The organism is Bifidobacterium miconisargentati (assembly GCF_019331675.1).
GTDB lineage: Bacteria > Actinomycetota > Actinomycetes > Actinomycetales > Bifidobacteriaceae > Bifidobacterium > Bifidobacterium miconisargentati.
Genome location: NZ_JAHBBJ010000001.1, coordinates 1 through 57,671 on the forward strand (window position 1 = coordinate 1; position 57,671 = coordinate 57,671).

Here is a 57,671-nt window from a genome sequence, read left to right on the forward strand (position 1 = left end):
CGCGGGCGCACGCGGATCTCGAGCACGGGCGTGGGACGCAGCGGCGAGTCGACGATCCGCGCGGTCTCGACGACCGTGCCTTTGACGTTGAGGAGCTGGTTGAATATGCTGTTCATCAGGCGCTTGCTGGTTGCTTGTTTATCTTGGTCGAAAACATCCTACCCAGGAAGCGCTCTTCTCTTACTCCCTCAACGGCTCAACGACGAACCCACACCCACGAAAACAACACAAGCGCCAGAAAAAGCCAGAACGCCGCGCAAGCGACAACGGTTCATCACAACAGCTCAAACCATCCGCACACGTCCCCGTCCCTCCCCACACGCCTGGAAGCAGAACAGACACCCATGAAACAGCACCCAAGGGGACAAGACACCGTCATGGAGCCAAAAGCGAGGAAAGGAAGGAGCGCGCCCCACCGTGAAGTCACTGGAGCACGCCCCAACCAATATGCACTGTCCCAGCATTGCCATGCCGGACCTCTCAAGCATACCCCGGCACGCCCGTCGCCTGACGAGAAGAACCACACCCGAGCACGACGCAACGAAGCAACGAACCACACGCACATCATCCCCGGCGCTCGCCAGTATGCCCCGACCAAACCAGACCCGAAACAGGAGCAAACGAGGCAAGGCAAAACGCGGCGTGGGCGGCCCGGGATTCCCGAATGGCCACCAACACGTGAATCGACCAAGGCCACCTGCGCGGCTCCCCATGCGCATTGCTGCTCGTCTACCGCCACGAGCGCGCGTCAAGTACCGCGTGCTTCCGGGTTTGCGTCACCACTTCCCATCATCGAAAAAAGAAAAAGGAACCAGTCACTGCCGCGCGGCGAGCATCACCAACACACGCACCAATACGACCCTACTGGTGACGCCATGTGACGAGGCGGCTCGCGTCGATGCGAACCGCATGTTCGACGCCAATCCAATGGTCCCGGTAACTGATACTCCCAGTCCATCCGCGCCAGGCATCGCCATTGTTCCTTCTCGTGTTGTCTACCAGTCGTGTGGTTCTTGCTCGGTTTGGTTTGCGGTTCGCTTGTTCGTTGTACGGGTTGCTATTCAATCACGGGGTAGGACGATTTGCTTCACTACTCTCATCACGCCCGTAAGCACGGATCATGCTCGCTGGTCTGATCATTGTGATGCTCGTCCTCGTCCCGAGGATTGACTGGGGAGCACCGGGGGCGCGGCGCGTATTCCTCCCCCGGTACTGATGGTCGGTCAAGCACCCGGTGCGTAGCAGCGGGTGCTGTCGCCTCCCGGTTCCCCTTGAGCGCTGTCGCGTGCGAGTCAAGGGGAACCACGCAGGGGCACGGGGCGAGTGCATCGCCCCGTCATGTGGTGTGTGTGGTGAGGAGTTGCGCGGGTGGCCTTGATTGATTCGCTGATTCATACAAGGCCATCCGCACGTCTTCTTGTCGTGCGTTTTGCTGGTTTTGCTTTTTGTCTCGGCGCGCACTATTGCGATTGGTTCGCCATCACGGTGCGTGTGCTCCCTGTCGTGGCGCGAGTGGTTCACGATTCCCGCGAATGAAGCATGTGCGCGGTCACGAGTGGCGGCGAGTGTTGCGTTGCGTGTTTTTCCGGGCTCGCGGCGCACTTCCTTCCTGTGTGTTTTCGGGGTTCCCTGTCCCCTGCTGGCCCTGGTTCTTGGCTTGTTTTTGGCTTCTTTCTGCGGTTCCGGAGGGTTTGACGGTCGTTTTCGCGTTTTTTGAGGTTCGGGGTTCTACTGGGGTTTTCCGTGACATAGGACGTTGTGAGTGCTGTACGTCAGGGGTTTTCGGGGCGGTCTTGACGCTTCTGCGATATTGGCCTGTCGTCCTATGTCATGCGGCTTGTCGTTCGCTTGTGTCGGTTCGGTTCCGGCCGTGTGGCGCTGTTCTCGTGTTGTTGCGTGGAGGTTCCCCATGGCCGCGAACTACCTGACCCCTATGGATAGGGGAATGCTGGATGCGGTGAATCGTTTCCAGTCCGTTTCCACACGTTCCGCGATCCGTCTTGCGGGCGGAACGTCGATGGCGAACAATGGCCGGTATGGCCAGAGACTGCGTTCGTTGGAGAAGCGTGGTCTCGTCGCTTTGAATGGCGCCGGTGACGGCGCGCTTGGCTCCGCGTTCTTCTGGGGACCGACCTCGAAGACGAGCCGCGCGATTGATTCGCCGTTGCAGTACAGCAAGGTGGATGTGCGTGCGCATACGGTGATGCTGTCGAGCATCGCGGGGCAGCTGATGCAGTGCGCCCTCTCGATTGACGATGACGTGCTGAAGGTCGGCTCCCCGAACAACGACTACCTGCATCTTGACGAGCAGCAGTGCTTCGCGGATGACGAATGGGAACGGCTGCGCGAGGAAATACTGGACGGCGACGCGGATCTCATCGCCGAGCATGAATACCGTCCCGTGTGGGGCAAGGTGGTGAAGCTCATCGAGCAGACCGCGAGTGACAAAGTGAAGCGGAACCAATACACGACGCCGGAGCGTGAACTGTACGCCGCGCGCGAGAGGCTCATCAACGGCTACCTGAAGCGTTGCGCGGAGCAGCCGATTGAGGAACCGTCCGGCGCGTACGAGGCCTGGTCGAGCATTCCCGAGGAGCGTAGCTACAACGACTATTGGCGTTGGGTGCTGATGAACAAGGACTATTGGTTCGATACTCGCTCGCATCGTTTCCTGGACTGGCGCGGGTACGAGCAGGCGGTCGGGATGAACCCGGACTTCGAACGCGATTCGATTCGCCTCGCGGATCATTGCGTGGACATGGTGGTGGCGCGGCCCGGCGGCTCCATCGCCATCGAGCTTGAACGGACGGCGAAGGACGTGCACGCGTATGAGCGGACAATGCTCGGGTTCTGCACCCCTCAGGCGGAGGTGACGTATTCGGCGTGCATCTGGATCGTGACGACGAGCACGACACGAGCGAAGCTGGAGGAGGCACGTTCCAATGTGCAGGAGTGGCTCGCGAACTGGTACGGCGGCGATGCGCCGTTCTTCGTTCCGCAGGTCATCCTCGACGCGCACTTGAAGGACGGGAAGTCGTACGCCACCGGCGCCGATGTGGCTATCGGCTCATTGATGAATCGTGGCGAGGTGAACGCGAACCGTCGCCGCCGCATCGAGCAGAACAGGCGGCGCTCCGCATCCATCCGCCGCTCCCTCGCCGCGAAGAAGCAGGCGCAGCGCGACGCGGAGATCCAGCAGCGGTACACGCCGCGCCGACCCGGCGGCGCTCCCATCCGCGTGGAGGAGTACGAGGAGAACCGACGCATCGAGGCGGAGAAGATGGCGCGCGTCACCGGGAACGCCAACGCGCCACACGCACGACCGGTACGACGAACCGGCACGGAGACGCAACGGCCAGTCGGGAACCGACCGACGCCCGCCCTGCCAGTCACGCCCATCGATGTGCAGGCGTGGGATGATTCACCGGCGGACGCGCTCGACGCGATGGACAGGAACATCTTCAACACGCCGCAGCCGCAGCAAGCCGCACGGCCAGCGGAACCGGTGGCGGGCGAACGCAGGTTCCGGCGCATCGCACGCCAGCCGCAGTCCGCGCCGCAGCTGAGCGAGGCCCAGCCGGTGAATGACGGCGCACCGGTCGCGTTCCCCTCCATGCAGCGAAGCACGACGACCACGAACCGCGACAACGCGGCGCCGGCCGCACCGGCTCGACCGGTGCCGACGCCGGACAACGCCAACGCCAACGCACAGCCGGGAACCGCGAACAGTGAGGCGAACGGATCCGGCTTCAACTACCTGCGCGCCGCACAGGAGGCGGAGCACCTGCCCGCGCCCGGCGAATCATTCCTCGACTGACGAGCACGAGGGCAAGCAGACGAGACGCAACGAAGGGGCGCAGGACCGAACAATCAATACGAGTTCGGTTTCGTTGGGGTCGTCGTTCGTCGCGTCGAGTGCGTCGTCGGCGAGGGTCGGGTATGTGTTCTCCCAGCCCTCGGGTATCGAGTCGGTCATGGCTTGTTCCTCCCTTCGGTTTTCCTCGTCACCGGGTTGCCGCCGGTGGTTGCTCCTTCAGCGTGATGTTCTTGTATGCCTCGTAGGCTTCTCGGATGATCCGCTGGAGGTTCGCGGGCATCTCGTAGTATTCGTCGTTCTCCTCGCGCAACATCTTCACCTCGAAGCATTCGTCGTAGTGGTACTCGTCGAGGAGCCGGTACGTGTTGGTGAGCCACTTGTGGAGTTCGGGTCGTGCGGCGAGGACGGGTCCCCATTCCTGGACGGGGTGGCCGGTGTGATGTTTGTCGTTCGCGGCTTCGACGATGCCGAGGATGGCCCCGGCGCTTGGCGTGCCGGTTTCGAGGTCGGTGCGTTCGAGCCCCTGCCCGTGCAGCGTCGCTATTTCGATGCCTTCGAGTTCGTCGAGTTCCGCCGCGTACCGGATCGCGTCGTTCAGTGCTTCCTCGTCCATCAGCGTTCCCCCGTCGGTTCCTCGTCGAGTGCGACGCCTCGTAATATCGGGTCGCCGTCGTCGTTGACGCCGGCCTCTTCGGCGAGGACCACGTCCCCGTCGTTCAGAACGTCCGTGGCGGTGTCGTCGGTGACGTTGGTTCCCACGCCGGGCTTGTCGGTGTCCTCGCCTACCGCTTGCACGGTGAAGCATACCCAGCCCAGACCACGGAGCAGCTCATCCACGCTGGCGCTCACGTCGGGCCCCTTTCCTACGACCATCACGTCCCCTTCCCAGGTATGAACCAATCACGCACGAGGCGGGTTGGATCTTGTCAGTTTCGTCAACAGGCGCATATCCCCACGACCGCGACCACACGACGACCACGACCGCACCCGCCACAGGCACGCCCACACAGGCCGCGGAGCCCAAGGGGCGAATGAAAACGGCGCGGGCGGTGTGGGCTCTCGTAAATCGGGCTTGGTTATGTTCCCCCACTCCACACGCGCCGCATTCATACCGTGTTTCCCTCCGGCCTCCTTCCCTGTCCTGTGCGTCTGATTCCGTCAGCTTCGATTGTTGGCCGTCGGATGCCATGCCTTGACAATGAGATCGCTGGCGGTCGGCGCGGCGCGGAGTTTGCCGCGTCGCGGCGCGTTGCGTGGAGCATGCGCCTCGCTTGGCGACACACATAGCCGTGTGGCTGGCGCGGGCGGGCCGTTGAACAGACCGGTGCACTTCGGGCTGCGTGTCTGATCCCTCGTGGTTCGCGTGGCGGCTGCCACCACGCGCCGGTATTCGCATCGAGCGTGATAGCGCGCAACATCCGCCGCAGCCCAAGCGTCAATCACCTGCGGCAGGAACATGGCGGGCACCTCACGTAGCTCGTCGGCGCTGGTGGCGGTGAGCGGATCGTACTCATACACGGTGGTGATGAGGAGGAGTTCGCTCATGGCGAGGGCCTCGGGGTATCGGGTCTTCGCGTCCAACGGACCGCGCCCGAGAAGGTACGCGGCGCGCGGCACGCTCGTGGCCTGACAGTCGCGCATGGTCCGCCTGTCGAGCGTGACGCCGAGGCCCGACACGGTCGTACCGTTCGCGCATTCCCATGCGTCGCGCCACTTCACGTAGAAGCGCGGCTGGATGCCAACCGGCATCTCGTCGCTGACGGGGCGACGGTGAGCGCGGTCCCACGCGAGGATGTTCTCCTCCACGCCGGGAACGCTTTCCTCGTTCACGTTCCTGTCGAACCCCGCCGCATCGATGTACAGCGGGTTCCCCGATGATTCACGCTCCGGACGAATGTACAGGCCAAGCCTCCACGTCGTATCGGGGAACCGCTCCAGACCAGCGAGCCTGATAAGCCTGTCGCTGAGACCAGCGCGCCTCGCAGCCGCCCGCGCCTCGCGCATCGGCGAATCATCCCACGTCAGGCACAGCAGCATGAGGCCCGAATACGGCAACACGAGACCGGGTTCGCCGATCGGAACGTCAAGCGGCACCGGCTCCACGAGACCGTTCGCCCGCGAATACGAGTACGGCTCCACCCAATCATGGTCCTCCGGCCGGAACAACGAACCAACCAAGCCAAGCACCTCCGCACGCTTCATCTCTTCCCCCGCATCATTCCCGAACGCCGGCCAGGCTCCCCGACCCGACACAGCGCCCTTGTCAATCCCGACAAGGCAATATCGCACGTCGGGAACGACGGCAGGTAACACATCGGGAAGCACCACGGGGAACGGCGCAAAGCATAGGACAGTCCTTCGGGAACCACCGTAGCCCGACCCTCATCGTTCATTCATTGATTGACGGCTGCCACTGCATCACTGGCCCGCCTTTCCTATTCATCTTCATCGCACGTGCGCGTCAGCCACGCACGTGCGGCGCGTTTCGCTTCGCTCGCCCATGAGCGGTTTGATGGTCCCGTCCGGATTGATGGCGTCGATGCCGTTCACGGTGAGGCTCGCGGCCTCGTCGGGTTCGAGGAGGCGCGCCCGTAGAAGGCTCCGGATGTATGCGTTGGATTGGATGTGCTCCTCGCGTATCGTGAGGATGTGCCCGGCGAGCCTGTAGAGCGCCACGAGGTCGCTCATCGCGTAGCCGCCGTCCATGGTGGGGATGACGAACCACTGGTTGGTCACCACGTCGGGCGTGAGCCTGCCAATCGCGCGTGCGACCTGGCGCGGGTTCTCGGCGTCACGCGCCTTGACGAGGCAACGCCGGTACCTGGACCGCGCCTGCTCGTCGGGCCGGTTCCCCTCACGCAGGTAGCGCTTCATGGATCCGTTCACGAGCCTGACGAGCTGCGGCTGCAACTCCTCGGCGAGCGGCTTCGCACGTCTCGTGAGCAGCTCCGTGAACGCCATGAGCCTCGCATCCGTCCGGGCGGTGCGGGGTCGATGTATGGGCGTGACGCGCGGTACCTCGCGCCGCGAATCCCCATGGGCACTCGGCTCGACTGGTTCCGACGCCACTGCATCGAACAGGCTCAGCCCGCGATCGTCATCGGCCGCCGCTGCGTCTCGTTTCCTCAGCACTCGCGCCGCCTGAGTGACGGCCTGCTCATTCGCGGCGGCCTTCCTCGCCGACCGCTTCGCACTTGCCGCGCCAGGCTCGGGACTCGCCTCCACCTCGGCCTCGTCATTCAGCTCGTGCGAGCCGCCGTTCTTCCTCAACCCATACGACATGACGTGCTCCCTCCTCCAGGTTCCCGTTCACCGCGCATGGCACCGAACAGGCCGTGCGTCACACGCTCATCGGGAAAACCACCACCAGCGCCGTGCTCGTCCTTCCCTTGGCCTGGTTTGACCAGAGACCACTCGCCCGCCCCCTTGTCTCATTCCCCGCTCGTGCTCGTTCGTGTTGTTCAATCCAGTGTCGCCCTCACCGTTTTTTGCACGCCGTCATTTGGACCGGCGTCGGCCCCCTCACGCTTACGTCGGCGCTCCTGCTCGGCGTTCCATCGGTAGCCCCACGCCTCGATGCTCCTGCGCTCGTAGCGCCGGTGGTTCGTGGCGGGGTCCACCTCGACCGTCGCGTCGAGCCTGTCCTCGCGGTACAACTGGTCGAGCCGCTGCCGGGAGATCCCGACGATGGCCGCCGCCTCGCCCGTGGTGAGCCACTCGCGTCCGTTCTCATCCATGCGCATGATGGTCAGTCCTCGCTCCCATTTTCGATTCGTCGGTTCAGTTCACCCAGTCGTACGTCGGCAGGGTCATCGGGTTCTTCGGCGTGGGCACCGCGCGGTTCTCCTCCCATGGCATATGGACGTAGAAGCGGATGGTTCCGGTCTCGCCGGGCTTGAGCGTGGGGTCGCTTGGCTCGAAGCGGTTCCGGTCGGCGATGTCGGTGCTGGGCGTCCGGCAGTCGAACGTGACCCTGGCCTGCTTGCCGCTGGGCGTGGTCGACTCGACGCGCAGCACCTTGCTGGCCTTCGCGTCGCCGTTCCCCGTGTTCCGCCAATCCAGCACGAGCATATGGACGTACTCATCCTTGTTCGCGCCGTCATACCCGGAGGGGATGCCGTTCCAGCGCAGCTCCCGCCTGCGGTCTGCTTCGAGGCGGGGCCATCGGAATCGGTCTTGCCCTTGCCCGGCTTGACCGTCACGCTGGACTGGGGCTTCGCCACCCCTTCATCCGCGTCGCCCGTCGGGCCGCAACCCGCGGCGAACCCCATGACGCGCGCCACGACCGCCGCAGCGGCGGCCAGGCGCCAGAATCCTCCCCTCACCATGCTCCACTCCCTCCGGAAACGAACCGGCCGACCACTTGTCAACCTCGACAAGGCCAATATCCACACGAACCGAAACACGCCACAACGCCAACCACACGCGCATAGTCGCACAGGAGAGCCATCCCCATGCGAAAAACGAGGACCACTTGTGCCCGCTACCGTCTTCGCACCGCCGGTCGTCCTGTGCGAACCGCGCGTACGCTCGCGGATCCATTCCCCATCCGGGCGAGCGAGGAGCGGGACGGCATTCGTCGGACGCCGCACTTCGCCGCACCGTGCCCATACATGATGATGGGCGCGCAGGCGGCGGCGCGGACGCCGCCGGGAATCGGACCGCGGGGAGGCAAGACGCGGCGCGGGTGGCCTTGGCCCATCGGAGAGGAGAAGAGGAGGGAGCGTGGAGCTGGTGGCCTCGGGGTTTCCGGCATTGGCCGATTCGAGGGTCCCGCGCGGTTCCTGATGTGTTTTGCGCTTGCCTTGCGTTCCGTGCCAATGGCGGTTCCATCGCCCGCGTTTCCCTGTGCGAAGTCGCATGGGAGCGTGGCCGTGCGACTTCGCACAAACCATGCAGCCGCCTTGCGCGGTGTCGGCGGATTCCGCTCCGGACGGGCGTTCCGATGCGGGGCATGGCGTCACTCAGACCTACTGCCGCTTGGGTTTCCGGGCGTGGCGGCCGCGCCTTGCGCGGTTTCGTTCGACCTGGGGTCCCTGTCGGGCGTCCGACACGCCGATGCGGGTTCCTCCGGCCTGTCGGAGCGAAGTCGCACAGGAGCGGTTCCGGTGAACCGTGGCGGAACGTCGGCGTTCCCCTCCCCGCCTACTGCCCATTGGGTTTCGGAGGGTATGCGAAGGCCCGTCCGGTGTGGTTCCGGACGGGCCTTCCTGTCATGGAGTTCCTGTGCGAATCCCTTCGGGACCCCTTGGTGCGACACGCCTCATGTCGTATGCGAAGTCACACAGGATGTATGATTGAGGGGCGTTCGCACAGGATTCGCATAGCGAGAAACGTTGGAATCAAGCCGATTGTCACTTCTTCGACACGTTGAACTTGAACTCGACGATGTCGCCGTCCTGCATGACGTAGTCGCGGCCTTCCTGGCGGAGCTTGCCCTCCTCCTTGATCTTGGCCATGGAGCCATCGGCGGCCACGAAGTCGTCGTAGGAGACGATGTCGGCCTTGATGAAGCCCTTCTCGAAGTCGGTGTGGATCACGCCGGCGGCCTGCGGGGCGGTCCAGCCCTTGTGGATCTGCCAGGCGCGCACCTCCTTGACGCCTGCGGTCAGGAAGGTCTGCAGGCCGAGGATGTCGAAGCCCACGCGGGCCAGCTGGTCGAGACCGGACTCCTCCAGGCCGGCGTCGGCGAGCATCTCGCGGGCGTCCGCCTCGTCGAGCTCGGTGAGGTCGGCCTCGAACTGGGCGTTGAGGAACACAGCCGGGGCCGGGGCCACGGAGTCGGCCAGCTTCTTCTTGAGCTCGTCGTTGGCCAGTTCGTTGTCGTCCACGTTGAACACGTAGATGAACGGCTTGGCGGTCATCAGGTGCAGGTCGTAGACGGAGTCCTTGTCGAAGCGGCCCTCGCGTGCGGCCTTGTCCAGGGTCTCACCGCCCTCGAGGATGGTCTTGGCCTGCTTGACGGCCTCCATGTAGGCCGGCTCGATCTTCTTGCCGCGCAGATCCTTCTCCAGCTTCGGCAGCGCGTTCTCGATGGTCTGCAGATCGGCGAGGATCAGCTCGGTGTTGATGGTGTCGATGTCGTCGGCCGGATCGACCTTGCCGTTGACGTGCACGATGTCGTCGTCCTCGAAGGCGCGCACGACCTCGCAGATCGCGTCGGCCTCGCGGATGTTGGCCAGGAACTTGTTGCCCAGGCCTTCACCCTCGGAGGCGCCCTTGACGATGCCGGCGATGTCCACGAAGGTCACCGTGGCGGGCACGATCTTCTCGGTGTGCACCAGCTCGGCGAGCACCGGCAGACGCTTGTCCGGCAGCGGCACGATGCCGGTGTTCGGCTCGATGGTGGCGAACGGGTAGTTCTCGGCGAGCACGTTGTTGCGAGTCAGGGCATTGAACATGGTGGACTTGCCGACGTTCGGCAGTCCGACGATTCCGATAGTAAGAGACATGATTCCCTAGCTTAGCTGTGGCGGTACCCGTTCAGCCGACGATGGCGTCCACGGCGTCGATCACCGCACCGCGGAACCCATCCTTCTCCAACCGGGCCACGCCCTTGATGGTGGTGCCGCCGGGCGAGCAGACCGCGTCCTTCATGGCGCCCGGGTGCGTGCCGGTGGCCATGTAAAGCGCACCCACGCCTTCGACCATCTTGGCGGCGAGACGGTATGCGGTCGCGCGCTGCAGGCCGTACTGCACGCCGGCGTCGCCCAGAGCCTCGATGTACATGTCCGTGAACGCGGGCGCGCAGCCGGCCACCACCATGGCGATGTTCATGTGCGCGGAATCCACGCGCTCGATGAGGCTGATCGGTTCGAACAGCTCCTCGAAGACGCGGGTCTCCTCGTCGGTCAGCGTGTTGTCCGTTTCGGTCACGAGCACGCCCTTGCCCACGGCCATCGGAGTGTTCGGGATGGTGCACTGGATATGGATGTCCGTGGGGGCCGCATCCTCACCGTCCTCGCCGGCGAACAGCGACTGGTACTTCTTGAGATCCCAGCCGGCCGCGATGGAGACCACGATCTTGCCGGGGCGGGCGAGTTCCCCGGCCAGCGGCTTGATCACGGTTTCGATCTGGTAGGGCTTGATGGCGATGATCACCACGTCAGCGGCGGCCACCACTTCGATGGGATTGTGCAGCGGCCGGGCGCCCACTTCGGCGCAGGTCCGTTCCAGCTTGTCGTAATGGGCGGCGCAGGCCACGATCTGTCCGCCGTTGACCACGCCGGCGTCGACCAGTCCCTTGGCGATGGCCTGGGCCATGTTGCCGTATCCGATGAATCCGATGGTGAGGTTGCTCATGCTGATTCCTTTCAGAACAGTTCTTCGAGGTCGCCGCGGTTCAGGGCCTCGTTCCACAGATGCTTGAACACCAGCGAGCCGTGCAGCCCGTCGTGTTCGAATTCGTTGGTCACCCAGGCGTGGCTGTTGCCCACGCGGCTCAGCGTGTCAAGCTGCATGCCGGAGTCCACGTACATGTCGTCGAAGTAGACGGCGGCCTGCAGCGGCACTTCGTTACGGGCCAGCTGCTCCTCGTCGTAGATCACGCCGAACCGCGTGTCGTCCATGAGCACGTCCATAGCGGGCTTGAACGGGCGCAGCGCACTCTCCTGCTCGAACATCCACGGGAACATCGCCTCGCCGGTGAAGTTGAGCGGGCGCACGTCGGTGCCGAATTCGGACCGGCTGTCACGCACGCGCTGCGCAGCCCAGCGGATGGGTTCGTCCAGCTCGCCGTTGGCGTAGATGAACTCCTGCAGCGGCCAGTACAGCGGGCGGGAGGAGGTGGCGTTCATCACCTTGGCCAGGAACTCGTCGGAAAGATCGGCGTCCGCGCAAGACGAACCGTCGCCGGTCAGGAAGGCGTCGTCGAGAATCCAATGCACCCGTTCGAAGCTCGGCTTCATGCCGAAATCGGAGCCGAGGCACTGCAGTCGTTCCACGGTCAGCGGATCGCCGTTCGGCAGCAGCGGGAATCCGTGGGCGGCCATGCCAGCGATCAACCCCAACCGGTGGTCGACGTCGGTTTCGGCCATGGAGCCAAGCACCGAATCGTTCAGCTTCGCGGTGAATTCGGCGACGTCTTCCACGGTCGGCAGCTTGTCCGCCAGGGTTTCCACGCGCTCCACGTCCTGCGGGTAGCGCGCATAGAACTGCGCGGTCTTACGGGCCATGCGCGGGAACGTGTGCTCGTACACCTCAGTGGCGTCGGCCGGCACGTGCGGGATGCCGCCGGTGGTGAAGCTGGCGATTACGCCGGCCGGGAACAGTGACAGGTAGGTGAGCGTCAGGAACCCGCCGTAGCTCTGGCCCATCGTGACCCATTTGCGGCCGCCGAATTCGGTCAGGCGCAGGTGTTCGAAGTCGCGCACGATGGAATCGGCTAGGAACTCCTTCAGGTAGTCGGCCTGCGCGCGGGCGTCAGCACCGGCGGCAGCCAGTCGGGCCATGGTGTGCGTGTCCACGCGGGAGGAGCGTCCGGTGCCGCGCTGGTCGGGCAGGATCACGCGGAAATGCTTGGTGGCCTCCTCGATCCAGCCGTCGCTGGTCGGGCTGTTGAGTCGCGGGCCTGCGCCGCCGGGGCCTCCCTGCAGGAAGACGAGCAGCGGCAGGTCGTCGTGCACGTGTTCGGGCGTGGTGACCACCCGGTAGAACAGTTTGATGGTTTCGCCGTCGAAGGCCTGGCCGGGTTCATGGCCGGTCCAGTCCAGCGGCACATCGATGGAGTGGTCCTCGATGGCGAGGCCGGGTACATAGTATTTGCTCAGCATGGTCATGTCCTTGACTCTAGCCCACAAATCAGTCCTGCGGGTGATGCCGGCTGGCTTGCGGACGGGTTAGCCTTGGGGACTATGGAAATTCCGGGATGGTTTGTGCGCGCCCGCGCCTGGTTCTCCGGCAGGTCGGGCCGCATGCTGGTGTTCGACGCATTGCTGGGCGTGATTTTCGTCGGCCTGTCCGTGCCGATGGTCACCAGCACGGCTTCGGAAACCAATCCGGGTCTGCTGTTCTCCTCGTCCGCGCTTTCGATGATGCTTTGGGAACTGCCGATCATGGTGCCGATGACGTTGCGCCGCGTGCGTCCCGAACTTGCCGCGTGGCTGTACGTGGGGTTGACCGTCGCCCATCTGCTGGCCGGCCCGGCGGCGGTGTACAGCGACTTTCTGGCACCGGTGCTGTTGTATTCGGTGCTCGTGTACGGCGGCGCGCGGCATACGACGCGATTCGTGGCGGTGGCGTTCGCGATGAGCGTGCTGACCGGAGCGGTGTGGTCGGTCGCGTTCAATCTGGGCCCGCTGTTCGGCACCGGCGATACCGGCACCATCGTCTGGACCGGCTGGCTGCCCACCGCCACGACCCTGCCGGTGTGTCCGGGTATTTCCTCGATCGATGCAGTCAGTTCCGCGTCCGGTTCCTGCGGCACCAAAATACTGGAGGACGCCGCCATACTGGCCGCGATAATCGGATTGAGCATGCTCAGCGTGACCGTGATGGCGTTCTGGCAGCGGGCCCGGCGGGCCACGGTGGAGGCCATGCGCGAGCGCAACGCCTCGATCATCGCCCGCGAGGCGGAGGAGACTCGCATCGCCGCGCTGGCTGAACGTGCGCGCATCGCCCGTGACATGCACGACGTGGTGGCGCATACGTTGTCCACGATCATCGTGCAGTCGGACGGCGGCCGGTATGCGGGGGCTTCGGATCTCGAGGTCGCGCGGAAGACCATGGGCACGATCAGACATGAGGCCGAGCGTGCACAGCATGACATGCAGCGGCTGTTCTCAGTGTTCGGCGCGCGTTCCGGCACCGGATACGCCGATATCCCCTCGCTGTTCGATGGGCCCTTGGTCGTCTCCCGCAATGTCACCGGACAGGTGGCCCCGGATCGTCTTGGCGCGAAGACGAGCGAGGCGGTGTTCCGTCTGGTGCAGGAGTCGCTGACGAACACACGCAAGCACGCCGGCGCCGGCGCCCGGGTCAAGATCGACGAAATCTGGTCGGACGACATGTTGTCCATTACGATTGCGGACAATGGTCGCGGCGCCGCTTCGGCCGCGGACGGACACGCGCCGGGCTACGGACTGATCGGCATGCGCGAGCGCGTCGAATCGGCGGGCGGCAGCGTCACGGCCGGGCCAGGGCCGAACGGCGGGTTCATCGTGGCGGCGACCATTCCGCTCTCCCCCGCAGCCGAAACCGCCGGTAACGCCGATTCCGTGAATGCCTCCGAAGGCATGGAATCGGATGGCAATCGTATCGGCAGCCGTTTCGACGATGCCGAGCGATCCCGCATGGCAGCCGGCAACGTCGATGCCCATACGCGGCCCAGCGTCATGCCCGCCACATCGCTCTCCCGTGCATGGACCCGCCTATGGTCCCGGATGCGAACGTTCGCTCGACAGCTCAAGTCCAAGCCGCTCGACCAGGGCGACGGGTATGAGCTGAATTGGATCGGACGCCTGTCCCAGTGGACCGAACGCCACTACCTACTGGTGGACACGGCATGCGCCGTGGCGCTGATGTCACTGTTCGATTCGGCCACGTTCGGTGATCTGCAATGGCAGACGACCTATGGATCGGGGGTTCCCCACCCGGTGACCACGACACTGACCATCATTCTGTTGGCCCCGTTGGCGTTTCGCCGTCGTTTCCCGGAGGCCAGCGCGCTGGCCGTAGCGATTATGGGCTTCCTGCAGCTGTTGATCGTGCCCACCGTACTGACGATCAACATGTTAGCGTTGGTGTTCGTGTATTCGGCGGTGCTGTACGGCCGGGAACGGGTATGGCACTGGGTGAGTGTGGCACTGGTGATCGATGCGTGGATGTTCGGCGTCAAGATAATGGCCGGGTGGAATGGCGAGAGTTCGCTGGCCCGATTCGTGCTGTCCGCCAACTACGGAACGCTGAACAAGTGGGGTATCGTGCTTTCCGGACTGCTGCCGGGCGGCATGGTGATGCTCGCCGGGTTCGCCTGCATCGCGGCAGCACGGTGGATTCGTTCGCGCGGGTCGAACGCGCTGGTGTTGCAGCAGCGTGAGGAGGCGTTGCGCGCCGAGCGGGAGCGGCAGAAGGTGCTGGCGGCGAATCTGGAACGTGAGCGCATCGGCGCTGCCATGCAGGCCGAGGTGATGGCCACACTGGAATCGGTGATCGTCCAGGCGGATGAGGGCTTGGCCATGCTGAACGCCTCTCCGGCTCCCGACGGCGCGCAGATCGCGGCCTCGTTCGCCGCTATCGGCGCGCGCGGCCGTGCGGCGCTGGCCCATATGCGAGGATTGCTGAAGGTGCTGCGCGAGACCGGTTTCAGCGACGAGGCGCACGAGGGCGTGCAGCCGTCGATGCAGCTCGCGCCGGCGGCGTCGCTGGACAGTCAGCTGCATGCGGCCGGGCGCGGTCAGTAGCCGCAGACCGACCGCGATTTTCGGAAGGCCCTGTTAAACCAAGATTGACATGGCCCTTATTCTTGGCTCCCCTTGTCAGGACATTGCCGTAAGGCAAACAGTGAAGCTGTTTGTAGGCAATGTGTGAGACGACAGTCGAGTCAGCGGAGCGCGAACGAAGTTCGTCCTTGATTGCGGTAGAGCCGTCGGCGAAGCCGACTGAGGGGTAGTCAGACATGGATTCATGTCAACCTTGGTTTAACAGGGCCTTCCGAAAAGCTCCGTCAGGCCCGAGATCGGCACGTCAATGCTGTCCGGGCCTTTGTCAGAGGGCTTATCGGCGAAGTCGGCTGAGAGATCGTCTGCCTCGGCGCAAATCGATCAACTTTCAGGGAACAATCAGGGTGGCCGTGAACCGTCATCCGTAAAGAGCATGGATAGAGTGGAAGGCATGAACGAAAGCAACAGCATTCGCGTGGTCATCGCGGACGACCAGGAACTGGTCCGCGCCGGATTCGCCATGGTGATCGGCTCGCAGCCGGATATGGAGGTGGTCGGACAGGCCGGTGACGGTGGGGAGGCCGTGACGTTGTCCGAAACGTTGCGCCCGGATGTGGTGCTGATGGATGTGCGTATGCCCGGTATGGACGGGATCGAGGCCACGAGGCGCATCACCGCGCTGACGGGCTCGGTCGGTGGCGCCGATGCGCAGGCAGACGCGCTCCTCCCCCGCTCCACGCGCGTCATTATTCTGACCACATTCGATTTGGACGAGTATGTGATGGCGGCGATCAACGCCGGTGCGTCCGGGTTCCTGCTGAAGGACACGGAGCCGGAGACGCTGCTCAATTCGATCCGCACGGTGTTCAACGGCAACGCGATCATCGCGCCGTCCGCCACGAAGCGGCTTATCGAGAAGATGATGCAGGACGGCTACGCCACGGGCAATGCGTCGGGCGGCGTAGCGAACGTTGGCATGGGTGCCGATGCCGCGGGCGTTCCCGGGGACGGCATCGGCACCGGAGGCTCCCCCGCTGTCGGAAACCCGCCGGCTGGCATCTCGGCCGCGAATGGCTCACAACCGTTCTACACGGATCCGGAACTGGACCTGCTCACCGACCGCGAACGCGAGGTGTTGGTGGAAATCGCCCACGGATTGAGCAACCAGGAAATCGCGGACAAACTGTTCATCTCCCTGCCCACGGTGAAGACCCACGTGGCGCACATCCTGGCGAAGATCAACGCCCGCGATCGCGTCCAGGCCGTCGTCTTCGCCTACGACAACCGGCTGGTATAGCTTTTGGCTCCCCTCTCTGAGGGGAGCTGTCAGCGAAGCTGACTGAGGGGAGTACTGATGCGATGAGCTCCCCTCAGTCTCACTTCGTTCAACAGCTCCCCTCAGAGAGGGGAGCCAGCTTCACATCCCCCGTCAGGCTTCGGCCAGAGCCTCCACCAGCTGAGCCGTGAAGCGGGAAGTCCAGTGGACTTCCCGTAGGCGAAGTGAGCGGCCATGCCGCGAAGGCCGCCGGTGGAGCGGCGGCCGATGCCGTCAGGCTTCGGCCAGAGCCTCCACCGGCGGCACGCTCACCGCACGGCGGGCCGGGGCAACGCTGGCGAGCAGGGCCGCCACCGCGGCGATGCCGAGCATCAGTCCGTTGCCGGCCCAGTCGAACGGGAAGACCACGTTGCCGTACAGGCTGAACACCATGTACGAGCCGAGCCAGCCGAATCCCGTACCGAGCAGTACGCCCGCCACACCCGAGACGAGCGAGAGCAGCAACGCCTCCACCGCAAGCGAGCGGCGCAGCTGCCCGCGGGTCATGCCGATGGCGCGCAGCGTGGCGGATTCGCGGGTGCGTTCGATCACGGACAGCGAGAGCGTGTTCGCCACACCCACCAGCGCGATGAGCACGGCCACCGCGATCAGTCCCACGAGCAGCGCCATCATGCCGTTGATCATGGTCTCCCACATCGAGCGTTCGGCGATCGGCCCGGACACCGTCACGCCATCGGATGCGGAGAACGCCTGCTGCACGTTGGCGAGCACGTCGCTCATCGCAACTCCCGCGCCTTCAGTGTCCACGCGCATGAGCAGCATGTGCCCGGTAGCGTCGAGGTCACCGTCCGTGAAACGCTCCTCGTTGACGAATGCCACGGCATCGTAGTTCGCGGAGACGCGGCGGAAATCGGTCTGCTGCGGTTTCAGGGTGATGGACTTGCCGGTCGCACCGCCCGTATCCGTTCCATCCGGATTCGGCTGGAAAGTCATGGTCTTGCCGAAGGTGATGGGTTTGCCATCGGTCGAACCGTATCGCGGCAGCAGCACGCTGTCCTTGCCGATGACGACTCCGTTCAGGTCGGCCTTCATCACCTTCGCCAATGCGGTCTCGTCCTTGACGCCCACGAGCAGCACGGTCAGCTTCTTGCCGTTGGAGGTCGTGGTGTACATCATGGTGGTCGGCGCGTATACCGAGGCGCTCACGCCCTTGGTCTCGGCGGCTTCGGTGGCCTGTCGGTCGGTCATGTCGCCGATGGCCACCATGTCCACGCTGTAACGATGGTCCAGGGCTTCGCCCATGGTCTGCTTGGCGCTGGTCGCACCGGTGGCGATGGTGGCCACGAGCGTGACGCCGATGAGCAGCGCCGCGCCGGTGGCGGCGACGCGCCTCGGATTCTTCTGGATGTTGGCGTGCGCTATCTTCGCGCTCGGACCGCTCAGCGCCACGACCGAGCCCACACCGCGCATGAGCAGCGGCAGCCAGAACGCGGCGGACAGCACGAGCGCGAGGAACACGAACGCGCATCCGGCGATCGCGGCCAACAGCACCGGACCGTAATGGTCATTGGCGAGCGAGTCATGCCCGGCGCCGAGCTCATGGATCTGCCACGCGCCGAACGCGCATAGAGCCAGTCCCGCGGACAGCAGCATCGTGGACAGCACCGCCCGCATGGTGCCGGCGCGGCGCGTGTCGGTCAGTTCGATGGGACGCAGGGCCTCGAGCGGAGTGACCGCCGTGGCCGATCGCGCTGAACCGAACGAGGCGATGATGGTCATCACCATGCCGAAGAGGATCGGTACGGCGAACACCTGCCAGCTCATGACCAGTCGCACGCTCATGCCGGTGGAGTTCATGATGCCGGAGGCGCACAGCACCGCCATGAGTCCGGTGCCGAGTGCCACGCCGAGCATGGATGCGATGAGGCCGAGCACGCCGGCCTCGAACAGCACGGAGGCATACAGCTGGCTTTTCTTCGCGCCGATGGTGCGCAGCAGGGCGAGCGTGCGGCGGCGTTGCGCGACCAGCACCTGGAAGGTGTTGGCGATGACGAGCGCGGCGACGAGCATCGCGAGCGCGCCGAAGCCCATGAGGAACGTGGTGACGATGTTGGTGCCGTTGGCGCTCAGGGACTCCACGGCGAGCCGGTTGGCTTCGTCGCGATCCACAAGACGGCTGTATCGGGGCAGCAGACGGTCGATGGCAGCCGTGTCGGCTTTGGTGCCGAGGTCGAGGTAGACGACGGTGGCGTTGACCTGGTTGAAGTCGGAGACGCCGTTGGCGGCGGCCATGAGGTCGTCGGAGAGGATGGATGCGCCGCCGTCGTATGCATAGGCGCCGTTGGGGTCGTCGGTCAGGCCCGTCACACGCGCTTCGACGCCGTCGGCGGAGCCCTGGCTTCCGTCGGCGCTCCAGCGGGATGCGACTCGCACCGTATCGCCCACGCGCAGGCCGAGCTGGTCGGCGATGTGCTCGGGCAGGGCGATCTCGCGGTTGTCGACGGGCCGGTCACCATGTGTGACGGTCACGGGCAACAGGTTCGTCTCGCCCGTGTTGATGGCGCTGCCGGTGGCGTGGCGGGTGCCATTGGATAATCTGATGTTGGCGACGGTGACGGCGCGCACGCCTTTGACGCCTTCGACGGTGCGCATGCGGTCGAGATGGTAGTCGGCCACGGTGCGCGAGTATGCCTCGTTGGCCTGCGCGTCGGTGGGATGCTCGGGCAGGTCGGGCATGACCATCGCGTCCGCGCCGGCATAGATGGCGGTCTGCTGCCGGATGATGGAGTCGTTCATGGCGTTGCCGAACAGGAACGTGGATGCGATGAATGCGGTGCCGATGAGGATGGCGATGCCGGCCGGGATGAGCATCCTGGCGCTTTTCTTCATGAGTTTGAGGGTGATGGAGAACATGCTGGTCACGCTCCTTGGTTCAGCGTGCGTGACGGGCGGCGGCGACGGCGGCGTGGCGGGCGCCACCCGTCTCCGGCAGCACGTCGTCGGTGATCGGCAGATGGGCCGGCCCGTTCACGCCGGCGAGACGCGCGAGTTTGTCCGCGGAGGTGGAGGTAACGGCGGCGCGTGTGGCGCGTTCGCGCTCGGCCATGAGCAGTTCGTTCATGGCTTCGGCGGTGGGATGCGCCTCGTCGGCCACGATCCGGCCGTCGGCGAACACGATGGCACGGTCCGCATAGGAGGCGGCGACCGCATCATGGGTGACCATGACGATGGTCGCGCCGAGCTCGTCGACCGACCTGCGCAGGAAGGAGAGCACTTCGGCGCTGGAGACGGAGTCGAGGTTGCCGGTGGGCTCGTCGGCGAAGACGAGCTTGGGCTTGGTGATCAGGGCGCGGGCGATGGCCACGCGCTGCTGCTGGCCGCCGGAAAGTTCGGCAGGCCGGTGGTTCAGCCGCTGCCTGAGTCCCAGGGTCTCCACGAGCATGTCGAACCAGGCGCGGTCCGGCTTCTCGCCGGCCAGGGTGAGCGGCATGAGGATGTTCTGCTCGGCGCTGAACATGGGCAGCAGGTTGAAGCTCTGGAAGATGAAGCCGATCTTGTGGCGGCGCAGCAGGGTGAGCTGCTTGTCGTTCATGCGGGTCAGGTCGGCGCCGCCGAACATGATGTGTCCGGAAGTGGCGGAGTCAAGCCCTGCGAGCGTATGCATGAGCGTGGATTTGCCGGAGCCCGAGGGGCCCATGATGGCGGTGAAGCGGCCGCGTTCGAAGCTCACGTTCACGCCGCGCAGCGCATGCACGGCATTGCTGCCGGTGCCATAGTCCTTGACCAGGTCGATGGCCTGGATGGCGATGCCGCGCGGGTCCATGGTTGCGGGCGGCGCCGGCGGCGTTGCGGTCGCGGTCGCATGTGCGGTTGCTGACGGCATGGCGGAATGCTGGGGGTTCATAGTCATCTCTTCCTGAAATTCCGGACCCTGTGCCCGGATGATGATTCCAACCTACGGCCCCGCGTCCGCGCACCCCATCGTGCGCCGGGCTGAATCATTCCGCCTCGAATCCCGCCACATCATCCCCGAGGATGAGACGATGCCGACGACGAAATAAGGGAAGCCCGCACTGCATGACGTCAGTGCGGGCTTCCCTGTTTCCTTGAGTCAAGTAATGGTGTCGGAAGGTTCCCCATACGGCGGCGGCCCCATCGCGACGCACCCCATAAGCGTCGCTCCCCTTCGGGTCCGCCGACCAGCCTTCCGGACGGTGTTACTTGGCCAGGCCGGAGGCGCGGACGGCCTCGAAGCCGCCCTTGAGGTCATCGAGGATGTCCTCGATGTTCTCGGTGCCGATGGACAGGCGGATGGTGCCCGGGTGGATGCCCTGATCCTCGAGCTCCTCCGGGGTCTCCTGGGAGTGCGTGGTGGAGGCCGGGTGGATGACGAGGGACTTCACGTCGGCCACGTTGGCCAGCAGCGAGAACAGGTGCAGGTTGTCGATGAAGACGCGGGCCGCGTCCTTACCGCCCTTGATGTCGAAGGTGAAGATGGAGCCGGCGCCGTTCGGGAAGTACTTCTTGTACAGCTCGTGGTCGCGGCGGCCTTCGATGGCCGGGTGGGAGACGGACTCGACTTCCGGCACGGTCTGCAGGTACTCGACGACCTTCAGCGCGTTCTGGACGTGACGCTCGACGCGCAGGGACAGGGTCTCGGTGCCCTGCAGCAGCAGGAAGGCGGCGAACGGGGACAGGGTGGCGCCGGTGTCGCGCAGCAGGATGGCGCGGATGCGGGTCACGAAGGCGGCGCCGCCGAGGGCCTCGTAGAAGTTCAGGCCGTGGTAGGACGGGTCGGCCTCGGTCAGGGTCGGGAACTTGCCCGGCACCTCGGCCCAGTTGAAGTTGCCGCCCTCGACGATCACGCCGCCGAGCGTGGTGCCGTGGCCGCCGATGAACTTAGTGGCGGACTCGACCACCACGTCCGCGCCGTGCTCCAGCGGACGGAACAGGTACGGGGTGGCGAAGGTGTTGTCCACGATCACCGGCAGATGATGCTTATGGGCGATGGCGGAGATGGCCTCGAAGTCCGGCAGGTCGGCGTTCGGGTTGCCGAAGGTCTCGAAGTAGACGAGCTTGGTGTTCTCCTGGATGGCGTCCTCGAAGTTCTGCGGAACCTCCGGGTCGACGAAGGTGGTGGTGATGCCGTCGCGCGGCAGGGTGTGCTTGAGCAGGTTGAAGGTGCCGCCGTAGATGTTCTTGGAGGAGACGATGTGATCACCGGACTGGGTGATGTTGCGCACGGCGTATTCCACGGCGGCCGCACCGGAGGCGACGGCCAGGCCGGCGGTGCCGCCTTCGAGGGCGGCGATGCGGTTCTCGAACACGCCCTGGGTGGAGTTGGTCAGACGGCCGTAGATGTTGCCGGGATCGGCGAGGCCGAAGCGGGCCTCGGCGTGGTCGAAGTTGTGGAAGACGTAGGAAGTGGTGGCGTAGATCGGCACCGCACGGGAGTCGGTGGCCGGGTCGGCCTGCTCCTGGCCCACGTGCAGCTGCAGGGTTTCAAAACGGTACTTCTTGTTCTCGGCCATTGGTGTGCTCCTTGCTGTTGTGCTTGGTCGCGAGGTTCTTTTCCTCGTCACCCGCCTGCCGTGTTCGGCGGTTGGCGAGGTGTTGGTTATGAAGGTACGCGCGCCGCACCGCCTGAGGCAAGCCGATCGTTATCGGGGTTGCCTATAGACCCTTATAACCCGTTGGGATCATTGGGCTCAGAGGTGCCATGCATGTCCGAAAAAGTCGTCTCGATACGTGCGACACGCCGGGCACGCGCAACACGCATCGACTACAGTCGGCTTCGTTCGATTCCACCATTCCATCCGATGATTGGAGCAATTCATGGCTGACGTTACGTTGTACGATCGCGACCCGCTGTACATTCCGCGCGTGGCCGCCGTGCATGACATGTGCGGTTACGGCAAGTGCTCGCTGACCGCGGCCATCCCGATTCTTTCGGCCGCCGGCTGCGATGTGTGCCCGGTGCCGACCGCCCTGTTCTCGGCGCACACCCGCTACGCGGTGTTCACCTTCCATGACACCACCGATATCCTCTCCGGCTACCTTGACGCATGGCAGAAAGAGAACGTGGACCTGGACGGCGTGTACTCCGGTTTCCTGGGCTCGCCCGATCAGGTGGCGATCATCCAGCGCCTGTACCGCGAGTACCCGAAGGCCCTGCGCCTGGTGGACCCGGTCATGGGCGACGCCGGCCAGATGTACCCCACCTACACGCCGGAGCTGTGCGAGGCGATGGGCGCGCTGGCGGACGGCGCCGACGTGCTCATGCCGAACCTCACCGAGGCCTCGATCCTCACCAAGCGCGACTACCCGGGCCAGGATCTGGACGACGCCGCGGTGACCGACCTGCTCGACGCGCTGCTCAAGCTGGGTGCCAAGAACGTGGTCCTCAAGGGCATCGACCACGGCGACGGCAAGATCGTGAACTACGTGGCCAGCGCCTCCACCGGTGCCGAGAACAAGATCGAGCTCGCACATGACAAGCTGCCGTACATGATCCACGGCACGGGCGACGCCTTCGCCTCCGCGCTGTGCGGCGCCGTGCTGGCGGGCCGTGGTCTGGCCGAGTCCGCCGAAATCGCCGGCGAGTTCGTACGCCATGCGATGGAGAGCACCCGTCACCAGCCCAACTTCGAGGAGCGCGGCGTGAGCTTCGAGCTCAACCTCGGCGAGCTCACCGCCCTTGTGAAGTGACTTTTCTTGGCTCCAGCAAAACCTTGGCTCCCCTTGTCAGGGGAGCTGGCCGCGGAGCGGACTGAGGGGTAGTCCCACGGAATTCGATAGCAGGATATCAGTTTGAGTCCGGAAACTCAGACTTGAATCTCGTAAACGCAGATCGTCATACCCTGCTTCAGGACCACTCCTCAGTCATCTGCGGCGACAACTCCCCTGACAAGGGGAGCCAAGTCCTCTCACCGGTTCTTGAAATACTTCAGCAGATGACTTTCGCGCGTAAGCAGCACCGCCGCGCACGCGCCGAGCATCACGCCCACGACCGCCGCCACCGGCACGCGCAGCAGCACGTCGGTCAACGCCGCGGCCTCATCACCGCGATTCTCCAGCCACACCCAAGCCAGCAACGGACTGACCAGCAGCACGCCTGCCACGGCCCACACCAGTGTTTCCAATCCGATCTGCATGAGCAACGCCATCTTCGGCACGCCGCAATGCAGCGCCGAAGCCATCTCCAACTTGCGCATCCGCGTGGCGATGTATCCCAGCACCAGCGCCGCCGCGAGCGCGATCCACGGCGTATAGGCGGTCAGTCGCGCCCCGAACAGAGCCGCGCTGTCCAGCGCGCTGCCCTTGGACGTGTTGAGTTTGTAGATCTGCGGCCGCTCCGCCTCGGTTCCCGTAGCGGTGCCTTCGCCCGCCAGCCGCAGCAATGATTCGAGGTTTTCGGTTTCGGGCCACGCGCGCACCCAGCATTGGTTGAACGCCGCTTCCGAATCCGCGGGCACCGGCGTCAGCGCCGCGTAGGAGAAGCCGGATTTGCGTCCGTCATCCGGCCAGTCGAATACGCCGGCCACCGTGACGTTGCGACCGTCTTTCAGTGCTAACGTTTGCCCCGCCGATACCGCGAACGGATCCGCCGCCTCCTTCGAGAGCAAGACGCCATCCACAGGAGCTGCTGAAGTCCCGCCACCGGCCACAATCGACTCCGCTCCCGACGCCACCGCACTTCCCGATGCGGCATTCGACGCGACCGCAGCACCGCTGCCCCACCCCGTGCCGGTGGTGCTCAGCATGAATACGTTGGCCGCGCCGGGCGTGATCTCCATTACGGGCACACCGGTGGACGGCAGGGCCGCGAACGTCATCTTCCGATCGGTCTGGCGCACGGCTCCGGCCGCCTGCACGCCATCCAGCGAAGCAAGCCGGTCGCAGGCCGCACCGTCGACGCGGTTGTTGTACTCCATGATCCAAGTGGATCCACCCGAGGCCACGTACTCGTCCGTCTGCTTCTGAATTGCGGCGATGGTGAGCCAGTCGGCGCCCGCCAGCAATGCCATCAGGCAGGCGAGTCCCACGGCCAACGCGCAGGCATGGCTGGTCCCGGTGATGAGGTCGCGCCATGCCTCCCCCAGCATGCCGGCCAGGCGCATATGCGGCCGGTTCATCCGTGTCCTGTCATTCATTGCGATGCCCCTGCCCTTGCTCATGCCCATTGACGGCCGGCGTCTCATCGCGCCCGGCGACCTCGTCGCTTTGCCAATCCCGCAAGTCGATGAGGTCGGTGCAGGCGTCGCGCGTGCGCGGGTCGTGCGTGGCCACCACCACGATCGCGCCGCTCATCGAGAGGTTGTGCAGGTGTTCGTTGACCGTGGCGGCGGTGTTGAGATCCAGTTGCGCGGTCGGCTCGTCCACAAGCAGGAGTCCGGCGTGGGAGGCCACACCACGGGCGAGCATGAGCCGTTGCGCTTCCCCGCCGGAGAGGTCCCGGAAGGGTTTGCGCGCCAACGTTGTCAGCCCGAAGGCATCCAGCAGTTCCATGGCGTGCGTTTCGGCGTCATGCCGCCGTTCGCCTCGCGCGATGAACGGCAATGCCACATGGTCGAGCGCGGACCGCCACGCCACGCCATGCGGGTTCTGCAGCACCCAGCACACGCGCCCGCATCCGATGCGTTCCACCGTGCCCGTCACCGGTGTGACCCATCCGGCGATGATGGACAGCAGCGTGGATTTGCCCGAACCCGACGGCCCGGTCAGCGCGTACACGTGCTTGGGGTGCAGGGTCATGGTCAGGTGCCGGAACAACATGTCCTCGCCGGTGCGGTCGAAGCTGTGCCCCACGTCCCGCAAGAGCACGCGACGATCCTCGCCGGCCGCATGCTCACTCGAAGAGGAATCCATATCCGCCCGACCATCCTGCGCATCGGCGGCATAGATCGCGGCACGAACCGATGTCTCGGCCCTCCCCCGCCATGAAGACCACAGGACGTTGCGCATCTCACTCACCGCCTTGAGCATCATGCGCAGTCGCGCCGCTCGAAACCGTGTCATCGGCGGGCATTCCACCAGTCGCGGCACTGCAATGCGCGCTGGTCCGCGGAGTCACGTCCACGTGGTCGAATGCCGAGGCACCGTCCACGGAGACCATCGTCTTGCCCAGTTGGGAGGCGACGATGGTGACCGGCACCGGTTTGGCGTCCACGCTCACGCATCCCGAACCGCCCGTGGCATCGTAGACGGCGGACGGCGGCACGCTGAGCGCGGTCAACGGTTGCGCGAGCTTCCAGTCGTAGGACACGTTCAACGTTCCTCCGGCCGATGCTCCGCCGGAGACCATCACGGATCCGCCGCCCGCGCTCATCGAACCGCTCTGGTCCGAGCCGAGCAAGGCCAGTCGGAAGGGTGCGGATGCGTTGACCGCAGCCAGCAGTGCCGGGTCGGTGAGCTCGGTGGTTCCTGCGGGCACGGTGAAGGTCTGGTCGCCGATGGTGATCGTGCGGTCGCCGGCCACCAGATCGCCGGCCGAGGCAGGAATCGTGGCCTTGAGCGGGATCGCGGCCGTGGTGAACAGGTCCACACCTGCCGTGATTTGCCGGCCCACGGCGATGGAGGATTGTTTGACCGTCACCGAATCGGCGGGCAGCCACACGAACGAATCGGAGCCAATGGACCAGCCGTTATCCGCGCCGATGCGGGCCGCGCCTTCGCTGTCAGCGAGCGCGTTGTAGGCGGCGATGGTGTCCCAGGTCATCCAATCGGAGTCGGGGGCGGCGTATCCGAGCCTGCGCAGCGCGGCGTTGAGCCCGGCCGCGTCAGGGCCTTGCGTGCCGCTGGTAAGGGTGCGGTAGAGCGGCACGTCGGTGTGCAGGGCGAGTATCGGCTTGGCGTCCACGTCGAACACGGTGCCGCCCGAGTAGATGGTGGTTCCGGCGCTGGCGGCCGTGCCGGTGATGGTTCCGCTCACCGGCGAAGTGACGGTGGAGGATTCTCCCAACGCCACGGCGAGCGCCACGGAACGTGAGTCGTCGAACCGGGCGGAGGCGACTTTCACCGTGGTCGCCCTGGTCGTGGAGACCAACGAAGGCGGAATCTGCGAGCGGGTCAGGAGGAATCCGCCGCCGACGCCCACCGCCAGCATCACCAGTGCGAGCAGCACCACGATGGAGACCGCCACGCCGTTGCGGGCTGCCCGCCGTTCCGCACGGTTCCGTTTGGCGGCCGCACGGGCTTCCTTCTTGCCGTTGCCGGTCTGCGTCCTGTCCATGATGGGCTCCTTGATGTCGTGGTGTCGTTCCGCCGCGTCGTTGCGGCGTCACTGGTTCATCGGATCGGTCTGGCACTGCCAGAACTGCGTGGCCTTGGCGGCGTCGTAGTTCGGATTGCGGATGCCGTCGTCGTTGTATTCCATGTAGACGTTGTAGAACTCGTTCCACTTGCGAATTCTCTCGGCTATCTGTTCCTCGCTCAACCCTTGCGAGCTGCTGACTTCCATGTCCAGGTATTCCTGTTCGGTCAACGGCTTGGGCAGCAGGTCGTGCGTCTTGAGACATTCGTACGACGCCTTATGGAGCGCCTCGGCGTCGAGGTTGTCCGGATTGTCCTGCATCGCGTCATACATCGATTCGACGTTCCACAGATCCGTCTTCTCGGCGCATTCCGAATTCTTCTGGTTCATCTCCTCATCGCTCAGCGCGCTTTCCCGCAGCCGGGCGAGCTGGCCTTTCGTAGCGACCAATCCGTAGGGTGCCAGGCATTGGTTCTGCGCATCGAGAATCTCGTTGAGTTCTGCATCGGTGATTTGGCAGTCCTCGAGGATGCGCTTGGCCAGTTCGGTTTTGGACTGGTCGTACGCACCCTTGAATTCGCTGGCGTACGGTCCGGTGAAGTCCGGTGCCTTGCAGGTCACGGAGGTTTGTTTTGAGCCGCTGCCCGTCGCACCGTTCGCGTTGTTCGCCGGCGCCCCGCACGCCGCAATCAACAGGACCAGCGGGATTACCGCGGCCGCAACCAGACGACGGGCTCCCCGACAGCCCGATCGTCTGACGTCGCCTGTTTCCCGAATCTTTCCGTTCATCGTCCCTCCATCGTCCATGACGGACCTCCTTGTCACGATTTCAGCTTAGGCACGGCATCCGCAAAGCCCGCAATCCCCCTGTAGTCGCTGGGACTACACTTCCGCTCACCACTCCCGAACACAACCCATAGCCTGAAGATATCGAAACGGACATCGAGGTCCGAGGAAAGGAACGATGCACGATGAAGCGCCCGCAAATCACCAAGGTCGCCGCTCCGCTGCTGGCCCTCGCGCTGGCGTGTTCCACCGCCGCATGCACCGGTCCGGCATCCACGCCACAGGCCGGAGCAAAAGCCGAGCCGACGTTCTCCGGACCATGGGCCGAGGACTTCCGCCGGTCCTATGACCAAGCCCGCGAAAACGGCAACACGTTCGCGCAGGATGTGCTGCGCGACGAGCGAATCACCGAGGCGGAGGCCACGGAGGTGGCGAGCCGGTACCAGTCGTGCATGGCGGATGCGGGGTTCGTATACGACTACGTGTATCCGGATGGTTCCGCCCAGATGCAGGCCGGCGATATGGGCGACGCCGAGCAGCAGCGGTTCAATGAGCAGGACATCATCTGTTCTAAGGAATCGGGCCAGTTTTTCATCACGCACCTGTACAACGCTCTGACTCAGGATCCGGATGGCGAACTGCGCAACCGCACCGCGGAGGAGGTACGTCAGGATCTGGCGGAATGTCTCAAGCGCAAGGACGCGGTCGGCCCGGAGTTCACCGCGGACGATGTTCCGCTCGTCGACGCAGACGGCGAGGAATACTTACAGTTCAGCCAACAGTTCAACCCCGGCGGCAAGTACTACAGCGAGCAGAACTACGAAAGCTGGATCCAATGCAATGACGACCCGCGCAAGTGAAAACGCCGGTCCTGTTGGTGGCCGCGTCGATCATCATCCGCACGCTTCGAGCTTTTGCCGATACCCCGCATCGGCGCGGCGGGCATCGGAGAACGGTCCGGTGCCCTCGCGGCTGTCCCGGTCGTAATCATCCACGGTGTACGACTGCTCCACCAGTCCTTCGCGCACATAGCAATCGACGATGGTCTGCCGGATGTCGGCGCCGTCGTTGTTCGGATTGGCCTGTACGGCGCTGGCCAGCTGCCATATGGTACGCGCGCCGTCCCTGGTCTCACAGGTCTGCAGGTCCTGGTTCACCGACCCGCCCCAGGCCGAGGATTCCTCCTGTGTCATGCCGCTGGGCGGATGCACGCTCATCGAGCCGAGCTCGCCCATATCGATGGAGTCCTTCGCGTATCCGTAATCGGTCAGGCATTGCACGATGCGGTCATTCACTTCGGCGAGTTCGGCTTGGGTGATGACGCCATCCTCCAGTATCCCCACGGCGAAGCCGTCGCCTTGCTCCTTGAGTTGCGCACGGGCTTGTTTGAGTTCCGCCGAATAGTGCGCGTTGAGATCGTATCCGTCTGCCGTTCCGGCGGCCGAACCGTCTCCCGCATTCGTGGCCGGTCCCGCACAGCCCGCCAGCATGCAGGCCATGCCAATCACGCACAGTGTCGTGAGCGTCACCACTGCCAGCCGACACCTCACTCGTTCGCCCTTCATGCCCAGCCTCCTTGCCGTTACGCAGCGCCCATGCGCCGCCTCATCGTCAACCGTACGGAAAGAAGCCGCATATGTCGCGGATAGACGTCGTCCTCAGGATGACAATCAGGATGACAAGGAGCGTCCGTGGCACATCACCGCTGCATATCACCCAGCGCGGCGGGATGGTCACTGCCATATGCCGCCAATGGCTCTATCCACCGGTAATCGGAGCCGATGGCACACTGGTCGATGACGTCCGACTGCTGTTCGCTGCTCATGGACCCGCGGATCGACACCACCGTCTGCCCATTGGTCTTGCCGTTCTCATCCACGAACGGCCGGGACTGCAGGCCGTAGACGGACAGGCATTGGTTGTACGCCAAGAAGACCTCGCTCCGTTCGTCGTCGGTCACCACGCCGTCCTCCAGCACATCACGCCCCACTTCGGTGTGCAGGTTGTTCCATGCGTTGAGGAATTCGTATTTGTGCGGTCCGGTGAAGTCCGGATGTTCGCTGGTGGTGGGCAGCGGGTCGTTCGCGCTCGTCTTCGCATTTGACTGCACATCCCGCCATGGTTCGGGCAGGAGCGAAACCGCAACCGTCACGGCGATGGCGGCGAGCGCCAGTATTACGGCCGTTGTGGTACGCCACCGGCGACTGCCTTGCCGCCGCATCCAGCTGGTGCAGCTCTTGTTCGAATCCGACTCCGAGTGCCGCATCTCGGACGACCCGGTCGTGTCAGCATCCGCGAACGTCTCATCATCACGGTCGGTCCGCTCGGCATCCATGACCCGTTTCATGATGCACGCCCCGATTTCGGCCGGACAGCTCCTGTCCCGGCGGGGATGCGCGCGTACAACACCCAGTCGCCATCCTCGGCGCTGGTATTGAGTTCGCCGCCGAGCCGCATGATGATGCGCCGGTGCATCGCCAGTCCGCTGCCGTGCGGCTTAAGTCCGGCGCTCCCATTCGCCGACATGATCGGGTTGGTTTCCATGATTTCGATGGCGTCGTCGCCGTACGTGACGACGCACCGGTACTCGCCTTGGGCCGGACCCATGTGACGGGTGATGTTGGCCGCGATCTCGCCGAGAAGATCGGCTGCGGCCTCGAACGATTCGTCCGCGTAATCCTGCGGTCTCTCGCCGCGCGATTCGATGGTGCCCGCGAATCCCAACTGTCCGAGCTTGGCCTTCGCATCCCGTATCGCCGTATCGATCGCATCTTGATGCCGGCCGACGCGGGGCGCGGATTGCCCGGTTCGTTCGGGCTGTTCCAGCAGATCGATGACGTGATGAATCTCATCCAGTACGGCCAGGGCCTGGTCGTTGACGAACTGCCAATCCTGACGCTCGGTCTGATGTTCCGCGTCGTTGCCGATGCGACGCAGTTGCCGTTGCGCGGTCAACGCGATGTACGAGAGTCCGCCGCTGGCCGAGTCGTGGATGCGCGAGGCCAGTCGCGTGTTGCGTTGCAACGTATCCAGCTGCCACTGCCGGCGTTCCAGCGCCATGGCCTGTTCGCGAATCTCGTCGCGCTGCCGACGCCAGCGGAAGGACATGCCGCCCATGGTGGCGAGCGTGAACATGCCGATGTAGTTGACCATGCCGATCCATGTGGCGGACAGCGCATTGAACGTGTTGAGCGCCACCGGTATGCATTCGGCGAGCGAGACGGTCAGGAGCGCCGCCACGGCCACCGGTATCGCGCTGTCGTATCCGATGATCGCGAGCGCCAGATACGCGGCCCACAGCGGGTTCGGACCGGACAGGTCGAGCACGAACAGTCGCGCCACCACGGTGACGATGATGAGCCAGCCGGAGATGCGAGGCAGGAAGGGCGAGAGCAGGATGCCCACCACCGAAAGCCCGGAGAACAGGAAGTTCAGCGGATAGATCGGCGGGATCACGGACCATTCCACCAGCGTGGCGGCGAGTGCGAACGCGGCGATGACCAGTCGGAACCAGTGCGCGCGCAGCCAGCGGAATGCGGCCGCCGGGCTGCCGGACGTGATTGCCGGTTCCCCGGACCTGATTCCGGCAGCCGCCGCGGGCCCGTTGTCCCGGCCGGCGCGCCCGTCCTCCCCGCTGGGAGCCGATATGCCGGCGTTCATCGTTCGCCTTCCGAGGCTCCGGTCCACAGGGCCACGGCCTGGCCTCGCGTGGTGACGCCGAGTTTGCGGATGGCCCGTTGGAGGTACGTCTTGACGCTGGATTGGCTCAGATGCATGTTCTCGGCGATCTGCTCGGTGTCCAGTCCGCGCGAGCACAGGTTCATGGCTTCGGCCTCACGATCGGAGAGCAGCAGTTGCCGCGGCGTGCGCCGTCCACCCAGCCTCGCGTGGGCCGCCGCCGCGGTCTCGAATCCCTCGCCCCAGGTACCGCCGGCGGCTACGGTGCGGATGGCCTGGATGATCGGCGTCTCCACGGATTTGGGCACGATGCCCTGCGCCCCGGCTTCGGCTGCCTTCGCCGCATACACGGCCAACGAGAACGAGGTGACGGCGAGGATCATCACGCGCGCGGTCTCGGTTCGAATGGTCTTGCATACCACCAGTCCGGACAGTTCGTCCATGGACATGTCGGTGAGCAGCACGTTGGGGCTGGTACGTGCGTCCAGGCAGCGGGCCACCGCGTCACGACCGGAGGTGGTCTTCCAGATGACGCGCGCCTCGGGCATGAGCTCGCCGATGGACCGTTCGAGGAACGCCAGGGAGAACTCGTCGTTGTCCAGCAGCCCGATGGTCACGATGGGACGGACCGTCTGGGTCGATTCGGTTTCGTCTTGCATATGCCGCTTCCCCTGTGATCGCCATGATCGTATAGCGTTGACTCCAACCGTATCACCGCACGGCAGGACTTCACGGCGATTCCTGTCGTCCGCAGGACTACATAGGGCTCTGTTAAACCATGATTGGCATGGCTCTTATTCTTGGCTCCCCTTATCAGGACATTGCCGTGAAGCAAACGGCAGGGCCGTTTGTAGGCAATGTGCGAGGCGACAGCCGAACCAATAGACGGTGAACGAAGTTCGTCATTAATTGCAGGACGAGCTGTCGGCGAAGCCGACTGAGGGGTAGTCCAATGGAATTCATATCAATCTCTGTTTGACAGAGCCTTACATATCCGCAAACCTTCCTAACAAAAGGTGGATAACCGCGGTTCCTTCCACACGCTGTCCACAACACGCCAAGGCGCGTCATGTTCTCCACATTCGCCGTTCGTACTTGTGTCCGAATGCACGCGCCCGGCACAGTGGAACCATGAATGCCATAGCCACAGAACCGCCGCCTTCCGCCCCGTATCGTTTCCACCGGGATATCCGCCCGACCGCCCCGCGTCCCTTCGACTGTCCGGGCAATGCTCCGCACACCGACTTCAATTCCAACGACCGGACCGGCACCGTCGCCGGCTATCGGCAACCTTCATTGGACGTTCCCGACGCCGGATCGTCCTCGCCTCTGGATCATCTCGCCGCCTTGATGGGCGACCGCACCATGAGCGCCAAACGGTTCGGCTCCCTCGGCGAGCAGTACGCAGCCAATTGGCTGGAAGTCCAAGGATGGGTCGTATTGTCTCGCAACTGGCGCACACGCTATGGCGAATTGGACATCGTCGCTCTCACTCCCGAACGCATCGTGGCGTTCGTGGAGGTGAAATCCCGCCGCAACGCCCAGTACGGCGTGCCGCAGGAGGCCGTGACGCCCACCAAACAGCGTAATCTCAGACGCGCCGCCTGCGAATGGCTCGTCGACCGGCGCAATCGCGTGCCCCATGCCGGCGTGCGGTTCGATGTCATCACCGTCGTGATGCATCTGGGCCGCCCCTCGGTGCTTCATATCCCCAACGCCTTCTGAAATACGGAAAGGAGCCACGCATGGCCATCGGCAGAACGCTCTCGGTCGGACTGGTCGGGCTCAAGGCCTTCATCGTGCAGGTGCAGGCGTTCATCAGTCCGGGCCTCCCCTACTTCAACATCATCGGATTGCCGGACACGAGCCTGTCCGAAGCCCGGGAACGGGTGAAATCCGCTTGCCACGCCTCGGGATTCGTCTGGCCGCAGACGCGCGTCACCGTGAACATGAGCCCGGCGGCGATGCCCAAGCGCGGCTCCTCGCATGATCTGGCCATCGCGGCCAGCGTGCTGTGCGCCGCCGGCGCGATCGGGCATGACTGTCTGGAGGACACCATCATGCTCGGCGAGGTGAATCTGGATGGCTCGGTGCTGCCCATCCACGGGTTGCTGCCGATCATGCTCCATGCCGAGGAACGCGGCATACGCAAGATGATCATCCCGTACCGCAATCTCGAGGAATCGGCCATGGTGGACGGCATGGACGTGATCGGAGTCAGGCATGTGGGCGAACTCATCGAGCTCATGGGAGGCAACGCCACCTACACCATTCCCGAGCTGATACTCGCCGATGACGAATCCGCGGAATCATCGCCGTCCGCAACACTCTCATGCGGCGATATGAGCGAGGTGCTGGGCCAGGAATACGCCAAATGGGCGTTGCAGGTGGCGGCGGCCGGTGGCCATAATCTCATCATGACCGGTCCTCCCGGCGCGGGCAAGACCATGCTGGCTTCACGATTGCCCGGCATCATGCCGCCGCTGGCCGAACCGGAGCAGCTGGAGGTGGCGTCGATCCGTTCCCTGTGCGGCACGCTGCCCCAGTACGGCATCACGGATGTGCCACCGTTCGAAGCGCCGCATCACACCGCCACCACGGCGGCGCTGGTGGGCGGAGGTAGCGGCATCGCCATGCCGGGTGCCATCACCCGGGCGCATCGGGGCATCCTGTTTCTCGATGAGGCGCCGGAATTCTCGGCGCGGGCGTTGCAGACGCTGCGCGAACCGTTGGAATCCGGGTATGTGGCCTTGTCACGGGCCAAGGGCAGCACCTACTATCCGGCACGATTCCAACTCATCATGGCCGCGAACCCCTGCCCGTGCGGATACTATTACGGCACCGGCGAGCGCTGTACCTGCAAGGAGAAGGATCGCACGAAGTATTTCTCCCGTCTGGTCGGGCCGATCCTGGATCGCGTGGACATCCAGTTGGCCGTGCCGCCGGTCTCCCGCATAGCGGTGCGCAACGAGACTCCGGGAGAGTCCAGCGCGCGGATCCGCGAACGGGTCATCGAGGCCCGGATGGTGGCCAAACGCAGGTTCCAGGAGTTCGGATGGACCTGCAACGCGCAGGCCTCAGGCAACTGGCTGCACGCGAACACGTCGTTGAAGGCCATGGAACTGGTGAACCAGGCACTCTCCAATCATCAACTCACGTTGCGTGGCGCCGACCGGGCCATGCGCCTGGCGTGGACGCTCGCCGACTTGAACGGCCGGTATTCGCCCACCGAGCAGGATGTCCATCAGGGTATCGAGTTAAGGACGAGGATGTAAATGACCGATCATCATGAGACTCAGACGGCTTCCCAAGCCGTCGATTCAGCTGCATCCGCGGCTCCTGCCGATACCGCCGTCTCCGTTCTCCCAGAAGTTCCCGTTTCCTCCGGCATCACCGACGGCTCCGAGAATCCCGCCGGCACCGCGCGCCGGGCGATTCCCTCCCCTTCCGTCGACGCCCTGTACCGGGCCGCGCTCACCTTCTGTCTGGATGGCACGGATGTGATGATGTACGCCACACTCAAGGGCGCGGGCAGCGCGGAATCGTTGTGGCACGCGCTGGCGCAGTCACATCCGAGCCATCCCTCCGAGGTATCCGGGCCGGCGTTGGCGCGCATCGACCGCATGTTCGTCAACGGCATCACCCGATGGGGACGAAGCGTCACCGCGGACATGATGAAGACCTTCCGCGCCTCCCTGTCCTCCTGGCATAATCGCATGCGTGACCTGCCCTCACAGGACATCCTGCATCTGGCCGATTGGTTCACTGCGGACGGCACGATGTGGCTGATCGGACCGAACCATCCATGCTGGCCGCATCAGTTGGCCGATCTCGCGATCCGCTCCGACTGGGCGCCGCCGCTGTGTCTGTGGATCCGGGGCGATCCCCGTGCGTTGACGAGCTGCGCCAAACCCATCGGCATCGTGGGTTCGCGTGATGTGAACGAATACGGGCGCTTCGTGGCGCACACCATGGCCGAGCAGGCCGCGGCCGCCGGCCATCTGGTGGTGTCGGGTGGGGCGATGGGCACGGATGCCGCCGCCCATTGGGGCGCGTTGAACGCGCTGCACGGGCGCAATCCCGCGAATGTGGGCAAGACCGTGGCCGTGTTCGCGGGCGGACTCAACCATATCGGGCCGATGCGCAACCGCACGTTGTTCGAGCGTATCGAGGCGCAGGGCGGCGCGCTCATCAGCGAACACTGCCCGGATACGATTCCCGAGGCAAGGCGTTTTCTGCTGCGCAACCGCATCATCGCGGCGTTGTCCTCCACACTGGTGGTGGCGCAGGCCCGGCTGCGTTCCGGGGCGCTCAACACCGCAGGCTGGGCGTGCGAGCTCATGCGCGAGGTGTACGCGGTGCCCGGAGACATCAACCAGCCATCCAACGCCGGCTGCAACAAGATGATCAGCGACCATCGCGCCATACTGCTGTGCGCCGCCACCTCCACCGACGACATCTGCCATGAGCGTCATCAGCCAACCATGGCGGCATGCCCCGGCTTCGCCGTGAAAACCGAGGATGCGCACGACCGGCAGGACGATGCAACCGCAACACCTGCCGCCGCTTCCTCATCAGGCGATTCGGCCTCTTCTCCCGCAAGCGGCGCCATCAAAGCCGGTTCGAGAGGCGAAGCAGGCCGGCCTCCCCTAGGACGGTCCGGCACCGGCGGACAACCCACCTTAGCCCAGGCCACGGCCTCTCCCGCCCGCACCCGCGCGAAACCCGGCTCCTCCGGGGTTCGCAGACAGGTGCCCGATCTACGGGAACCCGCCGATGCCGAAATGCAGCTTCCTCCCATCGACGTGAGCACCTTGCCCGAACCGCAGCGGCTGATGGTGGGTCTTATCCGTGAATGCCGTAGACGGCATCTCATCGTCACGCCGGATGCCCTGCTGAAGGTGGCGCGCGAACTGGCCGACGACGAGATCCCGGATATCGGCACCGTGCTGAGCCTGCTCGGCGCGCTGGAACTCAAGGGGGTGGTCGATCGCAAGGCGGACGCCGCCGCCCTGAGCAGCCGCGTCCGCTGATCGGCGGTTGGCTCCGCGCTCACGGAATGAAAATCGCGAACCAGCCTTCACGGGCCAATCCTTCGTATATCTGCTTCGTATATTGGCCTCGCGTATACCGGTCGGTCATGCCGGTTCTCGCATATCAGTCGTTGCAACCTGTCTCATGCCGTCAAGGCCACTGTTCGGCGGGTGTGCGAGAATCGAGACCATGAGTCCGAAACGTTTGGAAGATATGTATGATGCGGTGATCGTCGGCGCCGGAGCGGCCGGCCTGTCGGCGGCGTTGGGGCTGCTCAGGTCCCCTGAGATCGAGGATCTCAGGGCACAGGGCGTGGACCCGAAGATCCTGGTGGTCTCCAAATTGCAGCCGCTGCGTTCGCATACCGGCTCCGCGGAGGGCGGCATCGCGGCCAGCCTGGGCAACGTAGAGTCCGACGACTGGCATTGGCATTACTACGACACCATCAAGGGCGGCGATTGGCTGGTCGATCAGGACGCGGCCCGTCTACTCGCCGAATACGCGCCGGAGACCGTGATCAACCTGGAGCGTCAGGGCGTGGCGTTCTCCCGTACCGAGGACGGTCACATCGCCCAGCGCCGGTTCGGCGGCCACACCCGTGATTTCGGCGGCGAACCGGTCAAGCGCGCGGCCTATGCGGCGGACCGTATCGGCCATCAGATCCTCCACACGCTGTGGCAGCAGTGCGTGGCGCAGGGCGTCGAGTTCGCCGAGGAATGGTACGTGACCGATCTGGTGCTCGCCGATGACGGTTCCCAGGCGGCCGGCATCGTGGCTCTGGACACCCATGCGGGCAAGGTCCAGGCCGTTCACGCGCGCAATGTGCTCATCGCCACGGGTGGCGCGGGCCGGCTGTTCCATACCACGTCCAACTCGTGGGATCTGACCGGCGACGGCATGGCGCTGGCCTTGGCCGCGGGGCTGCAGCTGGAGGACATCGAATTCGTGCAGTTCCATCCCACCGGACTGGCACATACCGGTATTCTGCTGTCCGAGGCGGCCCGCGCCGAAGGCGGCGTGCTGCGCAATGCGGACGGTGAGGCGTTCATGGAACGCTACGCTCCCGAGCACCGGGATCTGGCGGCCCGAGACGTGGTCTCCCGCTCCATCATGGCGGAGATCGACGCCGGCCGAGGCGTCGCGGACCCCAAGGATCCGGACGGCCCGAAGGACTGCGTCTGGCTGGATATGACCGGCATCGCCCCCGAACGCATGGCCGAGGCCCTGCCGCAGGTGGTCGAAACCATCGAACAGTATGCGAACCTCGATCCGGCCAAGGACTGGGTGCCGATCAAGCCCACCGCGCATTACACGATGGGCGGCATCCCCATCACCACTGACGGCGAGGTGTACCGCTGGAACGAATCGGACGACAGCGACCTGGCCAACGCCCATCCGGAATGGCTCATCGACGGTGTCCTGCCGCCGTCCAGGACCCTCGGCGATCGCGTCGTCGTCGACGGTTTGTTCGCGGCCGGCGAATGCTCCTGCGTGTCCGTGCATGGTGCGAACCGACTGGGCGGCAACTCGCTGCTGGACGCCTGCCTGTTCGGCACGCGGGCTGGTCGGACCATGGCCGCGCGTATCGCCGAAAATCCGGTGGACTCCCCCATGGCGGACGATTCGACCGATGATGCGCTGATCGAGGCGGCCGATCAGGCCAAGTTCCGTCGCGCGACGGAACTGGCCGATCTGCTGGCCGGCAACACGGACATCTCCGGGGACTCCGACGGCGATTCCGACGCCGAAGCGGCATCGGCCAACGGCAACCCGTACGAGCTCATGGCCCGTCTCGGCTCGCTCATGGACCGTGCGCTGGCCGTGCGTTGCAACGCCGAATCCATCGTCGCCGCAAGCGACCAGCTCGACAGCACCTTCAGGCCCGCGGCGGAAGCCCTGCGCGCGCACAGCGATACGGCCGCGTTCAATCAGGAGATCACCGCCATCTGGGAGGTCCGTCACCTGGTCGAGCTGGCGGGTGCCGTGCTCGCGGCGTCGGGCGCACGCAAGGAATCCCGCGGCGCGATGTACCGGACCGATCATCCCGAACGTGACGACGAGCGGTTCCTCGCCCATTCCATGATTCGTCTGCTCTCCCCGGAAGAACGAGACCGTCTGCACGACGAAATCGCCAAGGCCGGCCAGGACGAGCCGGCCCCGGTTTTTGCCGCGCATCCCATCTCCTGGCAGCCGGTGCACATCACCGACTACCCGCCCAAGAAGCGCGAATACTAACGGATACGGATACCCAGCGGGCTCCCCTCACCGAGGAGCCCGCTCCCTTTGTCCGGCCGGTGGGGAAACGGCCGGCTCTTGACACGAATCCGCAATGGCACGAACCCCGCCCAGGGCTTGTGGCACAATAGGTTGGCTGATTATTGGATCTTTGGAGGCAGATGATGGCTGAGGCGAACAACACGACGGTTACCCTGCAGGTGCATCGTTTCACGCCGCGCGCCGAACGCGCCGAACGTGCACGCGGCGGCAGCCCGTTCGCCCGTAAGAGCTCCCCGTTCGGCGGCGGTTCGGATTCCGCCGCCCGCCGCCCGCGCGGCAAGCAGTGGGTGCAGGAATACACGATTCCCGCCCGCCCCGAGGACACGGTGCTCGATTGCCTGATGACCATCAAACGCACGGTGGACCCCACACTCGCCTTCCGTTATTCCTGCGGTCACGGCATGTGCGGTTCGGACGCCGTCTCCATCAACGGCACCCCCACCCTGCTGTGCACCGCGGCCATCCGGGATTGGGCCAAGCAGCCCGGCGCCCTGCCGCAGGTGGACGATGAGGGGTTCCGTCACATCGGGGACGAGACCGCCGACGACAACACGAATGCGGAGGCCGAAGCCTCCGCGGATTCCACGGACGACGCGGCCGCACATGGAGGTTCCCTCGGCGTCATCGAGCTCGCTCCCCTGCCCGGTTTCCCGCCGCAGCGCGACCTCATCGCGGATATCGACCCGATGCTGAACCAGATCAGGAAGCTCACCCCCTACCTTGAGGCGGACGGCGTGCTGGCCACCACCTCCGAAGGCAAGGTGGACGTGTTCGAATACCTGCAGCACCCCGATCAGCTCGCCAAGTACGAGATGCTGAGCAACTGCATTGCCTGCGGCGTGTGCGAAGGCTCCTGCCCGGTGTTCGCCGGCGGCGACGCCTTCATCGGCCCGGCCGCGCTGATCTGGTCCTCCCGATTCATCAACGACTCACGCGACGCCAAGGCCATGGACCGCATGGACGCCATCGATACGGCGGACGGCGTGGCCGCCTGCCAGTCCGTGCGTGCCTGTTCGCGCCACTGCCCGCGCGGCATCGACGTGGGCGAGGAGATGTGGCAGATCGTGGCCAAGGTGCGCGAACGCTGAACATCGGTTTCCGCTTGACGGCCGGATGGTGGCAGACTAGAGCGTAGAACCACGGACGCATCGCCTCCCGCATGGCCGAAGAGGGCCGGAGACGACACAGAAGGAACAAACGAAGGTTATGGACAAAACGCAGTATACGAATCTTGCCAAGGCCTGGGAATTCGCGGAGGAGCATGCCCGCGAACAGGAGCCGGACGCCATCGCCGACGCCCGCGAGGCGGCCGACAAGAACGGCCAGCTTCAGGGTCCGGCCGCCCAGGCGCGTCTGCTGAACCTTCTGGTGCGTATGGCCGGCGCGTCCTCGGTGATCGCCGTGGGCACCGGTTCGCTGGTCGAGACCCTGCAGCTGGTTCGTTCGCTGGACGGTGCCGGTCAGCTGACCGCCGTTGATTCCTCGGCGCAGGGCATCACGCTGATTCGTCGCGCCTTCGCCGTGCTGCAGGACGCCACCGACACCTCGCTGCGCGCCGTGAACGCGCCGGTCAGCGTGTTCCTGCCCCGTCTCAACGCCAACGACTACGACTTCATCATGGTGGCGGGAGACCCGGAGAACTACGCCTCCACGTTCGCCCAGGCCTCTCGTCTGCTGCGTGCGCACGGCACCATCGTGTTCACCGACGTGCTGGCATTGGGCTCCGAGCAGGGCGGCGTGCTGGATGCCGCCGACCGCAGCGACAAGGCCGTGGCCATGCGCGAGCTCATCGCCACCGTGGAACAGGACGAGGGCTTCGTCTCCACGCTCACGTCCGACGGTACCGGCATGCTCATCGCCGTCAAGCGCTGATCCTCCCGCGACTGCGATTCATTCAGGGGCTCTTCCTCAACGGCTTCGAAACGTTGGGAAGAGCCCCTGTTGTGTTATGCCCGGCTTGCGATGATCGCGCTGGTGGCGATATCCACGGCCTCGTCCGGACTGTCGGTGAGTGTCACCAGATGCGGGTCGATGGCGGAGATCATGCCGTGGTCCGAGACCGGACCGTTGAGCCAGTCGAACAGTCCCTGCCAGTAGTCCTTGCCGTACAGCACCACGGGCATGTTGGCGACCTTGTGGGTCTGCACGAGCGTCAGGAGCTCGAACATTTCGTCGAGCGTGCCGAAGCCTCCCGGGCAGATGATCACGCCGGAGGAATACTTGACGAACATCGTTTTCCTGACGAAGAAGTAACGGAAGCTCATGCCGAGGTTCACCCATTGGTTGAGTCCCTGTTCGTGCGGCAGCTCGATGCCCAGGCCCACCGACTTGCCGCCGGCGAGCGCCGCTCCCCTGTTGGCGGCCTCCATGACGCCGGGGCCGCCGCCGGTGATGACGGCGATGTCCCGCTTGGCGATCTGGCTGCCCATGCGGCGTGCGGCCTTGTACACCGGGTCGGTGCGCGGGGTGCGGGCCGAGCCGAAGACGGCCACGGCCGGCCCGAGTTCGGCGAGCGCGCCGAAGCCGTCCACGAATTCCGATTGGATCCTGAGCACGCGCCAGGGATCCATGTGCAGCCAGTCCGTGTCCGCGTCAGGCTGCAGGAGGTTGGCGGTGGTGTTGTCCGTCGGGATCATCGGCCCGCGCAGTATCACGGGACCGCGATGGTACGTGTCGCCCAACGGCGAGGCGTCCTGCGGCACGGGCTGTCCGTCTTGTTCGGCGTCCATGGCGGATTCGGCGTCGGCAGGAGCGTTAGTCACCGGGCCGGCCAGCGGATCCGCCACCGGGCCCTTCGCCGGTTTCAGCGACGACTTGGACTGCTTCGCGCCGGTCTTCCTGTTGTCGTTCTTCTTGGCTTTCTTCTGTTTCTTGGCCATGGTCATCTCCTTATGATTGCGGGCCTACTTCGCCGCGTGCGCGAACCGTTTGGACTGCCGGCTCAGCAGGATGCCGGAGACCAACGCGGAGATCAGGGAGCCGACCAGCACGCCGAATCGTGCTTCGGCGGACAGTTCGGCGTTCGTGTACGCCAGCGAGGCGATGAGGAAGGATACGGTGAATCCGATGCCGCAGGCGCACGCGGTGGGGATCATGTCCCGCACGCGCAGCCCCTTGGCCATCTTGAGGCCGCCCAGATGCGTGGACAGCCAGGCGGTGGTGATGATGCCGAGTGGCTTGCCTACCACCAATGCCACGATCAGGGCGATCACCAGGGGTGAGAGCATCAGCGCGGGCGTCAGCTCCTCGAAGTGCACGCCGGTGGCGAACAGGGCGAAGATGGGCAGGGCGAGCAGGGCGGAGAACGGCTGGAGTTTCGAGGCGTACCGTTCGGCGCGCGGCGTGGTTTCGCCGTGGATTTCGCGCGCCGGGGTGGACAGGCCCACGAGTACGCCGGCCAGTGTGGGGTGGATGCCGGCCTCGAACATCATGACCCATGCCAGGACGCCCACGACGGCCACCACGGCCCATGGCACGCGCTTGAGCTGCACCAGGTACGCCCAGACGCCGGCGCATACGGCGATGCCGATGAACCAGTACCAGGCGTTGACCGAGGAGAAGAACACGGCGATGAGGATGATCGCCAGCAGGTCGTCCACGGTGGCGAGCGTCATAAGGAAGGCGCGGATCGAACCGGGCAGGCCGCGCGCGAACAGGGCGAGCACGGCCAGCGAGAACGCGATGTCCGTGGCGGTGGGCACGGCCCATCCGTGCGCCATCTCGCCGAACGGGATGCTGCTGCCGGTGGTGGTGAGGATCAGGCTGCCCGTCTCCCCCGGTCCGAACCGGGAGAACAGGGCGATGACCAGCATGAACAGGATGGGAGGCGCCAGCATGCCGCCCACCGCGCACAGCATGGGCACGGCGGCGGCCTTGGGGTTGGAGAGCGATCCCGTGGTGAGCTCCTGCTTGAGTTCGAGTCCGACGGTCAGGAAGAAGATGGTGAGCAGGCCGTCCTGCGCCCAGTGGCCGATCGGCAGGTCGATGTTCGTGTATGGGATGCCGATATGCGTTTCGGCGATGGTTTCGAACAGGTGATAGGTCAATGGCAGGTTCGCGGCCACCAAGCCGATGAGCGCGAAGCCCAGCATGATAAGGCCGGCGGCGCGGTCGGAGGCGGCGAGCCGCCTGATCGCGGCCCATGCGCCTCGCCTGCTACCGGTGGTCTTTCCCATCGCCGTTCCTTTCGCCGTCCGTTCCCGTGACGATCGGCGTTCGCCGATCGTCCCTGTGAAATACGACTATCCATAGTACGGCAACGGCCCCGAACGGTTACGCTCGGGGCCGAGCAGCGTCCGCCGGTTTCCCTGTTACCGTCGTGCGGCGAGCGCGCGGTCGACGTTATCCAGCACGCGCTCCAGCAGGGCGGTGGGGCATGCGAGGTTGACGCGCTCGAAATAGTCGCCGGAACGGCCGAACAGGGAGCCTTCGTCGAACCAGACGCGGGCCTCGTCACGCATGAAGTCACGCAGCGCCTCCGGGGTCTCGAAGCCGAGTCCGCGACAGTCGAGCCATGCCAGGTACGTGCCTTCCGGTTCGATCAGGCGCACGCCCTCCGTACGGGCGGCGAATTCGCGCAGCACGGCCACGTTGCGTTCCAGCACGCCCAGCAGCCCGTCCAGCCATGCCCCGGCGTGGTTGTAGGCGGCCTGGCAGGCCACCAGGCCGAAGTGGCTGACCGTGAGTCCGCCGATGTTCTCGGCGGCCACGTCGAAGCGGCGCTTGAGCTCGGGATCGGGGATGATGGCGTTGGAGCACAGCAGACCCGCGAGGTTGAACGTCTTGGTGGGCGCGGTGAACTCGAAGAGGATGCTCCGGTACCGCTCCCCCAGTGTGCCGAACATCGTGACCGCATGGCCGGGGTGCGCGAAGTCCGCGTGGATTTCGTCGCACAGCAGGTAGACGCCGTGTGCGAGGCAGATGTCGCCGATGCGGCGCAGCTCGTCGGCGGTCCAGACGCGGCCGACCGGGTTGTGCGGGTTGCACAGGATCAGGGCCGTGCAGCGCGGGTCGGCGGCCTTGGCCTCCAGGTCGTCGAAATCGATGCCGTAGCGGCCGGCGGCCTCGTCCAGCACGAGTTCGTTGTCCAGGATGGTCAGGCCGTTGTGTTCGGCGGCGAACGTGAACGGGTAGTAGACGGGCCGTTGGATGATGACCTTGTCCCCCGGATGGGTGACGGCGCGCAAGGCGGTGTTGATGGCCGGCATCACGCCGTCGGACAGGCTCACCCACGCGGGGTCGATGTCGTAGCCGTGGCGACGTCTCATCCAGCCGGTCAGGGCGGCGAAATAGTCGTCGGTGGCGTAGTCGTAGCCGAACACGTCGTGCGTGGCGGCCTCGACCAGCGCGTCCACGATTTCCGGCGCGGGCTTGAATTCCATGTCCGCCACGGACAGCGGGATCACATCCCGGCTGTTCGGCCCCATTTCCGCTTCGATCTCATGCCATTTGATGGACGTGGAGCCATGCCGTTCGAGGATCGTGCTGAAATCGTACCGGTGCTGACCGCGATCCTGTTCCGCCTGCGTCACTGCTCTTCCCTTTCCTGCTGTGAGAACCAACCCGCCTCATCGTAGCGACGGATTGTGTCGGAATTGGAAAAGCCTCGAAAGCATTTCGCTTCCGAGGCTTTATCGTGCGCGAGACAGGATTCGAACCTGCGACCTGCTGATCCGTAGTCAGCTGCTCTAATCCGCTGGGCTACTCGCGCATACCACTGTTGTCCCCGTGGTTCGGGAGTGCGCGAGACAGGATTCGAACCTGCGACCTGCTGATCCGTAGTCAGCTGCTCTAATCCGCTGGGCTACTCGCGCATGTTGTCGTTCAAACAACTCGATTTATAATACACGTCATTCAACGCTCTGCAAGTCGGATACCCATACGGCGTGTCGCGTTGGAATCATGCGGTTTTGCGATGTTCGAACGTCGCTCCGCGCATCGCCTCCCTCAATAATTTCGGGCTGCTTTTTCCTTCCACGGACGCCTGGTCCACGATCACCTGCCGCACGTCCTCCATGCTGGGTAGCTGGAACATGGTGTCCTGCAGCGTGCGTTCGATGATGGATCGCAGGCCACGCGCGCCGATGCCCTGGGCGATGGCCGTGTCCGCGATGGCATGCACGGCCTGCTCGGTGAATTGGAGGTCCACGCCGTCCACGGCGAACAGTTTGCGGTACTGCTTGACGAGCGCGTTGGCCGGTTGGGTGAGGATCGCCGCCAAATCGTCGGCGGTGAGCTCCTTGAGCACGCTGATCACCGGCAGTCGTCCGATGAACTCGGGCAGCAGGCCGAATTCGGCCAGATCATCGGCATTGACCTGTTCCAGCAGTTCGTCGTCCTTGAGGTCGGCGTCATGCCAGTTCGCCCCGAATCCGCTCTCCCGGCGGCCCAGACGTTGGCGCACGATGTCCGTCAGCCCCACGAACGCGCCGCCGCAGATGAACAGGATGTCGCGCGTGTCCATCTGCACGGTCTCCTGCTCCTTGTGCTTGCGCGTGCCCTCCACCGGCACGGAGGCGATGGTGCCTTCCAGGATCTTGAGCAGTGCCTGCTGCACGCCCTCGCCGGACACGTCACGGGTGATGGAGGTGTTCTCGCCGGATTTGCGGGCGATCTTGTCGATCTCGTCGATGTAGACGATGCCATGCTGGGCCCGCGCCACATCGCCGTCGGAGGCCTGCAGCAGCCGTTGCAGCACGGTTTCCACGTCGTCGCCTACGTAACCGGCCTCGGTCAGCGTGGTGGCGTCCGTGATGACGAACGGCACGTTCATCACGCGGGCCAGCGACTGGGCGAGGTACGTCTTGCCCACGCCGGTGGGGCCGAGCAGCAGGATGTTGGATTTGGCGACTTCGACATCGGCCAGCGGGTCGTTGTCGCGGCGGCGCGAACGACCGGAACGACCGGCTGTGGCGCGGACGGGCGCCTCGGCATCCAGGCCGCCGGCGAATCCCGCGTCGCCGTACCCCATCGCGTCCGGAACGGCTCCGTCGTTTCCCGCGCGTCCGGCGGCACCCGCCGCACCGATGCCTCCGCCCTGGCCGTTGAGCCGCCCGGCGTCCTCGCGCAGCTCCATGTTGACGCGCTTGTAATGGTTGTACACGGCCACGGACAACGCTCGTTTGGCGTTCTCCTGGCCCACGACGTACCGGTTGAGATAGTCGAAGATCTGCGTGGGTTTGGGCAGGGTCAGCGCGTTGACCTGGGCGTCCTTGACCCGCTCCTCGGAGATGATCTCCACGCACAGGGCGATGCATTCGTCGCAGATGGAGGCGTTGGGGCCGGCCACGAGCTTCCTGACCTGATGCTCGGTCTTGCCGCAGAACGTGCAGCGCGGAATCTCCTCGTTGTAGCTGACCACACGTCCCATGTGCATCTCCTTTGCCACGCTGCGCGATTGCCCCGATACGATCCTTCAAACACAATACCCCCGGCCATTGCCGGCCGAGGGTATTGCGGGGCGCGCACGTGCGCGAAATGGTCGTCCAGAGCTACTGGCGGTGCTCCAGCACTTCGTCCACGATGCCGTATTCCTTGGCCTCGGGGGCGGTCAGGAAGGTGTCCACCTCGATGTCGCGACGGATCTTCTCCACGTCCTGGCCGGTGTGCTTGGCGAGCGTGTTCTCCAGCCATTCGCGCATGCGCAGCATCTCGCGGGCCTGGATCTCGATTTCGGTGGCCTTGCCGAAGCCCTGGTCGATGGCCGGCTGGTGGATGAGCACGCGGGCGTTGGGCAGCATGAGACGCTTGCCCTTGGCACCGGAGGCCAGCAGGATCGCGGCGGCGGAGGCAGCCTGGCCGAGGCACACGGTCTGCACGTCCGGCTTGATGTACTGCATGGTGTCGTAGATGGCGGTCATGGCCGTCATCGAGCCGCCGGGCGAGTTGATGTACATCATCACGTCGCGGTTCGGGTCCTGGGACTCCAGGACCAGCAGCTGGGCCATCACGTCGTCGGCGGAGGCGTCGTCCACCTGCACGCCGAGGAAGATGATGCGGTCCTCGAACAGGCGGGAATAGGCGTCCTGCGTCTTCATGCCGTACGGGGTCTTCTCCACGAACTGCGGCATGACGTAGCGGTTGGTCGGCATCGCGGCGGCGCGGTCCTGGACCTCGGCGCGCATGGCGGCCGGCATGAAGCCGACGACGCCCTGGCGGCCGGCCAGACGCTCGGCGCGGTCTACGAACTTCGCTTCTTCACTTGCCATGGTCACTCCCCCTTGCTGTCGTTGCCGATGGTGTCCGGCGTGGTCACAAGCTTGTCCACGAAGCCGTAGTCCAGCGCCTCCTTGGCGGTGAACCAGTGGTCGTACTCGTTGTCGCGGTAGATCTCCTCGACCGTGTGGCCGGTCTGCTCGGCGGTCAGCTCGGCCATGGTCTTCTTCATGTCCATGATGAGCTCGGCGTTGATGCGCACGTCGGTGGTGGTGCCGCCGATGCCGCCGGACGGCTGGTGCATGAGCACGCGGGCGTGCGAGGTCAGGTAGCGCTTGCCCTTGGTGCCGGAGCTCAGCAGGAACTGACCCATGGAGGCGCACATGCCCAGACCCACCGTGGCCACGTCCGGCTCGATGAGCTGCATGGTGTCGTAGATGGCCATGCCGGCGGTGATGGAGCCACCCGGGGAGTTGATGTACAGCCAGATGTCCTTCTTCGGGTCCTCGGCGGCCAGCATCAGCAGCTGGGCGCAGATGCGGTTGGCCATGTCGTCCTTGACCTCCTCGCCCATCCAGATGATGCGGTCCTTCAGGAGGCGGTTGAAAATCGGGTCGACGGGGCCGGCCGGGACGTCATCGCCCGCCATGACCGGTAAGGTCGCAAAGGTATTGCTCACCTTGATTCTCCTTAACTCATAACTCGAACATTGTTCAGACTACCGCCTCGAAGCGACTGGAAGCGAATAATCGCCTGTATTTTGGCGGCCAGCGTAGGAGCTCGCGTTCACTCCTCCATGGCGTCGAGCACGTCGTCGATGAGCAGGCGGCCATGCGAGCCGTCTCCCTTCAGCCGGGGGAATCGTCGCTCGGCATTGGCCGGGCTCGCTCCGGCCGCACGCGCCACATTCGATTTGCTGGCCCCGTGCGCCACCGCTTTCTCGGCGAGGCGATCGACCAGCGAGTCGGATACCTGGCGCATCTGTTCGGCGACCCACAACTGCGCCATGTCCTGGCTGAGCCCGTAGTCCTCGACCAGTTCGCTGGAGGCCTCCTGGATGGCCGCCCACAGCACCATGAACGGCTTGCGGTAGTAGGCGATCCGTTCGTTCAGCGGTTCGGCGTCGAGCGCCGCCAGCGCCTTGCGGTCCTCGGTGTTCTGGGACATGCGTCACCTTTCGTTTGCTTGTGTTCCGACGCCCCTCAAAGAGGGGAGCCTTGTTGCTACCTCAATCGCCCCAGCATCCACTTGGAGACTAATGCGGACACGGCCACCGCCAGTCCGACCGGCACGAAGAACGTGATCGGCGCTTCGGTCAGCTCCATGACCAGGCACATGGCCATCAAAGGCGCCTGCTGGGAGGCGGTGAGCAGCGCGGCGGCACCGATCAGGGCGCACGCCGTCACCGTGTCCATCGGGAACGCGAACATCCACAGGACCCCCAGCATCGCCCCCAGCGTCGCGCCCAGGGCGATGCCCGGCTGCAGCACTCCGCCGGATGCACCGGAACGGATGGTCATCAGCGTGACGACGGCTTTCGCCGCGAACGTCAGCAACAGCACGCCGAGCATCAGTCCGGCGTGCGATAGGGTAAGCGTCGAACCGGCGTTGGGCGCGAACCCGAGGCCTAGGGCATTCAGCCACGAACCAGCGCCCGTACCCGCACCGGCGGAGGCCGCGCCCGAATCGGCGGCCCCATTCGCCAGCAGCGTCCACGGCGAGGCGGCCGTCGAAGCCCCGGACTGCGCGGCCCCGGAAGCGGCGGCGGTGTCCGAGACGAACGTGCTGAAACCGAGCTGCGCGGCGGCACGACCGTTGCCCATGACCTGCGGCACGAATACCGCCACCAGACCCGTAATCAGACCGGCAAGTGGCATCTGCCAGAGTATCCCCTTGCCGGAGGGCTTGTGCGATTCCGCCCAGGACGAGCCCTTGCGGAACAGCGCACCCGCCACGCCTGCCGCCGTGCCGCACAACAGAGCGAACAGCATGAGGCTCGGCGTCGATTCGGGCTGCATGGCGGTGATGTCGTAGAACGTGTGATGGCCTTTGACCAACGCCGCCGTGAATGCGGCCACCGAGGACATGCCCAGTCCGAATGCCACTTTCTCCAGGGTCACGTCCGTGAGCAGGATCTCCACGGCGAAGAACATGCCGGCCAACGGAGCGTTGTACACGCCGCCGAGGCCCGCTCCGGCCGCCACGGCCACCACCATGCGCCGGTCGATGCCGTGTTCGCCGTCGATATGGAACAGGTCGCAGAACCGTTGGGCCAGCATGGCACCCAATTCGCGCGGGGCCACTTCTCGCCCGATGGAGGCGCCGGTACCCACGATGAAGATCTGCAGCACCACATGCAGCACGGTCTGCCAGATGGGCATCCGCGCTCCACCGACGGCCTTCTTGACCGACGGCACCTTGGTGGTCTTGGTGCGCAGCAGATACCAGATCACCCCGGCGATGGACAGGCCCACCATCACCGAAATGGCGCGGCGCACGGCGGGCACGCCAAACGGGCCGGGCAGCCCGGAACCTTCCACATAGCCGAGCATCACCCGCTCGACGCCGTACAGCAGGAGGGTCAGCAGACCGGCACCCGCGCCGATCAACGCCCCCAACACCACGGTCGCGGCGGCAAGCCACCCCAGACGCCTCGCATCGGCGTTCCGCACAACGTTTTCCATCGCATCTCCCCTGTCATTCGCCGTACCGGCAAATGAAAAGGCCCGGAACCATATCGGTCCCGGGCCCACAGTCATGTCATCGCACCAGCGCAAGGCAGGTGCAACGGCGACTCACCGCGCTCACTCGGCGTCGGCAGCCTCACCCTCATCGGACTTGGACAGCTCGTCGGCCACGGCGGCGGCAGCGGAAGCAGCCTCGACGGACTCGGCCTCCTCATCCTCGGCGGCCTCGCCCAGGAAGTTGGAGAGGTCCACGACCTCGCCGTCGGCGGTGAACTTCACGGCGCGCATGCCGGCGAGCAGGCCCTTGGAGCGGCCGACTTCCTGCACGGCGGAGCCGAGCTGGCCGTTCTTGATGATGGCCTGGATGAAGGCGTTCGGGTCCATGCCGTACTGCTGGGCGATGGAGGCGAGGAAGTTGAACACGTCGGCCTGGGAGACCTTGACGTCCAGCTTCTGGGCCAGGGCGTCGAGGACCATCTGATCACGCAGGTCCTTCTCGACGTTCTTCTCGGCCTCGGCCTTCTGCTCGTCGGTGGCCTTCTCCGGATCCGGGGTCATGCCCTTGAGCTGCTCCTCGACCATCTTGGCCTTGACGCCCTTCGGCACCGGGATCTCGAGGCCTTCCTGCAGCTTGGCGATGAAGGCGTCGCGGGCCTCGGTGGCCTGACGGCCCTCGGCGTCCTGGGAGGCGGCCTTGCGGATGTCGGCCTTGAGCTCGTCCAGGGTGTCGAACTCGGAAGCCTCGGAAGCGAACTCGTCGTTCAGCTCCGGCAGCTCCTCGGCCTTGACGGAGTTGACCTTGACCTTGATGGTGGCCTTCTCACCCTCGTGCTCGCCGGCTTCCAGCGTGCCCTCGAAGGTGGTCTCCTCGCCGGCGGACAGGCCTTCCAGGGCCTCATCCATGCCGTCGAGCATGGTGTTGGAGCCGAGCTCGTAGCTCACGCCCTCCTGGGAGTCAACGGTCTCGCCGTCGATCTCGGCGGTCAGGTCGATGTTGGCGAAGTCGCCCTTGGCGGCCGGACGATCCACGCCCACCAGGGTGCCGAAGCGCTGGCGCAGGGCCTCAAGACGCTTCTCCACGTCCTCGTCCTTGACTTCCGGCTTGGCGATGGCGATCTCCATGCCATCGACCTCCGGCAGCTCGAAGTCGGGGCGACGCTCGACGGTGGCGGTGAACTTCAGCTTAGTCTCGTCCTTGGCGGACTGCGGCACTTCCTGAACGTCGAACTCCGGCTGATCCATCGGCTGGATCTTCTTCTCCTCCAGAGCCTTGGAGTACAGCTCCGGCACGGCGTCGTTCACGGCCTCGCCGGCAACGGCGGCGAAACCGAAGCGCTGGTCGATGATCTTGCCGGGCACGTGGCCCTTACGGAAGCCGGGAACGTTCACCTGCTTGGCGATTTCCTTGCGGGCCTTATCCAGGAACGGGTCAAGCTCTTCCGGGTCGACGGTGATGGTGAGCTTCACCTTGGTGGGCTCGAGGTTACGAACGCTGATCTTCACGAATGACTCCTCAAAAGTCGTATGTTCTTAACAATCTGCCGTAAGGCAACCTCTACATGATAGCGCTACTTACGGACGGTGCAATAAGGCGCACCTGCCAGTTTCTCGCACCCTGCTCGGCGAGGAATGCCTCCACGTCGATTCCGGCGAGGTCTTCGGTCCAGCACAGGTTGCGCAGGATCTGCGGCTTGACGATCATCTCGGCCGGCGTGCGCGTATCCTCGGCGATCCGGTTGATCACCTTGCGCACGCGCTGCAGCCGGTCGTAGCGGTCGGGATGCCGCTGCTGCCACAGTCGCATGGAACGCGGCGCATTGACCACCATGCCGTTCTCGTCCTGGTCGGGCGAGGGCATGGACGACCATTGCGAGGGCTTCAACGCCATGGCCCGGTCGATGGCGGCCTTCCACACCTTCGGCTTGACCTCGCGCTGGATGGGCGCGTACCGCTCGAACATCTTGTCCTGTTCGGTGCCGGTGCGGATGCGCACCCGTTCGTTCAGGGAGCGCAGGGCCCGGAACTGGGCGGCGTTGTGCGGCTTGGCCGTGGCGGCCTCGATGATCGAGGCGTCGGCCAGTAGCAACGTGGGGGCGATGTCGTACCGCCTGGCGAGCCGGTCGCGTTCCTCCCACAGCGATTTGGCGATGGCGAGACCACGCGGGTCACGGCTGAGCTGGGTGATGCGCGAGACCCTAAGCCATGGGATCGGATGGGGCTTCCTCGGAGCCAGCCCCTCGTTCAAGGCGTGCGAGAATTCCTCGGCCGCCCATTCGTCCTTGCCGTGGGCCTTCAGGTCCCGGCGCATAAGCTCTTCGAGCTCGATGAGCACTTCCACGTCCAACGCCGCGTAGTTGCGCCAGTCGCGCGGCAGCGGGCGGTAGGACCAGTCGGCGGCGGAATGCTCCTTGGCCAGCGTGATGCCGAGGTAGTGCTCGGTCACCGCGGCCAGGCCGAAGCGGTGCAGGCCGAGCAGTCGCGCGGCGATCTCCGTGTCGAACAGGGCACGGGGCTTCAGACCGATGTCCGCGAAGCCGGGCAGGTCCATCAGCGAATCGTGCAGGATCCAGACGGCGTCGCCCACCGCGTCGTTGAATTCGTTCCAGTCGGCCCCGGCTTCGGTCAGGGCCACCGGGTCGAGCAGGGCAATGCCGGCGCCTTCACGTTTGAATTGGATGAGCCAGTCCTCGTGGCCGTACCGGAAACCGGAGGCACGTTCGGCGTCCGCCGCCAACGGACCGTCCGCGGCGGCCAGAGCCTCGCAGTACCGGTGATAGTCGGCGAGTGTGGAGGTGACGTTGGGCACTCCCCCACGTGGTTCCTTGAGCAACCGGGGTTCGGTCTCACGGACGTCGCTCACCTGCAGTCATCCTCCTCTGGACGGACGGTAGATCTGATGAAGGCGGCCCACGAATTCACTTGAGCGCCGGCGTCCATCGTACCGTCCGGACCGGTCCCGTCAAGCGGCGTCCAGGATACGCGCATCTCGCAACCGGAGCTGGGCGCCTCGTCGAGCCCGCCGAACGCGGTGTTGCGGGTCACGGTCACGGTGCCGGAAACGGTGTCCGGCTCGGCGAATCCCACGTAATCGCACATGCCGTCCCAGTACATGCCAGGGGCGAGCGGGTCGTTCTCCCCCGCTTCCAGCGGCAGCCTCGCGAACGCCACGCACCGCCAGTTCGAATCCCATCCGATGCGCGGCTCATGGGCGTAGAGCATCATGATCCAGCCGGTGGCGAATCGGAGCCGGCTCTCCCCCTGATCCGGGGTTTCCGATTCGAGCTCCACGCCGATGCCGAAGTCGGCCAGCGTTGAGGGCACGGGAATCTCGCGGTAGCGCACGCCGTCGAGGCGTCGCATGGTTCGGACGGATTCGACGGCCGCCCACACGTCGTCCGGCACGCCACGCGGGCGCACGGGATGCTGCGGCGCACCGGCTCCATCGCCAGGCCTCGTTGCCGCAGGAGTACCCGCCGGAAAAGCGAAGATCTCAGCCATACCATCAGGGTAAGGCAGCGGCGCCCGTTTCCCGGTATCGGCGCGCTTTCATTATGGGATTACATATTTAGAGAGTGAATCACAGAGAGCGCGAACCGCTAGTAAACTGCGGTTCGCGCTCTTATCTGTCAACAATCAGGCATTTTTTCGGTAACAATCAAGATTCACCACTGAACCGTTACTGAACCAGTGCCCGATTCAGGCACAGTGTACTTATGATTACCGCCTCCTTCCCAGACAATCGTCCCATCTGCCTTTTTAACGAAGTATTTGTACTCAATCGTGGTTCCCGCCGGCACACTAGCCATTCCGAACCAGGTTGGGTATTCAGGACATACCAGTGGACCAACTGCTTGGCTGGAATCTGTACTCCAATTTCCAAGCTCCGGAACGTTACCTGTGAGATACACTTGGTCCCCATACGAGGTAGAAGTGTCCGTAACGGTAAAAGTCACAGCAGTTTGCGGCGCAGTAAGCACATGGTACGCAATCGCATTAGAAACCTCCGACTGAGCCGTGGTCAAAACGACGTCCTGTACGCCGGTTTCTGCAGAATCAGGAATTGTGAAGTCAACTTCATCATCAGACCAGTAATTCACGCTGGCAGGCAAATCACCAATGGTGACAGTTCCGGGATTAGTTCCGAAATTCTTACCAGTGACTGAAACAACGTCACCGACATGCCCCATGGTTGGCCCCACATTACCAATTTGAGGTTGAGCGCTTGGAGATTCAACAAACGACCAAACTGCAGCTTGCCCGCCTTGCAGTACATAGTCCTGAGCAACATTGAGGTCCTTAGTACCTTGCGAGACCTTCAACGTTCCGCCACCAAGCTGCCCGCCGAGAGCATCTGCGTATGATCCAGCCGGTAGCGAAGTATACAAATCAGTCAAGCTGCAATCGGTAGTACCCTTGTTGACGGCGACGAGAACAGCATCATTATAGAAATGACGCTCATACACATATACATCATCATTGAGCCATCGCTCAGTCAATGCCCCATATCGCAGTGCAGGATTATCCGACCGGAGGTTCGAGAGCATTTTTGTAATTTTAAAGTTACGTGTGTTCTCATCAAATGACGGCATAGCCTGTCTGTTGTATGGATCGCCACCAATTTGATTGGAAGCATTCATAGAATCAACATGACTGTATTGTTCGTCTCCATAATAAATAGATGGGATTCCCGGAACGGTCATATTCACCACCGTAGCCATATCGAACAATCCTTTATTGTCGTTTAATGAAAGGAATCTCGAAGTATCATGTCCATCAACGAAATTGACTAATTGATTAGACCAATCAAAAGATGATTGTTGACGTTCCAAAGTTGCATTCAATTCCTTCATGGACGCATCAGATATAAAAACATTTCTAATGCTGCCATTTAAGTCAAAGTTTTCAAGCGATTGTCCACTATTGTTTGCGAACTTTACCTCATCATCCCACAATGGAGCAGAAGAAGTATCAGCCCACTCCCCAAAGATGAACACACTATGTTTATCATACACATGATCCGCATAGCTCTTTAGAAACCCGCTTGACATATGCTTGACTGCATCCATACGAATACCATCAACACCATGCGACGTCCAAGTGTCAATGGCATCCTCTAAATATTGAGTTACAAGAGGATTTTCTTGTGCAAGATCAGCGAGATTAAACAAATTTTTATATTTGCTCTCATATCTATCATTATAATTGGAAACACCACCATTATGATGGAAATAGCCATTTGGATCATCGTTATAGGCAGCCAATGTATGGCCATCTTTAACTAAGGCACCGTTATTGGCATAATCTGAATCATCAATATCTTCTGGCGAGGTATGGTTTGCAGCCCAATCCATGATAACTTTAATCCCATTGGCATGAGCTACCTTGACCATATTGTCAAAATCATTCCAAGAACCGAAATGCGGGTCAGGCGCAAAATAGTCCATACCCCAATATCCATGATAACCTGCAGATTTCATACCAGAAGAATCAATCGCAGCTTTACTAATATTCTTAACTGGAGGAGAAATCCAGATTGCACCAACACCAAGATTCTTTAGGTAGCTCATCTTACGAGCAACGCCCGCAAAATCACCACCCCAATACAACTGCCAATTAGACTTGTCACTACTATATTCTCCGAAAGCAGTCACCGGATCGTTGTTAGTTGGATCACCATCATAAAAACGATCTGTTATAATCTGGTATATAACATCTCCAGTAAAATCGGCTGAGCTGACAGGTGTAGATGAAAGGACACTCTGAGCACCATTAACTTCAAGACCGTTTGCATTAGTCATTGCAGGCGTCGAAACAGCCAGCATCGCGAACGACACAGACGCAACTACGGCCGCATCTATCATTTTGCGCCATATAGACTTTATATTGAGCATGCTATCCCCTAAAATAAAAATCAATAATACGTCATTGTTCCTTTAATTCACCATTGAACTAGGTTTTAATTCATCACCGCCCTTTAATTAGACAATCATACCATTAAATCACTTGACTGCGCCAGCAGTTAAACCGGAGACAATATACTTCTGCAAACAAATAAATACAATCACTACCGGTACTGCTGCCAACACTGCACCAGCAGAGAACAATCCCCAGTTTTGAGAGAATTTTTGAGAAACAAACTCATACAAACCAACAGCAAGCGTCTGCTTCTCTGGGGATACAAGCACCGTACTTGCGACCGCATATTCATTGACTGTTGCAATAAAAGAAAGCAACGCAACAACCGCAAGTATCGGTGATACAAGAGGTAAGATTATAGTAAAGAAAATCCTTGCATGCCCAGACCCATCAATTTTTGCAGCTTCGTCGATTTCTTTTGGAACCGTGTTAAAGAAACCATACATTAGGTACGTGTTGACCCCAAGAGCACTTCCCAAATATACAAGTATCAACGCCAGCCTGCTGTTAATACCCAATATGGGGAATACATCACCAAAATTGCTAAGCAATAAGTATATTGCAACAATAGATAAAACCTGCGGGAACATCTGAACAAGAATCAAGGAAAATAGACCGACTCTTCTTCCATAAAAGCGCAATCGAGAAAATGCATACGCAGCCATAGCTCCCAAGAAAACTGAAAGAACCGATCCTGAAAGACCAATGATAATCGTATTCAGATACCATTCCGCAAAAGGCTGCTGCGGCATATTGAATAACTTGACATAATTATCAAAAGTAATACTTGAAAAAAGATGATTGGATGAAATAAGGGTCCCTTGTTGGTTCAATGAAGCTGACACAATGTACAGAATCGGAAAACCAGCAAAAGCACAAGACAGAATGCCTACGAAATGCCTCCATCCTGTTCTAACAAACCATCGCAGAACATTAGTTTTACTATGCTGAATCCAACTGGAAGATTCTTTAGGATTGGTTTCCTCTATGAACATTTTAATACAACTCCTCAAGTGACTTTGAAGTTCTAAAACCAATAGCAGATACAGCAGCAACAATCAGGAAAATAAGAATTGCAAAAGCACTGGCCAATCCATAATCTCTATCCGCTCCAACAAATGCAATTTTATATACCATTGAAATTAGTATGTCAGTACTACCAATATTCATTCCCGTACTGGTATCTGTCGGACCCCCAGCTGTAAGCATATAAATCAGATTGAAATTATTAAAATTCATTGCGAAAGTGGAAATCAGCAATGGAGCTATCGAAACGAGCAGCAGAGGGAATTTGATATATCGGAATATTTCCCATGCTGAGGCCCCATCCAATTTCGCCGATTCAGATAATTCCTCTGGAATTGATTGCAGTGCTCCCATACAAACAAGAAACATGTACGGGAATCCTAGCCATAGATTTACAATCAGTACTGCAATTTTTGCCAGTGTCGGAGATTGAAGCCATGGCACATCAGCTCCGTGAAGCAGTACCTGATTGATGAAACCAAACTTCTCATTCAAAAGTCCCGCCCATACCAGTGCTGAAAGGAAGGAGGGGAATGCATACGGTAGTATAAGAATCGATCGATAAACCTTGCGGCCTCGCATACGTGGATCATTGAAGACGATGGCGAGGAAAAGCCCAACCATAAATGTAGACGCGACGGATACAACGGAAAACGTTATGGTCCACAACAACACTCGAAGAAATGGACCGGTCATATCATTTGATGCGAATACACGCTTGAAATTCGACAGCCCTACATTGACACGCCATCCAGGAACCAGCTCCTCCCCTGTTGCGGAAACGAACGATCCCTTTCCAGAGTCACGATAGACCATGCCGGTTTTTGTATTCGTCATCGTGTCGGATTTGGCATCATACATCAAAGATGACTTGAAAACGTAAGCCGTTTGTCCGTCGGATGTTTGCAGTGTTCCATCTTCTGGATTTGAAGAAAGGGGAACTTTTACCTGCAAAATATCATTTTGCCGATTTAGAACATCGTTAAACGACAATGTTTGGCAGCCACTGACCGAGCTAGATTCGCCGTTCTCCGACGATATCCCATCTGCAACATGAAGCGGCGTATCACTATCTCCAATTTTTGATACACCATCAGAACCGGTTACCAGAAAACTCAATTTATCGTTGCATTGCAGAACCGAGATCTTGTAAGTATCAGAATTCGAGACCTTAGTAAGTGATGTCTGCATCAATGCAGTAATCGCCTGTTCCTTGGTGCCATTATGGCCTGTCCCGTAATTAGTAAACGCGATATAACCAGAATAGAAAATAGCGGAAATTTGGAAAACAACCAGAAAGATAAGCCCAGGCGTCAGATACTTAGCAGCAAGTCCCTTATTATTCCAATAAATCCAATTAACAAGCAATCCAACAATCAAAACAATGATG

General features: G+C 63.1%; 44 protein-coding genes, 2 tRNA genes and 1 pseudogene (1 of these 47 running past the window's edge). 11 read left to right on the forward strand and 36 right to left on the reverse strand.

From position 1 onward, the window contains the following. Positions 1–1,909 precede the first annotated feature (1,909 nt). On the forward strand, positions 1,910–3,817 hold the full coding sequence (locus KIH81_RS00005; protein ID WP_214303518.1) for a hypothetical protein: 1,908 nt from the start codon (positions 1,910–1,912) through the stop codon (positions 3,815–3,817). Between the two features lie 187 nt (positions 3,818–4,004). Here the strand turns inward: KIH81_RS00005 and KIH81_RS00010 are convergent, their stop codons facing one another. The 9 genes from KIH81_RS00010 to KIH81_RS00050 form a co-directional block, all read right to left on the reverse strand. Then, the gene (locus KIH81_RS00010) at positions 4,005–4,430 is read right to left on the reverse strand and encodes a hypothetical protein (protein ID WP_214303519.1); all 426 of its coding nucleotides are present in this window, start codon (positions 4,428–4,430) and stop codon (positions 4,005–4,007) included. Further along, complete coding sequence (locus KIH81_RS00015) at positions 4,430–4,690, reverse strand: hypothetical protein (RefSeq protein ID WP_214303520.1); 261 nt, start codon at positions 4,688–4,690, stop codon at positions 4,430–4,432. The genes KIH81_RS00010 and KIH81_RS00015 overlap by 1 nt, the downstream gene beginning before the upstream one ends. 285 nt (positions 4,691–4,975) lie before the next feature. Beyond that, on the reverse strand, positions 4,976–6,019 hold the full coding sequence (locus KIH81_RS00020; RefSeq protein WP_214303521.1) for a hypothetical protein: 1,044 nt from the start codon (positions 6,017–6,019) through the stop codon (positions 4,976–4,978). A 243-nt stretch (positions 6,020–6,262) separates the two neighbouring features. Continuing rightward, complete coding sequence (locus tag KIH81_RS00025; RefSeq protein WP_214303522.1) at positions 6,263–6,778, reverse strand: hypothetical protein; 516 nt, start codon at positions 6,776–6,778, stop codon at positions 6,263–6,265. Between the two features lie 500 nt (positions 6,779–7,278). Beyond that, complete coding sequence (locus tag KIH81_RS00030) at positions 7,279–7,560, reverse strand: hypothetical protein (RefSeq protein ID WP_214303523.1); 282 nt, start codon at positions 7,558–7,560, stop codon at positions 7,279–7,281. Positions 7,561–7,597: 37 nt separating this feature from the next. Further along, positions 7,598–7,888: a hypothetical protein gene (locus tag KIH81_RS00035; RefSeq protein WP_214303524.1), complete on the reverse strand. Its 291-nt coding sequence runs from the start codon at positions 7,886–7,888 to the stop codon at positions 7,598–7,600. A gap of 1,283 nt (positions 7,889–9,171) precedes the next feature. Continuing rightward, positions 9,172–10,269 (reverse strand): redox-regulated ATPase YchF, encoded by a 1,098-nt coding sequence (gene ychF / locus KIH81_RS00040; protein ID WP_214303525.1) that lies wholly within the window; start codon positions 10,267–10,269, stop codon positions 9,172–9,174. A gap of 31 nt (positions 10,270–10,300) precedes the next feature. Beyond that, positions 10,301–11,119, reverse strand: a complete 819-nt coding sequence (gene proC, locus KIH81_RS00045) for a pyrroline-5-carboxylate reductase (protein ID WP_214303526.1) — start codon at positions 11,117–11,119, stop codon at positions 10,301–10,303. Positions 11,120–11,130: 11 nt separating this feature from the next. Further along, positions 11,131–12,594 (reverse strand): alpha/beta fold hydrolase, encoded by a 1,464-nt coding sequence (locus KIH81_RS00050; RefSeq protein ID WP_214303527.1) that lies wholly within the window; start codon positions 12,592–12,594, stop codon positions 11,131–11,133. Between the two features lie 75 nt (positions 12,595–12,669). Between KIH81_RS00050 and KIH81_RS11925 the strand changes: the two genes are divergently transcribed. After that, complete coding sequence (locus KIH81_RS11925; protein ID WP_236029015.1) at positions 12,670–15,216, forward strand: sensor histidine kinase; 2,547 nt, start codon at positions 12,670–12,672, stop codon at positions 15,214–15,216. 430 nt (positions 15,217–15,646) lie between these two features. Then, positions 15,647–16,492: a response regulator gene (locus tag KIH81_RS00060; protein ID WP_214303528.1), complete on the forward strand. Its 846-nt coding sequence runs from the start codon at positions 15,647–15,649 to the stop codon at positions 16,490–16,492. 252 nt (positions 16,493–16,744) lie between these two features. Here KIH81_RS00060 and KIH81_RS00065 read toward each other — a convergent pair whose 3' ends face one another. From KIH81_RS00065 to KIH81_RS00075, 3 genes are all read right to left on the reverse strand, one after another. Next, complete coding sequence (locus KIH81_RS00065) at positions 16,745–19,384, reverse strand: ABC transporter permease (protein WP_214303529.1); 2,640 nt, start codon at positions 19,382–19,384, stop codon at positions 16,745–16,747. Between the two features lie 19 nt (positions 19,385–19,403). Then, complete coding sequence (locus tag KIH81_RS00070) at positions 19,404–20,294, reverse strand: ABC transporter ATP-binding protein (protein ID WP_214303726.1); 891 nt, start codon at positions 20,292–20,294, stop codon at positions 19,404–19,406. Positions 20,295–20,688: 394 nt separating this feature from the next. Continuing rightward, entirely contained in the window at positions 20,689–22,002 is a 1,314-nt protein-coding gene (locus tag KIH81_RS00075) for an O-acetylhomoserine aminocarboxypropyltransferase/cysteine synthase family protein (protein ID WP_214303530.1), read from the reverse strand. Positions 22,003–22,306: 304 nt separating this feature from the next. Between KIH81_RS00075 and KIH81_RS00080 the strand changes: the two genes are divergently transcribed. Further along, a complete protein-coding gene (locus KIH81_RS00080) occupies positions 22,307–23,179 on the forward strand; it encodes a pyridoxamine kinase (protein ID WP_214303531.1) in 873 nt (290 codons plus the stop codon). Positions 23,180–23,397: 218 nt separating this feature from the next. Here the strand turns inward: KIH81_RS00080 and KIH81_RS00085 are convergent, their stop codons facing one another. The 4 genes from KIH81_RS00085 to KIH81_RS00100 are packed head-to-tail and all read right to left on the reverse strand — an operon-like array spanning position 23,398 to position 27,344. Next, the gene (locus KIH81_RS00085; protein ID WP_214303532.1) at positions 23,398–24,606 is read right to left on the reverse strand and encodes a hypothetical protein; all 1,209 of its coding nucleotides are present in this window, start codon (positions 24,604–24,606) and stop codon (positions 23,398–23,400) included. A gap of 10 nt (positions 24,607–24,616) precedes the next feature. Next, positions 24,617–25,489, reverse strand: a complete 873-nt coding sequence (locus KIH81_RS00090) for an ATP-binding cassette domain-containing protein (RefSeq protein ID WP_236029018.1) — start codon at positions 25,487–25,489, stop codon at positions 24,617–24,619. Next, on the reverse strand, positions 25,437–26,702 hold the full coding sequence (locus KIH81_RS00095; protein ID WP_214303533.1) for a hypothetical protein: 1,266 nt from the start codon (positions 26,700–26,702) through the stop codon (positions 25,437–25,439). Before KIH81_RS00095 ends, KIH81_RS00090 begins: the two co-directional genes overlap by 53 nt. A gap of 48 nt (positions 26,703–26,750) precedes the next feature. Beyond that, positions 26,751–27,344, reverse strand: a complete 594-nt coding sequence (locus KIH81_RS00100; protein ID WP_214303534.1) for a hypothetical protein — start codon at positions 27,342–27,344, stop codon at positions 26,751–26,753. Between the two features lie 350 nt (positions 27,345–27,694). Between KIH81_RS00100 and KIH81_RS00105 the strand changes: the two genes are divergently transcribed. After that, on the forward strand, positions 27,695–28,369 hold the full coding sequence (locus KIH81_RS00105) for a hypothetical protein (protein ID WP_214303535.1): 675 nt from the start codon (positions 27,695–27,697) through the stop codon (positions 28,367–28,369). Between the two features lie 33 nt (positions 28,370–28,402). Here KIH81_RS00105 and KIH81_RS00110 read toward each other — a convergent pair whose 3' ends face one another. From KIH81_RS00110 to KIH81_RS00125, 4 genes are all read right to left on the reverse strand, one after another. Continuing rightward, positions 28,403–29,074, reverse strand: coding sequence for a hypothetical protein (locus tag KIH81_RS00110; RefSeq protein WP_214303536.1), 672 nt, complete (start codon positions 29,072–29,074; stop codon positions 28,403–28,405). Positions 29,075–29,208: 134 nt separating this feature from the next. After that, positions 29,209–29,856, reverse strand: coding sequence for a hypothetical protein (locus tag KIH81_RS00115; protein ID WP_214303537.1), 648 nt, complete (start codon positions 29,854–29,856; stop codon positions 29,209–29,211). Continuing rightward, positions 29,853–31,169 carry a sensor histidine kinase gene (locus tag KIH81_RS00120; protein WP_214303538.1) on the reverse strand — a complete coding sequence of 439 codons (1,317 nt, stop codon included), beginning with the start codon at positions 31,167–31,169 and terminating at the stop codon, positions 29,853–29,855. Before KIH81_RS00120 ends, KIH81_RS00115 begins: the two co-directional genes overlap by 4 nt. Then, complete coding sequence (locus KIH81_RS00125) at positions 31,166–31,846, reverse strand: response regulator transcription factor (RefSeq protein ID WP_214303539.1); 681 nt, start codon at positions 31,844–31,846, stop codon at positions 31,166–31,168. Before KIH81_RS00125 ends, KIH81_RS00120 begins: the two co-directional genes overlap by 4 nt. Positions 31,847–32,483: 637 nt before the next feature. Here KIH81_RS00125 and KIH81_RS00130 point away from each other — a divergent pair. The 6 genes from KIH81_RS00130 to KIH81_RS00155 all read left to right on the forward strand — a co-directional run bounded on the left by KIH81_RS00130 (position 32,484) and on the right by KIH81_RS00155 (position 40,370). Then, positions 32,484–32,912 carry a YraN family protein gene (locus KIH81_RS00130; RefSeq protein ID WP_236029054.1) on the forward strand — a complete coding sequence of 143 codons (429 nt, stop codon included), beginning with the start codon at positions 32,484–32,486 and terminating at the stop codon, positions 32,910–32,912. Positions 32,913–32,932: 20 nt separating this feature from the next. After that, entirely contained in the window at positions 32,933–34,462 is a 1,530-nt protein-coding gene (locus KIH81_RS00135; RefSeq protein ID WP_214303541.1) for a YifB family Mg chelatase-like AAA ATPase, read from the forward strand. Between the two features lie 228 nt (positions 34,463–34,690). After that, positions 34,691–36,220, forward strand: a complete 1,530-nt coding sequence (locus KIH81_RS00140; RefSeq protein WP_338024714.1) for a DNA-processing protein DprA — start codon at positions 34,691–34,693, stop codon at positions 36,218–36,220. A 190-nt stretch (positions 36,221–36,410) separates the two neighbouring features. Beyond that, positions 36,411–38,456 carry an FAD-binding protein gene (locus KIH81_RS00145; RefSeq protein WP_214303543.1) on the forward strand — a complete coding sequence of 682 codons (2,046 nt, stop codon included), beginning with the start codon at positions 36,411–36,413 and terminating at the stop codon, positions 38,454–38,456. A gap of 164 nt (positions 38,457–38,620) precedes the next feature. Further along, on the forward strand, positions 38,621–39,586 hold the full coding sequence (locus KIH81_RS00150) for a succinate dehydrogenase/fumarate reductase iron-sulfur subunit (RefSeq protein ID WP_214303544.1): 966 nt from the start codon (positions 38,621–38,623) through the stop codon (positions 39,584–39,586). 118 nt (positions 39,587–39,704) lie between these two features. Beyond that, positions 39,705–40,370, forward strand: coding sequence for an O-methyltransferase (locus KIH81_RS00155; protein WP_214303545.1), 666 nt, complete (start codon positions 39,705–39,707; stop codon positions 40,368–40,370). A 74-nt stretch (positions 40,371–40,444) separates the two neighbouring features. Here KIH81_RS00155 and KIH81_RS00160 read toward each other — a convergent pair whose 3' ends face one another. From KIH81_RS00160 to KIH81_RS00235, 16 genes and pseudogenes are all read right to left on the reverse strand, one after another. Further along, positions 40,445–41,227, reverse strand: coding sequence for an LOG family protein (locus KIH81_RS00160; protein WP_420829106.1), 783 nt, complete (start codon positions 41,225–41,227; stop codon positions 40,445–40,447). Positions 41,228–41,401: 174 nt separating this feature from the next. After that, the gene (locus KIH81_RS00165; RefSeq protein WP_214303547.1) at positions 41,402–42,673 is read right to left on the reverse strand and encodes a Na+/H+ antiporter NhaA; all 1,272 of its coding nucleotides are present in this window, start codon (positions 42,671–42,673) and stop codon (positions 41,402–41,404) included. Between the two features lie 135 nt (positions 42,674–42,808). After that, positions 42,809–44,029, reverse strand: a complete 1,221-nt coding sequence (locus KIH81_RS00170; protein WP_214303548.1) for a MalY/PatB family protein — start codon at positions 44,027–44,029, stop codon at positions 42,809–42,811. A gap of 105 nt (positions 44,030–44,134) precedes the next feature. Continuing rightward, a tRNA-Arg gene (locus KIH81_RS00175) sits at positions 44,135–44,208 on the reverse strand. Between the two features lie 29 nt (positions 44,209–44,237). Continuing rightward, positions 44,238–44,311, reverse strand: a tRNA-Arg gene (locus KIH81_RS00180). Between the two features lie 122 nt (positions 44,312–44,433). Continuing rightward, positions 44,434–45,867, reverse strand: a pseudogene (gene clpX, locus KIH81_RS00185) (ATP-dependent Clp protease ATP-binding subunit ClpX); the annotation flags it as partial. 121 nt (positions 45,868–45,988) lie between these two features. Continuing rightward, positions 45,989–46,705, reverse strand: a complete 717-nt coding sequence (locus KIH81_RS00190) for an ATP-dependent Clp protease proteolytic subunit (protein WP_214303550.1) — start codon at positions 46,703–46,705, stop codon at positions 45,989–45,991. A 2-nt stretch (positions 46,706–46,707) separates the two neighbouring features. Next, positions 46,708–47,331: an ATP-dependent Clp protease proteolytic subunit gene (locus tag KIH81_RS00195; protein ID WP_109056701.1), complete on the reverse strand. Its 624-nt coding sequence runs from the start codon at positions 47,329–47,331 to the stop codon at positions 46,708–46,710. 107 nt (positions 47,332–47,438) lie between these two features. Then, positions 47,439–47,819 (reverse strand): transcriptional regulator, encoded by a 381-nt coding sequence (locus KIH81_RS00200; RefSeq protein ID WP_214303551.1) that lies wholly within the window; start codon positions 47,817–47,819, stop codon positions 47,439–47,441. Positions 47,820–47,875: 56 nt separating this feature from the next. Then, complete coding sequence (locus KIH81_RS00205; RefSeq protein ID WP_214303552.1) at positions 47,876–49,336, reverse strand: chloride channel protein; 1,461 nt, start codon at positions 49,334–49,336, stop codon at positions 47,876–47,878. Positions 49,337–49,456: 120 nt separating this feature from the next. Further along, entirely contained in the window at positions 49,457–50,842 is a 1,386-nt protein-coding gene (gene tig / locus KIH81_RS00210; protein WP_214303553.1) for a trigger factor, read from the reverse strand. A gap of 52 nt (positions 50,843–50,894) precedes the next feature. Further along, positions 50,895–52,199, reverse strand: coding sequence for an HRDC domain-containing protein (locus tag KIH81_RS00215; RefSeq protein ID WP_214303554.1), 1,305 nt, complete (start codon positions 52,197–52,199; stop codon positions 50,895–50,897). After that, positions 52,196–52,837, reverse strand: a complete 642-nt coding sequence (locus tag KIH81_RS00220; protein WP_214303555.1) for a DUF3000 family protein — start codon at positions 52,835–52,837, stop codon at positions 52,196–52,198. The genes KIH81_RS00215 and KIH81_RS00220 overlap by 4 nt, the downstream gene beginning before the upstream one ends. 164 nt (positions 52,838–53,001) lie before the next feature. Further along, positions 53,002–55,230: an alpha-amylase family glycosyl hydrolase gene (locus tag KIH81_RS00225; protein WP_214303556.1), complete on the reverse strand. Its 2,229-nt coding sequence runs from the start codon at positions 55,228–55,230 to the stop codon at positions 53,002–53,004. A gap of 108 nt (positions 55,231–55,338) precedes the next feature. Continuing rightward, positions 55,339–56,250: a sugar ABC transporter permease gene (locus KIH81_RS00230; protein WP_214303557.1), complete on the reverse strand. Its 912-nt coding sequence runs from the start codon at positions 56,248–56,250 to the stop codon at positions 55,339–55,341. A gap of 1 nt (position 56,251) precedes the next feature. Next, positions 56,252–57,671: the 3' portion of an ABC transporter permease subunit gene (locus KIH81_RS00235; protein ID WP_214303558.1), read on the reverse strand. 188 nt of this gene lie beyond the right edge of the window; only the last 1,420 of its 1,608 coding nucleotides appear in the window; its start codon lies beyond the right edge, outside the window; it ends in the stop codon at positions 56,252–56,254.

Bases quoted from the DNA above. Each gene is read 5' to 3' on its own strand.
- KIH81_RS00005 (WP_214303518.1), top strand. From the start codon at position 1,910: ATGGCCGCGAACTACCTGACCCCTATGGATAGGGGAATGCTGGATGCG.
- KIH81_RS00010 (WP_214303519.1), bottom strand. From the start codon at position 4,430: ATGGACGAGGAAGCACTGAACGACGCGATCCGGTACGCGGCGGAACTC.
- KIH81_RS00015 (WP_214303520.1), bottom strand. From the start codon at position 4,690: ATGGTCGTAGGAAAGGGGCCCGACGTGAGCGCCAGCGTGGATGAGCTG.
- KIH81_RS00020 (WP_214303521.1), bottom strand. From the start codon at position 6,019: ATGAAGCGTGCGGAGGTGCTTGGCTTGGTTGGTTCGTTGTTCCGGCCG.
- KIH81_RS00025 (WP_214303522.1), bottom strand. From the start codon at position 6,778: ATGGCGTTCACGGAGCTGCTCACGAGACGTGCGAAGCCGCTCGCCGAG.
- KIH81_RS00030 (WP_214303523.1), bottom strand. From the start codon at position 7,560: ATGCGCATGGATGAGAACGGACGCGAGTGGCTCACCACGGGCGAGGCG.
- KIH81_RS00035 (WP_214303524.1), bottom strand. From the start codon at position 7,888: ATGCTCGTGCTGGATTGGCGGAACACGGGGAACGGCGACGCGAAGGCC.
- ychF (WP_214303525.1), bottom strand. From the start codon at position 10,269: ATGTCTCTTACTATCGGAATCGTCGGACTGCCGAACGTCGGCAAGTCC.
- proC (WP_214303526.1), bottom strand. From the start codon at position 11,119: ATGAGCAACCTCACCATCGGATTCATCGGATACGGCAACATGGCCCAG.
- KIH81_RS00050 (WP_214303527.1), bottom strand. From the start codon at position 12,594: ATGACCATGCTGAGCAAATACTATGTACCCGGCCTCGCCATCGAGGAC.
- KIH81_RS11925 (WP_236029015.1), top strand. From the start codon at position 12,670: ATGGAAATTCCGGGATGGTTTGTGCGCGCCCGCGCCTGGTTCTCCGGC.
- KIH81_RS00060 (WP_214303528.1), top strand. From the start codon at position 15,647: ATGAACGAAAGCAACAGCATTCGCGTGGTCATCGCGGACGACCAGGAA.
- KIH81_RS00065 (WP_214303529.1), bottom strand. From the start codon at position 19,384: ATGTTCTCCATCACCCTCAAACTCATGAAGAAAAGCGCCAGGATGCTC.
- KIH81_RS00070 (WP_214303726.1), bottom strand. From the start codon at position 20,294: ATGGACCCGCGCGGCATCGCCATCCAGGCCATCGACCTGGTCAAGGAC.
- KIH81_RS00075 (WP_214303530.1), bottom strand. From the start codon at position 22,002: ATGGCCGAGAACAAGAAGTACCGTTTTGAAACCCTGCAGCTGCACGTG.
- KIH81_RS00080 (WP_214303531.1), top strand. From the start codon at position 22,307: ATGGCTGACGTTACGTTGTACGATCGCGACCCGCTGTACATTCCGCGC.
- KIH81_RS00085 (WP_214303532.1), bottom strand. From the start codon at position 24,606: ATGAACCGGCCGCATATGCGCCTGGCCGGCATGCTGGGGGAGGCATGG.
- KIH81_RS00090 (WP_236029018.1), bottom strand. From the start codon at position 25,489: ATGACACGGTTTCGAGCGGCGCGACTGCGCATGATGCTCAAGGCGGTG.
- KIH81_RS00095 (WP_214303533.1), bottom strand. From the start codon at position 26,702: ATGGACAGGACGCAGACCGGCAACGGCAAGAAGGAAGCCCGTGCGGCC.
- KIH81_RS00105 (WP_214303535.1), top strand. From the start codon at position 27,695: ATGAAGCGCCCGCAAATCACCAAGGTCGCCGCTCCGCTGCTGGCCCTC.
- KIH81_RS00110 (WP_214303536.1), bottom strand. From the start codon at position 29,074: ATGAAGGGCGAACGAGTGAGGTGTCGGCTGGCAGTGGTGACGCTCACG.
- KIH81_RS00115 (WP_214303537.1), bottom strand. From the start codon at position 29,856: ATGAAACGGGTCATGGATGCCGAGCGGACCGACCGTGATGATGAGACG.
- KIH81_RS00120 (WP_214303538.1), bottom strand. From the start codon at position 31,169: ATGAACGCCGGCATATCGGCTCCCAGCGGGGAGGACGGGCGCGCCGGC.
- KIH81_RS00125 (WP_214303539.1), bottom strand. From the start codon at position 31,846: ATGCAAGACGAAACCGAATCGACCCAGACGGTCCGTCCCATCGTGACC.
- KIH81_RS00135 (WP_214303541.1), top strand. From the start codon at position 32,933: ATGGCCATCGGCAGAACGCTCTCGGTCGGACTGGTCGGGCTCAAGGCC.
- KIH81_RS00140 (WP_338024714.1), top strand. From the start codon at position 34,691: ATGATGTACGCCACACTCAAGGGCGCGGGCAGCGCGGAATCGTTGTGG.
- KIH81_RS00145 (WP_214303543.1), top strand. From the start codon at position 36,411: ATGAGTCCGAAACGTTTGGAAGATATGTATGATGCGGTGATCGTCGGC.
- KIH81_RS00150 (WP_214303544.1), top strand. From the start codon at position 38,621: ATGGCTGAGGCGAACAACACGACGGTTACCCTGCAGGTGCATCGTTTC.
- KIH81_RS00155 (WP_214303545.1), top strand. From the start codon at position 39,705: ATGGACAAAACGCAGTATACGAATCTTGCCAAGGCCTGGGAATTCGCG.
- KIH81_RS00160 (WP_420829106.1), bottom strand. From the start codon at position 41,227: ATGGACGCCGAACAAGACGGACAGCCCGTGCCGCAGGACGCCTCGCCG.
- KIH81_RS00165 (WP_214303547.1), bottom strand. From the start codon at position 42,673: ATGGGAAAGACCACCGGTAGCAGGCGAGGCGCATGGGCCGCGATCAGG.
- KIH81_RS00190 (WP_214303550.1), bottom strand. From the start codon at position 46,705: ATGGCAAGTGAAGAAGCGAAGTTCGTAGACCGCGCCGAGCGTCTGGCC.
- KIH81_RS00200 (WP_214303551.1), bottom strand. From the start codon at position 47,819: ATGTCCCAGAACACCGAGGACCGCAAGGCGCTGGCGGCGCTCGACGCC.
- KIH81_RS00205 (WP_214303552.1), bottom strand. From the start codon at position 49,336: ATGGAAAACGTTGTGCGGAACGCCGATGCGAGGCGTCTGGGGTGGCTT.
- KIH81_RS00220 (WP_214303555.1), bottom strand. From the start codon at position 52,837: ATGGCTGAGATCTTCGCTTTTCCGGCGGGTACTCCTGCGGCAACGAGG.
- KIH81_RS00225 (WP_214303556.1), bottom strand. From the start codon at position 55,230: ATGCTCAATATAAAGTCTATATGGCGCAAAATGATAGATGCGGCCGTA.
- KIH81_RS00230 (WP_214303557.1), bottom strand. From the start codon at position 56,250: ATGTTCATAGAGGAAACCAATCCTAAAGAATCTTCCAGTTGGATTCAG.